Raw genomic sequence first — 55421 nt, 5'->3', positions numbered from 1 at the left:
GAACGTGGCCGCCCAGCCGTCGCCGATGTCCACCACGCCCGCGTTCTCACCGATGCCGGCCAGCATCGCTGTGCGCATCTCCTCGGTGGTGGTCTCGCCGAAGTAGCGCAGATGCACCTTCGAGGACTTATAGGAGCAGTGTTCACTCCACATCACCGAATACATCGCCAGTTCGGCGTCGGTCGGCCTGCGACCCAAGATTTCCCGGATCCGCTGGTATTCATCGTCCTTGAGACCGAGTTCGCGAAACGGCTGCGGGTGTTCTGGGGTGGCGGCGGCGTGGTCGACAGTGTCGACCTCAGAAGAGAGCCCGGACGTCACACCGACAGTCTAGTTTGGGTCGCCACCCACCTCCGCCCGACACGGGTTCCCAGGGCCGCCGGCCGGGCTGAGCGAGGTCAGCCCGGCGCACCGACACAGAACGCGTTGCCCGCAGGATCGGCGAGCACCACCCAGCTGAAGTCCGCACCGAAGCTGTGCCTGCCGGTCTCGCGCGCACCCAACTCCACCAATCGCGTCACTTCGGCCTCCACGTCGGCGGCGGTGAAGTCGATGTGCATCTTGTTCTTGCCCGGCGTCGGATCGGGCACCCGCTGAAAACCCAACGTCGGCGCACCTGCACGGGTGACCGTGACGAATTCGCCTGGCGCAAAAGCGGTTACTTCACCGTCCACCGCCTGCGCCCACCACCGGGCCAGCCGATCAGGATCCTCGCAGTCCAGCGTGATCATCTCCACGTTGATTACCATGTGCCAAACCCTAATTCAGACCGGTGACAATTACGTGGCGCGTAATTGAACCGCCGCCGCTGGGCGCGCAGGCTTCAACGCATGACAACAACCCACACCCCACCGAAGTTCAGCGCCGACATCTGGGCGGCCTTCTGGGCCGCGCCGAACGCATCGCTCATCACCGACATCCTCGCTGAGGACGTCGTCGGGTACTGGCAAGGCGACCCGACGCCGGTACGGGGCCGGCAGGCCTACGTCGGCAAGATCGCCGAACTCGTGGCCGCGATCCCCGATCTGCGGCTGCACCTCGTCGACAGCGCGACCGTACCGGCCGACACCGCGGGCGAGCAGCTGGTATTCCTGCACTACACCGGCGAAGGCACCGGCCCCGACGGCCCGTTCGTGATCCGGGGACTGGACCGGGTCCGCACCCGCGACGGCATCGTGGTGGAAAACGTCATCCGCTACGACGAGGTCGACGCCGCCTGACCCGGGCTCAGGCCGGTGCCAGAAACGCCTCAAGCGCCGCGGCGTAGGCCGCGACGTCGTCGGTGCCCATCACCTCGCGCGCCGAATGCATGGCCAGCTGCGGTGCACCCACGTCGACGGTCGGGATCCCGGTGCGCGCCGCGGTCATCGGCCCGATCGTCGACCCGCACGGCAGATCGGCGCGGTGTTCGTAGCGCTGCAGCGGCACACCGGCCTGCGCGCAGGCGAGCGCGAACGCCGCGGCCGTGCGCCCGTCGGTGGCGTAGCGCAGGTTCGGCTGCACCTTGAGCACCGGCCCGGCGTTGACCTCGATGAGGTGGCCGGGCTCGTGACGCTCGGGGTAGTTCGGGTGCGTGGCGTGTGCCATGTCCCCGGAGGCCACCATCGAGCCCGGCAACCGGCGCAGGAACTCCTCGCGTCCGCCGCCCTCGCTGAGCGTGATGCGCTCCAGCACGGTGAGCAGCAGCTCGGACTGCGCCCCGTGTGCGGACTGCGAACCGACCTCCTCGTGGTCGAACAGCACCAGCACCGGCAGGTACCCGCCCGACCCGGACTCCGAGGCCGCCAGAAACGCCTCCAGCCCGGCGTAGCAGGTGGCCTGGTTGTCCAGCCGGGCCGCGCTGAGCAGCTCACCGCCGGCGCCGATCAGCCGCGACGGGCTCAGGTCGTGCGTCATCAGGTCGGCGCCGAGCACATCGGCCCCGTCGACGCCGGCCCGCTCGGCGACGTAGCCCAGAAACGACCTTGTCCCGCTGCCGACGCCCCACACCGCGTTGACGTGCCGCTGCGGGTCCAGCGCGACGGCCTTGCGGTCCTCGGCCAGGTGGATGGCCAGCTGCGGCACCCGCAGGATCGGCTCGTCGATCCGTACCAGGGAGTGCACCAGTCGGTTCCCGTCGCGCACCGACAACCGGCCGCTGATGCCCAGGTCCCGGTCCAGCCAGGAGTTCAGCCACGCACCGCCGTAGGGCTGCAGCGCGACGACCTGCCACCCGGCCACAAACCGGTCGGGATGCTGTTTGACACGCAGGTTCGGGCTGTCGGTGTGGGCCCCGACGATACGAAACGGCAGCCCCGGTTCACCGGTCTGCCACGCGATCAGCGAGCCGGCACGCACGCTGAAGAACCGCCCCTGACGCGGCCACGCGTCGCCTTCGGCCAGTTCCCGAAATCCCGCGGCCTGCAACCGCTCGGCGACGGTCGCGCAGACGTGGTACGGCGAGGGTGACGCGTCGATGAACTCGCACAGGCCCTTCGGACTTGCAGACATGGTTATCCATCTTCGCCGACGCGCTCACGTTAAGGTCAATCACGTGCCCGATCCCCTGCCGCAGCCCGTATTGGCGCCGCTGACGCCCGCGGCGATCTTCATGGTGGCCACCATCGACGAGGGCGGTGAGCAAGCGGTGCACGACGCGCTGCCCGATATCTCGGGGCTGGTGCGCGCGATCGGATTTCGCGATCCGACCAAAAACCTGTCGGTGGTGACGTCGATCGGCTCGGATGCCTGGGACCGGTTGTTCTCCGGTCCGCGGCCCGCCGAACTGCATCCGTTCATCGCGCTCGACGGTCCCCGCCACCACGCTCCGTCGACCCCCGGCGATCTGCTGTTTCACATCCGAGCCGAGTCGATGGACGTGTGCTTCGAGCTGGCCGGCCGGCTCGTCGACGCGGCGGACGGTGCGCTGACCGTCGTCGACGAAGTGCACGGTTTCCGGTTTTTCGACAACCGTGACCTGTTGGGGTTTGTCGACGGCACCGAGAACCCCGACGGCCCGCTGGCCCGAAGCGCAACGCAGATCAGCGTTGGGGAGGACCCCGATTTCGCGGGCGGCTGCTATGTGCATGTGCAGAAGTACGTGCACGACATGGCGGCGTGGACCGCGCTGTCCACGACGGAGCAGGAACGGGTCATCGGCCGCACCAAGCAGGACGACATCGAGCTCAGCGACGACGTGAAGCCGGTGAATTCCCATGTGGCCCTGAACGTCATCGAGGACGACGAGGGAAACGAGCTCAAGATCGTGCGGCACAACATGCCGTTCGGCGAGATCGGCAAGGGTGAGTTCGGCACGTATTTCATCGGTTACTCGCGCACCCCACAGGTCACCGAGCAGATGCTGGAAAACATGTTCCTCGGCGACCCGCCCGGCAACACCGACCGGATTCTGGACTTCTCCACCGCGATGACCGGTTCGATGTTTTTCACCCCGATCGTCGATTTCCTCAACGACCCACCGCCGCTTCCGAATTCCGCGGCAACCGAGATAGCTCCGGCGACTAGCGTGGTAGCCCCGGTCGGCTATGCCGGCTCGCTCGGGATCGGCAGCCTGAAAGGAACACCATGAACAACTTGTACCGCGACCTTGCTCCGGTCACCGAGGCGGCATGGGCCGAAATCGAACTGGAGGCGAGCCGGACGTTCCGTCGACACATCGCCGGACGGCGCGTCGTCGACGTCAGCGAACCGGGCGGTCCGGTCGTCGCCGCGGTCAGCACCGGACATCTGCAGGACGTGACGCCGCCCGGGGAGGGCGTGGTGGCCCATCTGCGCGAGAGCAAGCCGCTGGTGCGGTTGCGGGTGCCGTTCACGGTGACGCGCGCCGCGATCGACGACGTCGAGCGCGGATCGCAGGACTCCGACTGGGATCCGGTCAAGGAGGCCGCCCAGAAACTGGCGTTCGTCGAGGACCGGGCGATCTTCGAGGGTTACGAAGCCGCTGCCATCGAGGGCATCCGCAACTGCAGCTCCAACCCTGCGCTCGCGCTGCCCGACGACCCCCGCGATTTCGCCGACGTCATCGCGCAGGCGCTGTCGGAGCTGCGGCTGTCCGGCGTCGGGGGCCCGTATTCGGTGCTGCTGTCCGCGGAGGCCTACACCAAGGTCAGTGAGACCACCGAGCACGGCTATCCGATCCGTGAGCATCTCAACCGGCTGATCGGTGGGGGCGAGATCATCTGGGCGCCCGCCATCGACGGCGCGTTCGTGCTGTCCACCCGCGGGGGGGATTTCGACCTGCAGATCGGCACCGACGTGTCGATCGGCTACCTGTCCCACGACGCGGGCACTGTGCAGCTCTACCTCGAAGAGACGCTGACGTTCCTGTGCTACACCTCGGAGGCCTCGGTCGCGCTGTCGACCGCCTGACCCCATTTGCCGCGAGCCCCCCTTTGCGGCGAGCGTGCGTGTCTGCGGCCGACACGCCGACAGAAACGGCGAGTTCGCGCACGCTCGTCCCCGCCGCGTCAGGCGGCCAGCACCGAATCCAGCGCGGAGTAGAAGATGCCCAACCCGTCGTCGGACGGGCCGGTCAGCGCCTCGGTGGCGTGTTCGGGGTGCGGCATCAGCCCCACCACCCGCCGGTTGGCCGAGCAGATCCCGGCGATGTCGCGCTGTGAGCCGTTGGGGTTGTCGCGGTAGCGGAACACCACCCGATCCTCGCCCTCGAGTTCGTCGAGCACTCTCTCGCCGGCGACGTAGCGGCCCTCACCGGATTTCAGCGGCACCAGGATGTCGGCGCCGAGGTCGTAGCGCGAGGTCCACGCCGTCGAATTGGACGCCACCTGCAGCCACAGGTCACGGCACACGAAATGCAGACCGGCGTTTCGGGTCAAGGCGCCCGGCAGCAGGCCCGCCTCGCAGAGAACCTGAAACCCGTTGCAGATTCCCAACACTGGCATACCGCGCTCGGCGGCGCTGACCACCTCACCCATCACCGGCGCGAACTTCGCGATCGCGCCCGCGCGCAGATAGTCACCGTAGGAGAAGCCGCCGGGGACTACGACGGCGTCGACGTTCTTGAGGTCGGTGTCGGCGTGCCAGAGGCTCACCGCGTCGCCGCCGGCCAGCCGGACCGCACGGGCGGCGTCGACGTCGTCGAGCGTGCCGGGGAATGTGATGACGCCCACACGTGCGCTCATGCTTGCTCCCTGGTCACCGACCAGTCCTCGATAACCGTGTTCGCCAACAGCGATTCGGCGATCTGAGCCAACGTGTCGTCGTCGACGCTGTCGTCGACTTCGAGCTCAAATCGCTTGCCCTGACGTACATCTGAGACGCCCTTGAACCCGAGACGGCCCAACGCACCGACGATCGCCTGGCCCTGCGGGTCGAGAATCTCCGCCTTGGGCATCACGTGCACCACCACCCTTGCCACGGCGACAACTGTACCGGCGAGGTCAGCGGCCGCGACTCACCGGCACGATCCGACATAGGCCTGGCACAGCGGAGCCGTCATGGCTTCGAAGACCTGCGCGTCGGGCACCGGGGACCAGGGCACATGTGTCGGCAGCGTGGACCACATGGCCAACTCCACGATGCTGCTGCTGTCCGGGTGGGCCAGCAGGTACTGGCGCATCACCCGCTGACCGGCCACGCTGATCACCGCGGCGAGCCGATCAGGCGCATCGGTGGTGATGGACGGGGAGACGAACGGCGCCGTCAGCTGGCAGGTGCGGAGCCGGGCCTTGGCCTGCTCGAACGTCTGCGTAGCCGTCGGGCCACCCTGGGAGGTGGGCCCGCGCCAGTGCACCACCTGCGCCTGCAGCTGCCATTCGTTCGGCGGGTTGGGCACCCTCGCCGCGGCGGCGACGGCGTATTCGCGCGGGTCGCCGATCACGGGCGGGCTGGCGCAGGCCTCCTCGAACGCAAACCGCGGCGCGGTGGCGGTGACGGCAAGCCCGGCGAGCCCGGGCCACCGGTACACCGGGTACAGCGGGATCGCGGTGGACACCATCCACGCCGAATCGGGGATGGTGTCGCAGGCCGGCGGGCAGAATTCCGGCACGGCGCCGGCCGGCGGACCTGGCACGACGGCCAGTCCACAGGCCGCAAGGACCACCGCGAGCATCATCCGCACGCTTCAACCACCCCCTAGACAGCTTCGCGCCGCCACAATATAGGCATGGAATTGACCCATTTCGGCCATTCGTGCTTACTCGCGAGGTTCACCAACGATTCCGGCTCCGAGGCCACCGTTCTCTTCGATCCCGGCGTCTTCTCCCACGGATTCGAGGGCATCACCGGGTTGTCGGCGATCCTGATCACCCATCAGCACCCCGACCACGCCGACACCGAACGCCTCCCGGCTCTGCTCGACGCGAACCCGCAGGCCGCGCTGTACGCCGACCCGCAGACCGCCGCGCAGCTCGGTGCGCCGTGGCGGGCCGTCCACGTCGGCGACGAGCTGCAGATCGGCCACCTGAGCGTGCGCGGTGTCGGCGGTCGGCATGCGGTGATCCACCCCGAGATCCCGGTGATCGACAACATCTCGTATCTGGTCGGCGACGGCGCCCACGCGGCACGGCTGATGCACCCCGGCGACGCCCTGTTCGCTCCGGGAGAGCCGGTCGACGTGCTGGCGACCCCCGCCGCCGCGCCGTGGATGAAGATCTCCGAGGCGGTGGACTACCTGCGTGCGGTGGCACCCACGCATGCGGTGCCGATCCACCAGGGGATCGTCGACCCGAGCGCGCGCGGCATTTACTACGGCCGGCTCTCGGAGATGACCGACACCGACTTCCAGGTGCTCCCCGAGGAAGACGGGGTCACCTTCTGAGCGCGAGCGATCACCTTCCTGCCGCGCGCCCGGCGGCCCGGCCGGAGAACACGCAGCCGCCGAGGAACGTGCCCTCCAGCGAGCGGTAGCCGTGCACCCCGCCACCGCCGAACCCGGCGGCCTCCCCCGCGGCGAACAGCCCGTCGAACACGCTGCCGTCGGGCTTGAGCACCCGTGAATCCAGATCGGTTTCCAACCCGCCCAACGACTTTCGGGTGAGAATGTGCAGCTTCACCGCGATCAGCGGTCCCGCCTTCGGGTCGGTGAGCCGGTGCGGCGCGACGACGCGGCTGATCCGGTCGCCCAGATAGTTGCGCGCCACGTGGATCGAGGCGATCTGCATGTCCTTGGTGAACTTGTTGGCCACCTCGCGGTCGCGGGCGGTGACCTCGGCTTCCACGGTCGCGTAGTCCAGCGGCAGCACATCGGGCACGTCGTTCATCGCAGACACCAAGTCCCGCAACGTGTTCGCGCTGACGAAGTCCACGCCGCGGTCGACGAACGCCTGTACCGGTCGCGGTGCACCCGGACGCACCCGGCGCAGCACCTCGGCGATGCTGCGGCCCGTCAGATCGGGGTTCTGCTCCTGGCCTGACAGCGCGAACTCCTTGGCGATGATGCGGGCGTTGAGCACGAACCACGTGTAGTCCTGGCCTGTCTGCGCAATGTGTTCCAGCGTGCCCAGGGTGTCGAACCCGGGATACAGCGGTGCAGGCAGGCGGTTGCCGTGCGCATCCAGCCACAGCGACGACGGGCCGGGCAGGATGCGGATGCCGTGCATCGGCCAGACCGGGTCGTAGTTGGTGATGCCCTCGGTGTAGTGCCACATCCGGTCGCTGTTGATGACACGCGCACCCGCCGACTCGGTGATGCCGATCATCCGTCCGTCCACGTGCGCGGGCACCCCGGAGAGCAGTTGGTCGGGCACCCGGCCCATCCGCTTGGGCCAGTTCTGCCGCACCAGGTCGTGGTTACCGCCGATGCCGCCGCTGGCGACGACGACGGCTTGGGCATGGAACTCGAAGTCGCCGACCCGGTTTCGTGACGACGCCACACCGCGGGCCTCATCTGAAGGTTCCAGCACCGCGCCGCGCACCCCGACCACGGCGCCGTCCTCGACGATCAGCTCGTCGACGCGGTGCCGATGCTTGAACGTCACCCGGGGTGACCCGAGCAACCGGCGCGCGAAGACGTCGACGATCGCGGGCCCGGTGCCCCAGGTGATGTGGAAGCGCGGCACCGAGTTGCCGTGCCCGCGTGCGTCATAGCCGCCCCGCTCCGCCCATCCCACCAGCGGGAAGATCTGCAATCCGCGCTCACGCAACCAGCTGCGCTTCTCGCCGGCGGCGAAGTCGACGTAGGCGTGCGCCCACTGTCGCGGCCAATGGTCTTCGGGCCGGTCGAATCCCGCCGTCCCGAGCCAGTCCTGCAGTGCCAGCTCGTGGCTGTCACGGATACCGACCCGGCGTTGTTCGGGGCTGTCGACGAAGAACAGCCCGCCGAACGACCAGTACGCCTGCCCGCCGAGGTTGTTGGCGTTCTCCTGGTCGACGATCAGCACGCGGCGGCCGCGGTCGACCACCTCGCACGCCGCGACCAGCCCTGCGAGCCCCGCTCCCACCACGATGACGTCCGCATCTGCCATAGCCGCCACGTTAGCGGGCGCGCGTTACGCCGCGGCCGCCAGGTGACCGCTGGTTTACCGCGGCAAGACCTCCTCGATGGCCGAGATCACCTCGGGCGCATCGGGTTCGGTACGCGGGCGGAACCTCCTGGCCACCTTGCCGCCGGGGGCGAGCAGGAACTTCTCGAAGTTCCACTGGATGTCGCCGGCTTCGCCGTCGGCGTCGGGCGTCTTGGTCAGCTGCTCGTAGAGCGGGTGGCGCCCGGAACCGTTGACGTCGGTCTTTTCCAACAGCGGAAACGTCACGCCGTAGGTGGTCGAGCAGAACTCCTGGATCTCCTCGGCCGTACCGGGCTCCTGGCCCATGAACTGGTTGCACGGCACGCCGATCACGGTGAGCCCACGATCGCGGTAGTCCGTTGCCAACTGCTCCAGGGCCGTGTACTGCGGGGTGAGGCCGCACTTGGAGGCGACGTTGACCACCAGGACCGCACCGTCGGCCAGCTGGCCCAGCGTGGTGGCGTTGCCGTCGAGTGTGGTCAGCGGGATATCGGTTAGCGGTGTGTCGGTCATGCCCGGCACGTTACCCGTCCTGGAACAGCATCCCCGCGACTCGGTGCACCAGCGCGATCGGATCGTCGGCGGTGTCGATCGACTTGTTCAGCCACAACAGCGAAAAGCCGTGCACCAGCGACCATGCCGCGAGGGCCGCGGCCTGCGGGTCACCGACGGCCCTGTCGTCACCGAGGGTGCCGACACCTTGTGCGAGTTCGGTTCCGGCCGCGTTCACGGCCGCGACCAACTCGGGGTCCTCGGGGTTGACCAGCGAGCGGTCGAACATCACCGCGTAGTGACCGGGATGGGCGAGCGCGAACCGCACATAGGCCAGCGCGGCGTCGATGAACTCCGGGCGGGCCTCGGCGAGTTCGGCCGCCAGCAACCGCCAACCCTCGGCCGCCAGCGCGGTGAACAGGCCGCGACGGTCGGTGAAGTGATGGGCGGGCGCAGCGTGCGAGACGCCGGCCGCGCGGGCCAGTTCGCGCAGCGAGATGCCGTCGGCGCCGCGCTCGGCCACCAGCTCGGCGGCCTGCGCCAGGATGACGGCCTTGAGATCGCCGTGGTGATAGGACGCCTTGGTCACGGCCGCCAGCATACCGAGTAAATCTTGACAGTGCCTAGATATCGCCTTATGGTGAACTAGTCACTGTCAAGATTGGAGTTCGGGATGGCTGTGGTACTGACCCTGATCCTCGGCACGCTCGCGGCCCGGCTGGCCGGTTGGCTGGGGATCGACTACGTCGACAGCTGGCCCTCGGCGATCGCCGTCGGCCTGGCCGCGATGTTCGTACTCACCGGCGTCGCGCACTTCGTCGACCCGCTGCGCCGCGACATGATCGCGATCGTCCCGCCGCGACTGCCCGCACCTGCCCATCTGGTGACCGTCACGGGCGCGCTCGAACTGCTCGGCGCGGCCGGGCTGTTGTATCCCCCGACCCGGGTGGCTGCAGCGGTGGGCCTGTTCGCGCTGATGCTGGTGATGTTCCCCGCCAACGTCTACGCGACGCGGATGCCCAACCCGCCGAAGTCGATGACGACCCGGCTGGACCTGCGCACCGCCGAGCAGGTGCTGTTCCTATTCGCCGCCGCCGTCGTGGTCGGCCTTGGCAGCATCCAGTAGCCAGGCGTACTGGAACGCGGCTTCCTTCCAGCGTTCGTAACGCCCGCTGATGCCACCGTGACCTGCGTTCATCTCGGTCTTCAGCAGGACCGGATTGCTGTCGGTCTTGGTATAGCGAAGCGCGGCAACCCATTTCGCCGGCTCCACATAGTACACCCTGGTGTCGTTGAGCGACGTCATCGCCAGGATCTTCGGGTACCGTTTGGCGGCGACGTTCTCATAGGGCGAGTAGGACTTCATATACTCGTAGACGTCCTTGTCCTCCAGCGGATTTCCCCACTCGTCCCACTCCGTGACGGTCAACGGCAGCGACGGGTCCAGGATGGTGGTGAGCGGGTCGACGAACGGCACCACGGCGAGGATACCGGCGAACGACTCGGGCGCCATGTTGCCCACCGCGCCCACCAGCAGGCCGCCTGCGCTTCCACCGTGCGCGACCAGGTTCTCCGGGCGCGTGATGTCGGTCTGCACCAGATGCTCTGCCACGGCGATGAAATCGGTGAAGGTGGTCTTCTTCTCCAGCATCTTGCCGTGCTCGTACCACGGCCTGCCGAGTTCCCCGCCGCCGCGCACGTGTGCGACCGCGAACACCATCCCGCGGTCGAGCAGCGACAGCCGCGCAATGGAGAACCGCGGATCCTCACACATTTCGTAGGCGCCGTAGCCGTACAGCAGCGTCGGCGCCGGGTACTGCAAACCGATCCGGTGCACGATCGAGATCGGTACCCGGGCGCCGTCGGCCGCGACGGCCCAGTCGCGGCGCTCGACGTAGTCCTCGGGACGGTAGTCGCCGAGCACCGGCTGCTCGCGCAGCAGGGTGCGCTCACCGGTCTGCAGATCGAAGTCGTAGATCCGCACGGGGGTGACGAACGAGGTGGCGCCGATCCGCAGCTTCGGTGAGCTCCAGTTCGGGTTGCCCGCCAGACCCGCCGACGTCAGCTCGGAGTCGAACGTGATGTCCTGGGGATGGCCGTATTCGCCGTCGGCGTACAGGGGCCACAGCTGGATCTTCGGCAGGGCCTCGCTGCGGTAGCCGACCACCAGATGTGCTTCGAACGCGTCCACCGAGTCCAGGCGCACGTCCTCGCGGTGCTCGATCAGCGTGCGCGTCGAGGTGGGGTCGGCCACCGGCGCCTCGACGAGCGTGAAGTTCTCCGCACCGTCGTTGTGCAGGATCAGGAACCGGTCCTGCCCGCCGACGACGGCGTGTTCGACGGAGTACTCGACGAGTTCGCGCCGTGGCCACACGGTGGTGAACTCGGCCTGCGGATCGTCGGCGTCGGCGTAGCGGATCTCGGAGGTGACCGCGCTGCCCGCGGCGATGAGGATGTACTTGTCGCTTCGGGTCCGGCCCACCGCGAGCCAGAACCGTTCGTCGGGTTCGTGATACGCCCGTTGGGCGGGCAGCCCGGATCCGATGCGGTGCCGCCACACGGTGTCGGGACGCCACGCGTCGTCGACGGTGGTGTAGTAGACGGTGCGGTTGTCGGCCGCCCACGTCACCCCGGGGGCGATGCCGACGATCTCGTCGTCATACAGCTGTCCGGTGTGTAAGTCCTTGAACCGCAACGTGTAACGTTCGTCGCCCTTGACGTCCACGGAATACGCGAGCACGCTTCCGTCCAGGCTCACCGACGCGGCGCCCAGCGCGAAGAACTCGTGGCCCTCGGCCTCGGTGTTCTCGTCGAGCAGCACCTGCTCACCGGGGATCTCGGTGTTTTCGTCGAGCACCGGCGGCGTCCAGTCGTCGGGGTTTTCGACCGGGCAGCGGCAGTGCACGCTGTACTGCTTGCCCTCGAAGCTGCGCCCGTAGTACCACCAGTCCAGCCGTCGGGTCGGCACGGACAGGTCGGTCTCCTTGGTGCGGGCCTTGATCTCGTCGAAGATCTTCTGCCGCAACGGCCCCAGGTGTGCGGTGACGTGTTCGGTGTAGGCGTTCTCCGCGTTGAGGTGCTCGATGACCTCGGGGTTGGACTTGTCGCGCAGCCATTCGTAGGCGTCGATGAAGATGTCGCCGTGATGTTCGCGACGGTGGTCGAGGCGTTTGGCTTCGGGAGGGTTCACGCGGCAGATCCGATCCAGTCGTCGAACTTGTGGCCCGAAATACGTTCGTAGGCCTCGATGTATCGCGCCCGCGTCGCGTCGACGATGTGCTGGGGCAGCGGCGGTGGCGGTCTGTCACCGTAGCGGTCCCAGCCGGACTCGGCGCTGGTGAGCCAGTTGCGGACGAACTGCTTGTCGAAACTCTGCTGCACCGCCCCCTCTTGCCAGTCGTCGGCGCGCCAGTACCTGCTCGAATCGGGGGTGAACACTTCGTCGGCCAACCGCAGCGTGCCGTCGTCGTCCACGCCGAACTCGAACTTGGTGTCGGCCACGATGATCCCCTTGGTGAGCGCGTAATCGGCACCCTGGCGGTAGGTCGTCAGCGTGAGCTCGCGTAACTGCTCGGCCCGTTCGGCGCCGATCAGATCGATTACCGCGTCGAACGAGATGTTCTCATCATGTTGTCCCAGTTCGGCTTTGGTGGCCGGGGTGAACAGCGGTTCGGTGAACTTGCTGGCCTCGGCCAGCCCGGCCGGCAGCGCGATTCCGCACAGCGTGCCGGTGTTCTGGTAGTCGATCAGGCCCGAGCCGGTGAGGTAGCCGCGGGCCACCGCCTCCACCGGCAGCATGTCGAGTTCCTGCACCACCAGCGCTCGGCCCAGCACATCGTCGGGAATGCGCGGGTCGTCGGGTGGGCCTGCCAGGTGGTTGGGCACGTCAGCCGATCGACTCAGGAAATCGAAGAAGAACACGCTCATCGCGGTCAGGATGCGGCCCTTGTCGGGGATCTGCGAGTCCAGGATGTAGTCATAGGCAGAGATCCGGTCGGAGGCGACGAACAGCAGCGTCTCGTCGTCGACGCGGTACAGCTCGCGGACCTTACCGCTGGCCAGATGTTGGTAGTCGGACAGAGCGGGGCGCATCGGGCCAGCCTATCGGGCAGCATCAACGCCATGAGTTCGCGGTTTCTCCCCTACGCCACGACGCCCTCGCGCTTCGTCGGCCAGTTCCTCAGCGATATCGTCGTGCTTGGCTGGACCATCGTGTGGCTGTCGGTCGGCGCGGCCGTCCACTCGGCGGTGTCGACCATCGCCGCGGTCGGGCGCCAGGTCGAGATCGGCGCCACCGGCGTGTCCGACAACCTAGACACGGCGGGCAGCCGCACCGACGACGTGCCGTTCGTCGGCGATGCCCTGGCCAAGCCGCTGCGCGCGGCCAGCGAGGCCGCCCTCGACATCGCCGGCGCCGGTCACAGCCTCGACACCACCGCGTCGTGGTTGGCGTGGGTGCTGGCGATCGCCGTCGCCGCCCCGCCGATCCTGTTCGTCGCGATGCCGTGGCTGATGTTGCGGCTGCGCTTCGCGCGACGCAAGTGGACGGCGATCACGCTGGCGCGCACCCCCGCGGGCGAACAGTTGCTGGCGCTGCGGGCGTTGGCCAACCGGCCGTTGGCCCAGCTGGCGCAGATACACACCGACCCGGTGGGCGCGTGGCGCAACTACGACGCGGTGGCGATCCGGGGGCTGGCCTCGTTGGAGCTGCGGGCGGCCGGCATCCGTCGCTAACCAGCGATTTCGGCGTGATTTCTTTCGCTCAACGAAAGTTTTCACACCGAAATCGCCGGGAGTGGAGCGGTTCAGGGGTGTCGCGACGTCTAACTTGAGTGCTCGACGACTTGCTGCGCAGCCAAGACGGCGTCATCACGCTCGCGCAGGCGCGGACCATCGGCCTCAGCGCGCAGACGGTCATGCGCCGCGCCCGATCGGGACGGTGGCGACGCTGCGGGCCAGGTGTCTACTTCGCGAACGACCGACAGTTCACCGACGCCGCGCGCATCCGGTCGGCGGTGTGGAGCTACGGCTCCCGCGCCACCGCGAGCGGTCTGGCCGCGGCATGGTGGCTGGGCGCGACGAGATATGCCCCGCAGATCGTCGAGGTGACGGTCCCGCGGACCGGCAATGGACGACGCAGACCGGGCACCCGGTTGCGGCGGCGTGACCTGGCGCCGGCCGACATCATCGAGCGCTCCGGGCTACGGGTGACCGCGCTGCCGCTGACGCTCATCGAGGCGGCGGTCCGACTCAGGGACGGCGCCAAACTTCTGGACGCCGCGCTGCAGCGTGACGTCGAGTTGGCCCAGCTGTGGCGCGTGCACCTGCGGAACAAGGGCCGCCACGGTGCGCCGGGCGCCAGACGCCTGCTGCACGCCGCATCCGACGGCGCCCGCTCCGAAGCCGAGCGCCTCCTGGTGAAACTGCTGAAAGGCGCGGGCGTCACCGGCTGGCAGACCAACTATCCGGTCAGCGGATACCGGGTCGACGTGGCGTTCCCGGACGCGAAGGTCGCCATCGAAGTCGACGGATGGGCCTTCCACAGCGATGCGGAGACGTTCGTCAAGGACCGTCGACGCCAGAACGTGATCGCCCTGCTCGGTTGGCAGGTGCTGCGCTTCACGTGGCTGGACCTCACCGAGCACCCCGACCGCGTTCTCGCCGAGATCAAGCTCGCGTGCCGCTAGCCGAGCATGCGCCGCCACACCCGCCCGTAGGAATACCGAGCCGTCACCGAGCCGAACCGCACCCGGCCACGCACGACGAGGTGCAACTGCGACGAGCGCGGTCCGTAGGGCACCTTCAACGTGGCGCTGCCCGCGAACGTGTCGACGCCGTTGAGATCGGCCGTGGCGCCGTCGGGCAGGATCAGCTCGGTTGAGCTGAAATAATCGTCGACGTCCAGCACGACGCTCGGGCTGCTCACCGCGGCGTTGGTGAAATCCAGCGTGGTGTCACACATCCGGGTGTTCAGCCGCAGGTGCGACGGCACCGTCCACGGTCCGCGCCGCGTGATCGTCGACATCCGGCCCCGGATCGGTTCACCGCTGTGTGGTGCCACCGTCGGCGATTGCGGCAGGTCGGCCAGCACGGCACACAGCTCACCGCGGGTGCGGGCGGTGAACACCCTCTCGACGCGGTCACCGAACTCGTCGAGCGTGAGCAGGCCCTGGCCGACCGCGTGCTCGAGCAGTTGGCGGACGTGGGCACGGTCGGCGTCGGAAACCCGCACATACGCGTCACTTGAGTCCATGCCTCGAGGGTAGGTGCAGCCGCAGCTGGCTGACCAACCGCGACAACCCTGCGACCGCCACGATCGCCCAGCTGCCCAACGCAATCCAATACACCACATGCGAAATCGCCGACAGGGCAGACCAACCGGTTTCCGCCGAAGTGGTGTCGGTGGCCACCGAGTACATGCCGAGCGGGAACACCATCGCCCACCAGACCCCGGCAAAGCGCAACGCCTCCGGCTGCCGGGCGTGCCGCACGCCGAAGTGCAGCAACGGCGGAATCCACGCCGTGGCCGCGACCCAGGTCCCGACGGTCATCAGCCGCGCCGCCTCGGCCAGCGCGCCGGTGGTGTCGTGGAGGATGTGAACGCCGGCCAGCGTCGCGATCGCCAGTGCGCCCATCAGGATCCACGCGTCGGGTTCGAACCCACCGGGGTCCAGCCTGGCGGCGAACGCCCGGGCCAGGATCAACGACGTCATCACGAGGTACACCACCAGCGCAATCACCCACAACACGGCGGCGACCAGCAGCAACGCATGCCAGCCGGTGTGACGCGAAAGCGCGACGGTGACGATCGCCAGCCCCGACGTGCCGACGCTGGGCAATTCCCATGCGCCACGGGCGCTTTCCCGAAACTCATGCCACCGTCGCCGCGCGAAGTTGCGCACCAGCAGCACACTGAGCGCCAGCCAGGCCGTCGCGGCGAGCACGCTGAGCGTCCACAGCACGCCGGGGATCGACGTGAACCTGTTGTCGAGCACCGCGCATGCGGCGACGAACGTGAACAGCCGCACCGTGACGTCGGGGTCCGCGATATCCGGTGGCTTCCCGGGCCACCGGATCGCCGCAAGTGCGACCAGGACCACCAGCCCGGCGGCGGCCAGCACACCCAGCCCGCCGCTGATCGCCGGATAGCCGTGGTCGGCCGCGGCGATCGACACGATGCCGGTCGCCATGACCGCGGCGAACGCGTCCGGTTTCACACCCGCAGCTCGACCACCAGGTGCCGGATGCCGGTGTGCCGGTTGCTGCGCGTCCACTCCACGGGCTTGACCAGCCGCGCCGACGAGAACCGGGTCAACAGCTCCTCGAACAGCACCCGAAGTTCGAGCCGGGCCAGGTTGGCCCCCAGGCAGTAGTGCACACCGTGCCCGAAGCCCAAGTGCGGGTTGGGCTTACGGGTGATGTCGAAGGCGTCCGGGGAGCTGAACACCGCGGGGTCGCGGTTTGCCGAGCCGTCCCAGACCTGCACCTTCTGCCCGGCGCGGATCTCGATGCCTGCGAGTTCGGCGGCTCTGGTCGCGGTGCGCCGCTTCGACGGCGACGGCGACGTCCAGCGCACCATCTCTTCGACCGCGGTCGGCAACTGGTCCAGATCGGCGCACAGCGCCGCGAGTTGGTCGGGGTGGTCGATCAACGCGAGCAGGCCGCCTGCCACCGCGTTGCGGGTCGTCTCGGCGCCGGCGCTGAACAGCAGGCTGAAAAACAGATACAGCTCCAGATCCGACAACCCCTCGTCCAGGGTGGCGTTCGCGACGACCGACAGCATGTCGTCGGTCGGCTCGGCACGCTTGGCCGCGATCAGTTCCTGGCCGTAGGTGTACATCTTGGCGCCGGCTTCCTCCACCGACATCGGCCCGACCTGCCCCAGTTCGGCCCTGCGGGCCGTACCGAAGTCGAACTGCGGCTCGATGGCACGAAACAGCCAATGCCGTTCGGACTCGGGAACTCCCAGCAGTATGCAGATCATCTGCATCGGCAGCTCGGCGGCGATGTCGACCAGGAAGTCGAACGGTTCACCGGGCACCACCGCGTCCAGCAGCCGCCGCGCCCTGGCGCGCAGATCGTCTTCGACGCGTCGGATCATCCGCGGGGTCAGACCGGAACTGACCAGCCGCCGGACCTCGGAATGCCGCGGGTCGTCCATCATGTTGAGCACCTGGCCGGCGATCGACAGATCCTGCAGCAGCGTGCCGCCGTAGGGCCGGTAACCGCCGGTCACCGACGAATATGTCACCGGATCACGAAGCACGGCAAAGGTTTCGGCATGGGTGGCCACCGACCAGAAGCCTTCGCCGTCGGGGGTGTGTTCGGTCGGTTCATGCCAGTACACCGGTGCCTCACGACGGTGCACCGCGAACAGCTCGTGCGGAAAGCCGTCGGCGAAGTTGTCCAGATCGGTGAAGTCGATCCGGGTCAACGCCGATGTCGAGGTCACAGGATGGCACCCGAGGTGTACTTGGCCGCTTCGGGGTAGCGGCTGACCAATTCGTCGACCGCCTCGACGACCCGGTCCACCTGGTCACCGGCCGCCCCGGTGAACGCCTGTTTGTCGGCGAGCGCCGCGTCGAGGGCCGGCCGGTCCAGCGGCAGCCGCGGATCGGCGGCGAGCCGGTCGAGCAGGTCGGGTTCGGATCCCTTCTCCCGCATGGCGAGCGCGACGGCGACGGCGTGTTCCTTGATCACCTCGTGGGCGGACTCACGCCCCATGCCTGCGCGCACCGCGGCGATCAGGATCCGGGTGGTGGCCAAGAACGGCAGGTAGCGGTCGAGCTCACGCTGAATCACGGCGGGATAGGCACCGAACTCGTCGAGCACCGTCAAGAACGTCTCGGTCTGCCCGTCGACGGCGAAGAAGGCGTCGGGCAGCGCCACCCGGCGCACCACCGAGCAGAACACGTCGCCCTCGTTCCATTGCGCGCCCGCCAGTTCGGCGGCCATCGAGGCGTAGCCGCGCAGCACCACCTGCAACCCGTTCACCCGCTCACACGATCGGGTGTTCATCTTGTGCGGCATGGCCGACGAGCCGACCTGCCCCGGGGCGAACCCTTCGGTCACCAGCTCGTGTCCGGCCATCAACCGGATGGTGTGCGCCAGCGAGGACGGGCCCGCGCCCACCTGCACCAGCGCCGAGACCACGTCGTGGTCCAGCGACCGCGGATACACCTGGCCGATACTGCTGAAAAGCTCTGTGAAGTCCAGGAATTCGGCGACCCGGCGCTCCAGGTCGGCCAGCCGGGAGGTGTCCCCGCCGAACAAGTCGAGCATGTCCTGCGCGGTGCCCATCGGGCCCTTGATACCGCGCAGGGGATAGCGGTCGATCAGCGCACGCAGCCGTTGCAGCGCGAGCAGCATCTCTTCGGCGGCCGAGGCGAACCGCTTGCCCAGCGTGGTGGCCTGCGCCGCGACGTTGTGGCTGCGGCCGGCCATCACCAGGTCGCGGTAGCTGATCGCGCGCTCGGCCAGCCGGGCCACCACCGCGACGCCGTGTGAATGCACCAGTTCCAGCGAGCGGCGGATCTGCAACTGCTCGACGTTCTCGGTGAGGTCGCGGCTCGTCATGCCCTTGTGCACATGCTCGTGGCCGGCGAGCGCGTTGAACTCCTCGATGCGCGCCTTGACGTCGTGGCGCAGCACCCGTTCACGCGCCGCGATCGACGACAGGTCGACCTCCTCGAGCACCCGCTCGTAGTCGGCGAGCACCGAGGAGGGCACCGCTGTGCCCGTGATGCCCAGTTCTATCTGCGCGCGCAGCACCGCCAGCCAGAGTCGGCGCTCCGCGACGATCTTGGCCTCCGGTGACCAGATGGCCACCATCTCCTCGCTGGCGTACCGGTTGGCCAGCACATTCGGGATCGTCACAACCACACAGCTTACGGTTCGGGGCTTAGCGGCCTAGTCCGGCGCGTCGGTCAGGTGCGCCTCGTCGAACAGGCCGGCGTCGCGGACGCCGACGCGGCGGTTGATCAACATCGTGATCAAGAACAGCACGATCCCGACCCCGACCAGAGCCAACGCCACGATGTACTGCTGAACGGGCCGACCCGACAACGGCGTCACGAGATACAGCGACACGACGAACCCGATCACCGGCAGCGCCGTCGGCGTCCGGAAATGTTTACCGCCGGCGCGCACGTCGTGCCGCAACACCAATACCGCGACGTTGACCATCGCGAACACCGCGAGCAACAACAGCGACGTGGTGCCGCCGAGCACCGATATGGCGGTCGAACTGGCGAACGCCGACACGTAGACGATCAGCCCGAACGCGATCAGCGTGGTGAACACGATCGCCACCCACGGGGTGCGGGTGCGCGGATGCACCGTCCCGAGCACCGGTGGCAGCACGTGCTGACGCGCCATGCCGTAGATCAACCGGCTGGCCATCAGCATGTTGATCAACGCGGTGTTGGACACCGCGAACATCGAGATGAACGGAAAGATCTCTTCGATCGGCAGGTTGGGCGCACCGGCCTTGACGACCTCCACCAACGGGGTGTCACTTTCGGCCAGCGTCCCCACCGGCACCAGGGCCACCGCCACGATCGACACCAGGATGTAGACGATCCCGGCGATCGTCAGACCCGAAAGCAACACCTTGGGGAAGGTGTTCACCGGATCCTTGGTTTCCTCGGCCATGTTCACCGAGTCCTCGAAACCCACCATCGCGAAGAACGCCAACGACGTCGCCGCGGTGACGGCCATGAACGCGTTCTTGTCCGTCGCGGTGTCGAACGCGATCACCCGGCTGAAGTCGACGTCGAGCCCGCGGGTGAACGCCCACAAACCGACGAAGAGCACCAGCATCAGGCCGGTCGCCTCGACGATGGTCAGCACGACGTTGAGTTTCACGCTCTCGCCGACACCGCGCAGGTTCACCATCGCCAGCAGCGCCATGAACAGCAGTGCGATGACGGCGATCCCGAACTTGCCCCACCCCAGCCCGAACCCGGTGTCGAAGTTGGCGGCGAAGAAGCGCGACGCGGTGGACGCCGAGGTGATACCCGAACACATCACCACGAACGCCACCAGGAACGTGACGAACTGGATGCCAAAAGCCTTGTGCACGTACAGCGCAGCGCCGGCGGCCTGCGGATACTTGGTCACCAGCTCCAGGTAGCTGAACGCGGTGATGGTCGCGATGAGGAACGCGACCAGAAACGGAAGCCACGCTGCGCCACCGACTTCGCCTGCGACGTCACCAGTCAGCGCGTAGACCCCGGTGCCCAGGATGTCGCCCACGACGAAGAGCAGCAACAGGCCTGGGCCCATCACTCGCCGTAGTTCCGGCTCCTGGCTCGCGGTGTCCGGAGTGCCCATCGCCTTTCCTGGGCCCGCCGCTACGCTATTCGCTCGTCGACCGGCGCCAGCACGTCGATCACATCGATGAGCGTGGCGCGTGCTGATGCGCGCGGGCCGTCGCCGTCGCCGACGAGCGCAGCCACCACCGCACCGTCGACAGCGTTGACCAACGCCGTCAGGTACTCGGCGCGCACCGACCGTCCGGACCGTTCGATGACCTCGATGACGGCGTCGGTGCGTTGCCGCAGAATCTGTCGTTGGATGTCGCGCAGCATCGGTTGGCGCGCGCACGCGATGTAGCGCTCGTAGCGGGAGATCAACTGCTCGCTGACCCGCTGGCCGACCGCGTCGTCGACGAGCAGGTCGACCAGGATGGCCGCTGTCGACTCGGCGCCGCGACGGCGTCGCGGCAGCATCGCCACCCGGGCCCGCAACTGCTCGGTCTCGCGTTCACCGACGTGCTCGACGGCCTTGGCGATCAGGTCGTCCAACGACGAGAAGTAGTACGTCGTCGACGCCAACGGCAGCCCGGCGCGACGGGCCACCGCGCGGTGCCGGACCGCGTCGAAGCCCCCTTCGCACAGCAGATCGGCAGCCGCGCTGACCAGCGCGCACCGCCGACGTTCTCCCTTAGGAGTGACTGCTGCTGTCACCTCTAGCATGCTGCCAGTCGGGCGGGTCTCCCATTGCGCTTTCGACCAATCAACAGGCTTTACTCAGATAACTCGGGCGAATACCGAACCCGCGGCGGTGGCATGATGGCCGCCATGCCCGAACTCAGCCGACGCGCGCTGCTGCGTGTGGGTGTCGGTGTGACAGGCGTGGCCGCCGGGCTGGCCGCGTTCTCCCGTCCACCGGCCGTGCGCGCCGCGCCGACCTACGTCGAAGGGTCGTTCGTCTCGGCGGCGCGCGGCGGGATGAGGACCAACTGGGCGATCGCCCGCCCGCCAGGACAGACCGGACCGCTGCGCCCGATCATCGCGCTGCACGGTAAGGGCAGCGACGCGGCGACCGTGATGGCCGGCGGGGTGGAGCAGGGCTTGGCTCAGGCCGTGGCGGCGGGACTGCCGCCATTCGCGGTCGTGGCCGTCGACGGCGGCGGAAGCTACTGGCACAAGCGCGCATCCGGTGAGGACTCCGGCGCGATGGTGCTCGACGAGCTCATCCCGATGCTGGGTGAGCAGGGCCTGGACCCCTCCCGGGTGGCGTTCCTGGGCTGGTCGATGGGTGGGTACGGCGCGCTGCTGCTCGGTGGCAGGCTGGGGCCGGCCCGCACCGCGGCCATCTGCGCGGTGAGCCCGGCATTGTGGACGTCCCCGGGCGCGGCGGCGCCCGGCGCGTTCGACGGCGCCGCGGACTACGCGGCCAACAGCGTGTGGGGGCTGCCGGACCTCGGCCGGATACCGATCCGGATCGACTGCGGCAACAGCGATCCGTTCTACGCAGCCACCAAACAGTTCATCGCCCAACTGCCCACCCCACCTGCGGGCGGCTTTTCGCCCGGCGGGCACGACGGCGGGTTCTGGAGTTCGCAGCTGCCCGCCGAGCTGACCTGGATCGCGCCGCTGCTGACCGCCTGACATCCTGCGCGTTAAACGCTGATGCGACCCTCGGCGGCGGCCAGCCCGATATCGCTGCGAAAATGGCTGCCCGGCAACCGGATCGATTCGATCAACGCGTACGCGGCGGCGCGGGCCGCGGCCAGATCGGACCCGGTTCCCACCACCGACAGCACCCGGCCGCCGCAGGAGACGACCGCGCCGTCGTCGCGGCGGGCGGTGCCCGCGTGCAGCACACCGTCGGCCTCGGATCCGGTGATGACGTCGCCCACCCGGGGCCGGCTGGGATAGTTCTCCGCGGCCAGCACGACCGTCACCGCGGCGCCGTCGCGCCATTTCAGCGGCCGCAGCCGGGCCAGCGTGCCGGTCGCGGCGGCGCGCAGCAGCTGCCCCAGCGGGCTGTCCAGCAGTGCCAGCACCGACTGTGTCTCCGGATCGCCGAAGCGGCAGTTGAATTCGACGACCGCCGGACCCTGTGACGTGATCGCGAGCCCGGCGTAAAGCAATCCGGAAAACGAACTACCTCGACGCACCAGCTCGGCGGCAACAGGTTTCACGATCTCGTCGACGATCCGGTCCGCGACGTCTGCGGGCAGCCACGGCAGCGGCGCATAGGCGCCCATCCCGCCGGTGTTGGGTCCGGTGTCGTTGTTGCCGACGCGCTTGAAGTCCTGGGCGGCCAACAGCGGAACCACGGTCTCACCGTCGACGACGCAGAACAGTGACACCTCGGGACCGTCGAGAAACGATTCGAGCAGCACCGGATGTCCGGCGTCGAGCAGGCTGGCGGCGTGCGCGCGGGCCACGTCGCGGTCGGTGGTCACCACCACGCCCTTGCCGGCGGCCAGCCCGTCGTCCTTGACCACCCAGGCCGCCTCGCCGCCCGGTGGCCCGAAGCGGTCGAGTGCTGCGTCCAGCCGCGCCGGGTTGTCGACGATCTCGCTGCGCGCGGTGCGCACCCCGGCAGCGGCCATCACGTCTTTGGCGAACGCCTTGGACCCCTCGATGCGTGCGGCGTCCCTGGTCGGTCCGAAGCAGGCGATCCCCGCGGCGCGCACGGCGTCGGCCACGCCGAGCACCAGCGGCACCTCGGGACCGATGACCACCAGGTCGGCGCCGATCTGCCGGGCCAACTTGGCGACTGCCTCCCCGGAGGTGATGTCGACGTCGTGCTGCTGGGCGATCGCCGCGGTGCCCGCGTTTCCCGGGGCGATGGCCAGTGCCTCGACCTCCGGGTCGCGGCGCAGCGCGAGCAGCAACGCATGTTCACGGGCTCCGGAGCCGATCACCAGCACACGCACAAGCGCCAACTCTAAACGCTCGCCCTCGGCCATACACTTGACACCACACTGTATGGTCGGTTTATGACGCAGAGCACATGCCCGTTTTCGCCGGGATGGGACTTCACCGACCCCGACCTCCTGCTCAAGGGCATACCCGTCAGCGAGTTCGCCGAGCTGCGCAAGACCGCGCCGGTGTGGTGGAACGAGCAGGCGGAGTCGATCTTCGACGACGGCGGCTACTGGGTGATCAGCCGCCACGAGGACATCAAGGCCATCTCACGCGACAGCGATCGGTGGTCGACCAACCGCAAGGGTGTCGTCATGCGACTGCCCGAGGGCACCGACGCCGAACAGCTGGAGCTGACCAAGGCGCTGCTGATCAACCACGACGCACCCGAGCACACCCGGCTGCGCAAGATCGTGTCTCGGCTGTTCACCCCGCGGGCGGTGGCCGGGCTGGAAGGCAAGCTCGCCCTCGTCGCCCGTGAGATCGTCGCCGCGGCAAAGGAAAAGGAAAGCGGCAACTTCGTCGACGACATCGCGATGGGTTTGCCGCTGCAGGCGATCGCCGACTTGATCGGCGTTCCGGAGACCGACCGCGAGAAGTTGTTCCGGTGGACCAACTCCATCATGAACACCGACGACCCCGACTTCGAAAGCGATTACGCGGCCGCCAACGCCGAGCTGATGGGCTACGCCTACGCGATGGCCGAGGAACGCCGCCGCTGCCCGGCCGACGACATCGTCACCCGGCTCGTCGAGGCCGATATCGACGGAGAATCGATGGAGGATGTCGAGTTCGCGTTCTTCGTTATCCTGCTGGCGGTCGCGGGCAACGAGACCACACGCAACGCGATGACCCACGGGATGAACGCGTTCTTCGAGCACCCCGACCAGTGGGAGCTGTTCAAGCGTGAGCGACCAGAGACGACGGCGGACGAGATCGTGCGGTGGGCCACGCCGGTGCACTGCTTCCAGCGAACAGCGTTGCAGGACATCGAACTCGGTGGCGTGACGATTCGCGAGGGTCAGCGTGCCGGCCTGTTCTACAGCTCGGCCAACTACGACGAGTCGGTGTTCGACTCGCCGTTCGAGTTCAACATCAGCCGCGACCCCAACCCGCATCTGGGCTTTGGGGGCAACGGCGCGCATTACTGCATCGGGGCGAATCTGGCCCGCATGGAGATCCAGCTGATCTTCAACGAGATCGCCGAGCAGATCCCCGACATCGCCAAACTGTCTGAACCGCAACGTCTTCGCTCGGGCTGGCTCAACGGGGTCAAGAACCTGCAGGTATCCTACTCTGGTTGATTGGGCTGGCTGAGTAGGATTTTGCCGTGCGCACCCACGGTTGGTCCGGTTCGGCGCCAGCGACCGACGACGAGGCGATAGGCCGGATCCTCGACGCCGCAGGCAAGGCCATCGACGCGCGCGGCGCGGACTTTTCCATCGCCGACGTCGCCAGGACGCTGGGCGTGACGCGGCAGACGGTGTACCGATATTTCCCGAGCACCGACGCCCTGCTGCAGGCCTCGGCGCAACGCGCGGCCACCGACTTCCTCGACCGGCTGGCCGAGCACCTGCACGGGCTCACCGACCCGCGGGAGGCGGTTGCCGAGGGAATCGCCACCGCGCTGGAGTGGATCCCCAAGGACAAGCACATCGGCCTCCTGCTCATGCCCGGCAGAGCCAGCGCATTCAGCCAGACGGTGACCTCCGACGTGGCGCTGCAATTCGCCGACTCGATGCTGCGCCGGTTCGACGTCGACTGGTCCGGGCTGGGCTTCGACGACGACGACCTCGACGACCTGGCCGAGCACCTGCTGCGGATCATCCAATCGTTCGTCATCGATCCGGGCCGCCCACCCCGGCAGGGCATCGAGCTTCGCGACTACCTGCGTCGATGGGTGGGGGCGGCACTGCCGGGGCAGTGATTTGATGCGCGGTGCGGGGTTGCCCCGGTCATAGACTTGTGGCCGTGGGCGCGGTGGACGGTTTTCTGGCGACGTGGTCGCGTGCCCGCGCCACGTTCGGTGAGGGGAATCCGCAGGCCGGTGCGGACTTCGATGCGAGCGCGCGGTTGCGGTCGCTGCAGGGCGACGTGGAATCGGCTGCGCCTGCCTCGGACTGGACCGGCGCGGCAGCCGACACGTATGCCGATGAGAACCTGCGCCAGGGCCGGACTCTTGGCGCGATGGCCGATCTGGACCGGCGGCTGGCGGCCGAGGTGGACCGCTCCGCGGCCGTCGTGGCCGCCGGTCGCCGCGACCTCGACGCCGTCAAACAGTGGGTGCTCGACGCCGCGGCCACCGCACCCAGCGAGCAGATGACCTGGCCAGTGGTCCGCAAGGGCGTCGGCGACGTCGCGGAGATCATCGAGCGCTCGCACGCCGACCTGTCGGCGATCGCCGGGCGAATCCGCGCGCTCGGAGGCGAGTATGCGGAGCTGGGTGGGGACCGCACGCCGGTGAGCCTGATGGGCAACGGGCAAGACGACAAGGACGTCCCCGAGACCGCGCTCGATCTGGCCGACATCGTGCAGCTCGCGCCGTTCGACCCCAACGATGAAAGTACCTACGGTCCACCCGGTTACAAGGAGCTGGTGCCGGGATCAGGCACCTGGATACCGGACCCGGGCAGCCCCACGTTCCCGAAGAGTCCGCCCGAGGCGCCGGTGGACCTCAACGACATCGTGGATCGCGGTCGGGGCAGTCTCGGGCAGCCGTGGGAGATCGAACTCATCCCGGGATCGGGCGTGTGGGTGCCCGATCCGAATTACGGCAATCCGCGGTAGCTCACCGGCCACCTATCGCGGCGACGGCCTTGGTCAGAAGATCGGAAATAAGTGGCTCCGCGGCGAACTCAGGATTGACCCGCGCCCGCACCTGGGTAAAGACGCGGCCGTCGAGGATCGCGACATAGAAGTACTCGACGTAGTCGATCCCGTCGATAGCGACCTTGATGGCGCTGGTGGCGGCGCCGTCGATACCAGGCGCGGTCAGCGGTGTGGCCGTACCGACCGTGCGGATGTCACTTCGGACATGGAACGCCACCCGCTCACAGCCCGTGGACGGCAGGCCTGCGGGTACCGTGACCGGGTCCGTCACGCTGACGGTGATGACCTGGCTGTCCGGTCCTTGGGCGCCGACGCCGATTCGGTCGGCGCCGGCTCGGCCCCGGACCGGTTCGAGCAGCGGGCGGCACTGTGGCGGCTCGACCGTGAACGGTCGGCCGTTGCCGACGGTGTCGCCGACGAGCGCTGCCTGTTGGGCGGTCCGCCGCTCCGGCACCGAGAGCCCTTCGGGTTCGAAACCCGGCGGGAAGTCGCCGCGGATCTCGTTGAGGCGCGAAAGGTCGATGTCGGCGGCGGGTTCTTGCACCGACGTCTCAGACGCACAACCGACCACTACGGCGCACGACCACACCAGCAGTGCCACGGCGCCCCGGTGCCAATGCATGACGTCAGCCTAAGCGCGGCGCCGGCACCTACACCGCACGAAATTCAGAGCACGGTGAGCGGCAGCGACTTGCGCGGCTGGAACGCGAACGTCGCGCCGCCGCTGATCTTGGCCACCGCCACCTCGGAGAACTCCTTGGCAGCCGTATCGGTCTTCACGATGCGTGCCGTCCAGTCCTGCTGGCTGCCAGCGATTTCCACGTCGAGATGCGGGTCGACGGCGGCGACGATCGCCTGTACCGGGCGCTTCTCGTCCGGCGTCACCAGCGCTGCCCAGGCGCCGTCCTCGTGCGCGGCCGACCGTCGCACGTGCACGACGTCCGGTCCGAACTCGGCGTCGACGTACGCGGTCGGGTTCAGCAGTGGATGCACCTTCAGCACCCGCAGCGCCCCCTCGATACCGCCGGGCAGTCCCAGCGCCTGGTGGATACGTTCGGCGCCCAGACCGGCAACGCCGATGAGCTGCTTGGTGCAGATCTCGGTGGCCAGTTCGGCGTTGGTGCCCGCGCGCTTGCCGACGGCGATCACGAACGACAGGTTCAGCAGGTGCATCTGCAGGCATATTTCGTCGGCCATACGCACCAACGCCGAATGCGAGAACGCCGAGAAGTCCAGGTCTGAGACCAGCGGGCCCGAGTAGTCCGACTCGCCGTCGTCATCGGGGTCGATCGGATCGAGTTCGATTCGGGCGGCCCGAGTGCGGCGTACCACGTCGAGCACGGGGTGGTCGTCGACCGGCGGGTAGGACTCGTCGATGATCACCGACCACGCGCAGTGCGGCTCACGGTCGGCGGGTTCGCGCGGCGGCCGATGGATCGGCCGGATCTGCGCCCGGCGGTTAGTGGCGACCGCGGTCGCGTCGAAGGTGGGGTCCTCGATGTCGTGGCACATGCCGCGCACGTAGTCCTCGCCCATCGGTTCGACGTCGAGCAACGCACCGCAGTGGTCGAGCTGGAACTCGCCGTGCCAGCGGTCGTAAACGGTGTAGCGGAAATCCATGAACTGCGGCGGCGCACCGATGTCGAGCTGCAGGCCCTTGAAGATCGTGACGACGTCGTCACCCTCGTAGCGCAGCGCCTTCTGCATCCGCCTGGTGTAGATCGGGCTGGCGCCCATCCACTCCTCGATCGCAATCTGCAGCATCTCTTCGCGGCCGAAATTGCTGATGCACCATGCCATTCCGGACCGGTCGATCATCTGGCCGATCAGCAGCAGCTCGGGAACCAGCGTGGCCAGCTGATCCCGGGACAGCTCGGCGTATCTACTTGTCATCCAGATCGCTTCCCGAGTGCATCTTCAGCGCCGCGTTCACGTTGGCCTTCTTATCCTCGCCCCGGCCCTTTTCTTCGGCCTTCTTACGCTGTTTGGCCACCTTCGCTACGACACCGTCCAGCTTCGAGCCGAGCGGAAAGCCCAGATAATGCGTGAGGAAAACGGCCATCTCCTTGAGTTCGCTCACGGTGAGTTCCCCGTTGTGCAGCGCAGCGTTGGTCTGGATCTCGGCCAGCGCCTGGTCGCCCAGCGCCGTCACAACGGTCAGCGTCATGATGCGCTTATCGCGCATCGACAACCCCGGACGCGTCCAGATCGAGCCGAAGAGATGGTCGACGGTCAGGTCGAAGTACTCGTCGCCTTCGATGTTGGGCATCTCCCAGCCGTACACCTCGTTCATCTTCTCGAGGCCCTTGCGGCGCTGTTCGTCCACGGTGTTACTCCTTCGTGTGCGGCACGCCGAGCCCGGCGGCCAGATTCTTCAGGGCCACCTCGGCAAGCGGCAGGTCCACACCGGTGGCCTGGCCGAGACCGAGCGCCAAGCGCAGATCCTTCTCCCCGAGTCCACGGGTGTGGATGAACATGTCGTGCAGAAAGTGGTCGGGGGTCAGCGGCTTGGTGTCGTCGCGGTACATGATGGCGCCGGGGCCGCCACTCTGCGCATCGCTGTGCCGCACCACCCGGCCGAGCTTCTGCAGATCGATGCCTGCCGCTTCTGCCAGTTTCTGCGCCTCGCACGCTGCGGCGAACCCGGTGAACGTCAACATGTTGCGCGCCAGCTTCATTCGGGTGCCTGCCCCCGGCTCCCCCGCGCGGACCACAAGCGATGCCCACTTTTTGAACACCGGCTTGACCATGGCGTACGCCTCTTCGTCGGCGCCGACCATCACGGCAAGCTCGCCGTTGTCGGCCGCGCCGGCACCGCCGCTGACCGGGGCGTCCACGATATGGATTCCCTTGGGCCGCAGGCTTTCAGCTAAATCCCGCGCGGTATCCGGCTCGATCGTCGAGTGGATGGCGATGACGGTGCCCGGCTGCGCACGTTCGGCAAGCTGCCCCACCACGTCGCGCACCTGCTCGTCGTTGAGCACCGTGACGCTGATGACCTCGGCGCGCGCCACGTCGGCGACGCTGTCGGCGAGCGTCGCGCCCAATTCCGCCAGCGGGGTCATCGCCTCCGTGCGGACGTCGAAGACGATGAGCCCACCGGGCCAGTCGACGAGCCGCTTCGCCATCGGCGCTCCCTGGTTACCCAGCCCGATGTAACCCAACGTGAGGTCGGTCATGATCGGATGATCTGTCCGCCGTCGACGTTGAAGATCTGGCCGGTGATCCACTTGGCCTGATCGGAGAGCAGAAACAGGCACATGCCGACCAGATCGTCGGTCTGGCCCATGCGCGACAACGGAATTCCCTTCACGATGTCGGCGACCATCTCCTGCGGCGTGGTGGTGCGGTTGGCCTCGGTGTCGATCGGTCCCGGCGCGATGGCGTTGATGCGGATGTTCATGCCGCCGAGTTCGGTGGCCAACTGTTGGGTCAGGCCGTTGACGCCGACCTTGGCCAGCCCGTAGAAATTCGCGTACAGCCAGGCCGCGGTCGAGGACTGGTTGACGATCGCGCCGCCCCCGCGTTTGGCCATCTTCTTGTAGACCGCGCGCGTGCACACCAGCGCGCCGTCCATGTTCACGCTCATGAACTTCTTGTAGTAGTCCCAGTCGACGGTGATCAGGAAGTCCAGCTTCATGCCGCCGAAGATCGCGGCGTTGTTGACCAGGTAGTCGATGCCGCCGAACTCCGCGAGCGTGCGGTCGGCCATCGCCTTGGCCGAGTCGATGTCCGACACGTCCACGGGCACGCTGATCGCGGTGCCCCCGTCGGCGCTGATCTGCTTGGCCACCGCCTCGGCGGCCTCGGCGTTGATGTCGGCCACCACCACCGCGGCGCCTTCCCGCGCGAGCGCCTCGGCATACACTTGGCCGATGCCGCCGCCGGATCCGGTGACGATCGCGACCTTGTCCTTGAACTGGTCCTCGTAGAGCCCCATCGTGTTCCTTCCTCGTTGCCGAATGTGGGGTTGTGTCACGCTTCGCGACGTTTTGCGTGCGGGTAACCCACGTTCGGCGCGATCGTCACACCGCCGTAGCGATGGCCTTGATCTCCAGGTATTCCTCGAAGCCGGCCAATCCCATCTCCCGGCCGATGCCGGACTGCTTGTATCCGCCGAACGGCATGTCAGCCGAGTACCAGACGCCGCCGTTGACGTTCACCGTGCCGACGCGCAGCCGGGCCGCCACGCGGTTGGCGCGCTCGACGTCCGGGGAGAACACGGTGCCGGACAGGCCGTAGGGCGAGTCGTTGGCGATGCGCACGGCGTCGTCGTCGCCGTCGTGGGCGATGACCGTGAGCACGGGGCCGAAGATCTCCTCGCGCGCGACCTTGGCGGTGTTGTCCAAGCCGGCGATGACGGTGGGCTCGATGAAGAACCCGGTGTCGCGGTCGGCGGGTCGGCCACCGCCCGCGGCGAACCGGCCGCCCTCCGCGACCGCCGAATCGAGATAGCCCTGAACCCGGTCACGCTGACGCGCCGAAATCAGCGGTCCGCAAATGGTTCCGGCGTCGTTGGGGTCGCCGGGTTTGAGCCCGGCCATCGTCGCCGCGGCGGCATCGACGGCCTCGTCGTAGCGGGCCCGGGGCACCAGCAGCCGGGTGGTGATCGCACATCCCTGGCCGGCGTGCATCGACGCGGTGAACGCCGACATCGAGCACGCGCCCGCCAGATCTGCGTCGTCGAGTACCACGAACGCCGACTTGCCGCCGAGTTCCAAGAACACCTTCTTGAGCGTGGCCGAGCCGTCGGCCATCACGGCTCGCCCGGTCACCGTCGAGCCGGTGAACGAAACCATGTCCACGCGTGGGTCTTTGGACAGCAGCGCGCCTACGCCGTGGTCACTCGAGGTGACGATGTTGACCACCCCCGGCGGAATATCGGTGTGCTCGGCGATGAGCTCTCCGAGCACGGCCGCGCACCACGGGGTGTCCGGGGCCGGTTTGAGGATTATGGTGTTGCCGGCCGCCAGCGCCGGGCCGAGCTTGGCGAGGTTGATCTGATGCGGGAAGTTCCACGGCGTGATGGCACCCACCACGCCGACCGCCTCACGGGTGATCGTCCGGCGGGTTTTGATACCCATCGGCGAAGCGATGCCGAGATCGGTTGTCCACTCGTAGTTCTCGGCGGTGTCGGCGCAGAAGCTCAGGTCGGCGACCGGTCCCTCGAGCTGGGCGGCCGAGGTCAGCATCCGCGGCGCACCGACCTCGGCGATCGTGATGTCGCGCAGTTCCTCAACGTGGTTGGTCAGCGCTTCCTGCAACTGACGCACACAGCGCACCCGCAACTCGGTGTTCGTCGACCAGTCGGTGTCGTCGAACGCCCGGCGCGCCGCCTCGATCGCGCGGCCCATGTCGTCGGCGTTCGCGTCGGCAGCGACGCCGAGCACCTCCTCGGTGGCGGGGTTGACCGTCGGGAACGTCCCGGCACTACCGGCGACGAGCTTGCCGTCGACGAACAGTTGGCTCTCGCGATTGGCTAGCAGTGCCATCCGGCCTCCGATCGAACGCTACTGGACAACTGTCCGGAATTTATCAGTCGAACCATAGTGCCACAGCGCGGCACCTGGCAAGCATGCTTTCTTCTACCTGCATGCTTGCCCAAGAATGCGTTCATCGGATAGCTTGGACACGTGTCCAGCGATCCAGCGGTTGCGATCACCGGCCCGCAATCCGCGGCTTCCGGTGAGACGCCACGCAACCGGCGCCAGGAGGAAACCTTCCGCAAGGTGCTCGCCGCGGGGATGGAGATGCTGCGCGAATCCTCCTACGCCGACCTGACGGTTCGCGCCGTCGCCGCCCGCGCCAAGGTCGCACCCGCAACGGCCTACACCTACTTCTCGTCCAAGAACCACCTGATCGCCGAGGTCTATCTGGACCTGATGCGGCAGGTGCCGTATTTCACCGACGTCAACGAAAGCCGCCTGGTGCGGGTGGAGAAGACGCTGCGCAGCATGGCGCTGATGGTCGCCGACGAACCCGAGGTCGCCGCCGCCTGCACGACGGCCCTGCTGGGCGGTAACGACCCCTCGGTGCGCAGCGTGCGCGAACGCATCGGCGCGGAGATCCTTCGCCGCATCCGCTCGGCGATGGGCCCCGACGCCGATCCGCGCATGCTGTCGGCGTTGGAGATGACGTTCTTCGGCGCTCTGGTCAACGCCGGCAGCGGCGCCTTCACCTATCGCCAGATCGCCGACCGCCTCAGCTACGTGGTGGGCCTGATCCTCGGAGAGGATCCATAGATGAAGCCTCGGAGAGGATCCATAGATGAAGCCTCGGGGAGGATCCCTAGATGAGCCTGGGAGAACAACAGTGACAGTCCCGACCAGCGATTTGGTACTGGACCCGTACGACTACGACTTCCACGAAGACCCGTACCCCTATTACCAGCGGCTGCGCGACGAGGCGCCGCTGTACCGCAACGACGAGATCGGGTTCTGGGCGCTGTCGCGGCACACCGACGTGCTGCAGGGCTTCCGCAACAGCACCACGCTGTCCAACAAGTACGGGGTGTCGCTGGACCCGGCATCGCGCGGCCCCCACGCGGCGAAGACCATGTCGTTTCTGGCCATGGACGACCCCGCCCACCTGCGGCTGCGCACCCTGGTCTCCAAGGGCTTCACCCCGCGCCGCATCCGCGAGCTCGAGCCCCGGGTCACCGAGATCGCGGTGCAGCACCTGGACACCATGTTGGAGAAGGCCCAGTCCGGAACCGTCGACTACGTCGAGGAATTCGCGGGCAAGCTGCCCATGGACGTCATCTCCGAGCTGATGGGCGTGCCCGAGCCCGACCGCGACCAGGTACGTGGATGGGCCGACGACGTCATGCACCGCGACGACGGCGTCACCGACGTGCCGCCTGCGGCCGTAGACGCCTCGATCAACCTCATCGTCTACTACCAGGGCATGGTCGCCGAGCGCCGCAGGAAGCCCACCGACGACCTCACCACCGCCCTGCTCGAGGCCGAGATCGACGGTGACCGGCTCACCGACGACGAGGTGCTCGGGTTCATGTTCCTGATGGTCATCGCGGGCAACGAGACCACCACCAAACTGCTTGCCAACGCCGCATTCTGGGGCCACAAGAACCCCGACCAACTCGTCCCGGTCTACGCCGATCTCGAGCGGGTGCCGCTGTGGGTGGAAGAGACGTTGCGCTATGACACCTCCAGCCAGATCCTGGCGCGGACGGTGGTCGGCGATCTCACCCTGTACGACACCAAGATCCCCGACGGCGACGTCGTGCTGCTGTTGCCGGGATCGGGGCATCGCGACGAGCGGGTGTTCGACGAACCCGACAGGTTTCTGATCGGCCGCGACATCGGCGCCAAGCTCCTCAGTTTCGGCAGCGGCGCCCACTTCTGCCTCGGTGCGCATCTGGCCCGGATGGAAGCACGGGTGGCGCTGACCGAACTGTTGAAACGGATCCGCCGGTACGAGGTCGACGAGGCCGGTGCCGTCCGCGTCCACTCGAGCAACGTCCGCGGGTTCGCCCACCTGCCCATCACACTGGAAATCAACTGAGGTCGTTCACATGCCACGCTTCGATCCACTTCCGGACCGTCGTCCCGCCATCGTGGCCGGCGCGTCGTCGGGAATCGGAGAGGCCACCGCACTGCAGCTCGCGGCGCGCGGTTTCCCCGTCGCCGTCGGCGCACGTCGCGTCGAGAAGCTCGACGAACTGGTCGCCAGGATCCGCGCCGACGGCGGTGAGGCCGTCGGGTTCCATCTCGACGTCACCGATCCCGACTCGGTCAAATCGTTTGTCGCCCAGTCCGTTGAGGCGCTCGGTGAGATCGAGGTGCTGGTCGCCGGCGCGGGTGACACCTATTTCGGCAAGCTGTACGAGATCAGCACCGACGAGTTCGAGTCGCAGCTGCAGATCCATCTGATCGGCGCCAACCGGTTGGCCACCGCGGTGCTGCCCGGGATGATCGAACGCCGGCGCGGCGACCTGATCTTCGTGGGCTCCGACGTCGCGCTGCGCCAGCGCCCCCATATGGGCGCCTACGGCGCCGCCAAGGCCGGCCTGGTGGCCATGGTCAACAACCTGCAGATGGAACTGGAGGGCACCGGTGTGCGCGCGTCGCTGGTGCACCCGGGTCCGACCAAGACCAGCATGGGCTGGAGCCTGCCCGCCGAGAAGATCGGTCCGGCACTTGAAGATTGGGCCAAATGGGGGCAGGCCCGCCACGACTACTTCCTGCGGGCAGCGGACCTGGCGCGCGCCATCACGTTCGTGGCCGAGACGCCACGCGGCGGGTTCATCGCGAACATGGAGCTTCAGCCCGAAGCCCCGTTGGCCGACAACACCGACCGTCAGAAACTCGCGCTGGGCGAAGAGGGGATGCCAGGATGACTACCGCGATCGTGCCCCGGGTATCGGGCGGTGAAGAAGAACACGGACACCTCGAGGAGTTCCGCACCGATCCGATCGGGTTGATGCAGCGCGTCCGCGACGAATGCGGTGACGTGGGCTGGTTCCAGCTCGTCGACAAGCACGTCATCCTGCTGTCCGGCGCGGAGGCCAACGAGTTCTTCTTCCGTTCGGCCGACGAGGATCTGGATCAGGCCGAGGCCTATCCGTTCATGACGCCGATCTTCGGCAAGGGCGTGGTGTTCGACGCCAGCCCCGAGCGGCGCAAGGAGATGCTGCACAACTCGGCGCTTCGCGGTGAACACATGAAGGGCCACGCGGTCACCATCGAGGGTGAAGTCCGCAAGATGATCGCCGACTGGGGCGACGAAGGCGAGATCGAGCTGCTGGACTTCTTCGCCGAGCTGACCATCTACACCTCGACCGCGTGTCTGATCGGGCTGAAGTTCCGCAACCAGCTCGACCACCGGTTCGCCGAGTACTACCACGACCTCGAGCGCGGCACCGACCCGCTGTGCTACGTCGACCCCTACCTGCCGATCGAGAGCTTCCAGCGCCGCGACGAGGCGCGGGTGAAACTCGTTGGGCTGGTGCAGGAGATCATGGACCAGCGGCTGACCAACCCGCCCAAGGACAAGTCCGACCGCGACATGCTCGACGTGCTGGTGTCGATCAAGGACGAGGACGGTAACGCCCGGTTCTCCGCGGACGAGGTCACCGGCATGTTCATCTCGCTGATGTTCGCCGGCCACCACACCAGCTCGGGCACCTCGGCGTGGACGCTGATCGAGATGATCCGCCACCCCGAGGTCTACGCCGAGGTGCAAAAGGAACTTGACGAGCTCTACGCCGACGGCCAAGAGGTCAGCTTCCACGCGTTGCGCCAGATTCCGTTGCTGGACAACGTCGTCAAGGAGACGCTGCGGCTGCATCCGCCGCTGATCATCCTGATGCGGGTAGCCCAGGGCGAGTTCGAGGTGGCGGGCTTCCCGATTCACAAGGGTGACTTCGTCGCGGCCTCGCCTGCCATCAGCAACCGGATCCGCGAGGACTTCCCCGACCCCGACGAGTTCAAGCCGGAGCGCTACAACAAGCCCGAGCAGGCCGACATCGTCAACCGGTGGACGTGGATCCCGTTCGGTGCGGGCAGGCACCGCTGCGTCGGCGCGGCATTCGCCCAGATGCAGATCAAGGCCATCTTCTCCGTTCTGCTGCGCGAGTATGAGTTCGAGATGGCCCAACCGGCAGACACCTACCGCAACGACCACTCCAAGATGGTCGTGCAGCTGCAGCGCCCCGCCCGGGCCCGCTACCGCAAGCGGCGGGCATAGGAGAGGCGATGGGTTCTCGAGGCTTCAAAGTCACTGTCGACCTGGACCTGTGCCAGGGCCACGCGATGTGCGAACTGGAGGCACCCGACGTCTTCACGGTGCCCAAACGCGGCAAGGTACAGATCCTCAACCCCGAACCGCCCGACGACCTGCGCGCGCAGGTCGAGGAAGCCGTCATGCAGTGCCCCACCCAAGCTTTGTCCATCAAAGAAACAGGAGACTGACAATGCCGTCATTGCCGCGTGAGCAACTCGAAGAATGGGTCGAGCAGTGGCTGGAAGCCAACCGCGAGGCCGAACGCAAAGGCGACTGGAAGGGGTTGGCCGATTTCTTCACCGACGACGCCACCTACGGCTGGAACATCGGCCCCAAGGAGGACGTGATGTGCGTCGGTCGCGACGAAATCCGCGACGTCGCCCTCGGCTTGGAGATGCAGGGCCTGGAGAACTGGGTCTACGAGTATCAGCGGGTGCTGATCGATGACAAGCTCGGGGAGATCGTCGGCTTCTGGAAGCAGATCGTGAACAAGTCGGACGGCACCACGGGTGAGATCTACGGCATCGGCGGTAGCTGGTTCCGCCTCGACGCCAACCTGAAGATCGAGTGGCAGCGCGACTTCTTCGACTTCGGCCACGTGGCCTACATGTACGGCAAGCTGATCGAGTCGGGCGACCTTTCCGAAGGCATGCAAAAGCGCATCGAGCGGGCGCTGGCCGGGGAGAAGTTGCCGGGCTACTACCCGCTGGGACAGGCACCCGTACCGCTCTGGTGACCGGCCAAGCAGTTGATTGGGGGTGCCTGTGACGTACCTAACTAATGGCTCTAGTCTGTGGTCACAAGCTCAAACGGAAGGCACGTAGGGATGAAGACAAAAGGCGCGCTCATCTGGGAGTTCAACCAGCCGTGGTCGATCGAGGAGATCGAGATCGGTGACCCCGTCAAGGATGAAGTCAAGATCCAGATGGAAGCGTCGGGGATGTGCCACTCCGACCATCACCTGGTCACCGGCGGCATCCCGATGGGCGGGTTCCCCGTGCTCGGCGGCCACGAGGGCGCCGGCATCGTCACCGAGGTCGGGCCCGGCGTCGACGACCTCGCCCCCGGTGATCACGTGGTGCTGTCGTTCATCCCGTCCTGTGGCACCTGTCCGTCGTGTCAGGCGGGGATGCGCAACCTATGCGATCTGGGCGCCGGCCTGCTCAACGGCGCTGCGGTATCCGACAACACGTTCCGGATTCAGGCCAAGGGCCAGAACGTCTTCCCGATGACGCTGCTTGGCACCTTTTCGCCCTACATGGTCGTGCACAAGTCCTCGGTGGTGAAGATCGACCCGTCGATCCCGTTCGAGGTGGCCTGCCTGGTCGGTTGCGGCGTCACCACGGGGTACGGCTCGGCCACCCGCACCGCGGACATCCGGCCCGGCCAGGACGTCGCCGTCGTCGGCGTCGGCGGGGTGGGCATGTCGGCGCTGCAGGGCGCCGTCGCCGCGGGCGCCCGGTACATCTTCGTCATCGACCCGGTCGAGTGGAAGCGCGATCAGGCGCTGAAATTCGGTGCGACGCACGTCTATCCGGATATCGAGACGGCGATGATGGGCATGGCCGAGGTCACGATGGGCCTGATGGCGCACAAGGTGATCGTCACCGTCGGTGAACTGCACGGCGCAGACATCGACAACTACATGAACATCACCGCCAAGGGCGGCACCTGCGTGGCCACCGCGATCGGCAGCCTGCTCGACACCCAGGTCACGCTGAACCTGGCGATGCTGACGCTGATGCAGAAGAACCTGCAGGGCACCATTTTCGGTGGCGGCAACCCGCACTACGACATTCCGCAGCTGCTGTCGATGTACAAGGCGGGCAAGCTCAACCTCGACGACATGATCACCCGCCAGTACAAGCTGGAGCAGATCAACGAGGGCTACCAGGACATGCTGGAGGGCCGCAACATCCGCGGCGTCATCCGTTACACCGACGACGATCGGTGACCGGCATGACCGAAACCGTCGCGCAGACACCGGCGTTGGCCGCGTCACAGAGCTCCTGGCGCTGCGTGCACGCCCACGACAAAGCGGGCTGGTTGGGCCTGATGGCCGACGACGTCGTCATCGAGGACCCGATCGGGCAGGCCATCACCAACCCCGACGGGACCGGGATCCGCGGGAAGGAGGCCGTTGCGGCCTTCTTCGACGCCAACATCGCCGGCAACGACCTGCGCATCACCTGCGAGGAGACGTTCCCGTCGAGTTCGCCCGCCGAGATCGCTCATATCCTGGTGCTGCGCAGCAAGTTCGAGAACGGTATGACGAGCACGGTGCGCGGTGTGTTCACCTACAAGGTCAACGACGACGGCCTGCTGACCAACCTGCGTGGCTACTGGAACATGGACGCGATGCAGTTCGGCCAGGTGGGCGAAGGCAATTAGCGCGCCGTCCCGCTGCCCTTCGGGCGGGAGGCGCCCCCAGGCCGGCCGCGGCGCCGTCGTCGTCGGCGGCTCGCGAGGTGTCGGGCTCGCGGTCGCCGAACTGCTCGCCGAACAGGGCGCCGGCGTGGTGGTCAACGCACGCGACGCCGACGCGGTATCCGAAGCTGCCCAACGCATCCCGAATGCGGTGGGGCTGGCGGGCTCCCCCGCCGAACCCGACGTCGCCGACGCGTTGATCGACACGTGCGTGAGCGAGTTCGGCCGCATCGACATGCTCGTCAACTGCGCGGGCACCGCGGGCCTGGCCGCCGAGTCGATCCTCAACGTCACCAGCGCACAGTTCCGCGAACTGATCGACGCGCATCTCGGCACGGTGTTCGAGACATGCCGGGCCGCGGCTCCGCTGATGGTGGCCCAGGGCGGCGGGGCCATCGTCAACACCAGCTCCTTCGCGTTCCTCGGGGACTACGGCGGGACCGGATATCCGGCGGGCAAGGGCGGCGTCAACGCGTTGACGATGGCCCTGGCCGCCGAGCTGAGGGAACACGGGGTCCGCGCGAACGTGGTCTGCCCCGGCGCCAAGACCCGGTTGTCGACGGGGCCGGAGTACCAGGCGCACATCGAGACGCTCAACCGGCGCGGAATGCTGGACGACACCAGCACGCAGGCCGCGCTGGATGCCCCGCCACCGGAGTATGTGGCGCCCACCTACGCCTACCTGGCCAGCGACCTGGCCAAGGATGTGACGGGGCAGATCTTCATCGCCGCAGGCGGTTTCGTCGGCCGCTTCGACCGGCCGACACCGGCGATCGTCGCCTACCGCGACCATCGGGACTCACCGCCGTGGACGGTCGACGAACTCCACGCCCATATTTGCAGGGATAGCGCGCGAGGCTGAGACGTCGGCACGCACCCTCACTATGCTCAGGGCCATGGCAACGATCTTCACCAAGATCATCAACGGAGAACTGCCCGGCAGGTTCGTCTACGAGGACGACGACATCGTCGCGTTCCTGACGATCGAACCGATGACACAGGGCCACACCCTCGTGGTACCGCGCGCGGAGATCGATCACTGGCAGGAGATCGAGCCCGCGGTCTTCGGCCGGGTGATGGAGGTCTCCCAGTTGATCGGCAAGGCCGTGTGCAAGGCGTTCGGCGCCCAGCGGGCCGGTGTCATCATCGCGGGGCTGGAAGTGCCGCATCTGCACGTGCACGTGTTCCCGGCGTACAACCTGACCGACTTCGGGTTCGCCCATGTCGACCGGAATCCGTCGCCCGAATCGCTCGACGATGCGCAGGCCAGGATCAAAGCCGCGCTGGCCGAATTGTCCTGAGAATCAAGAGCGCCTGCACAAGTCGATGGTCGTCAGGCGCGCGATCGCAGCAAGAACCTGTCGGCCCACCGATGACTGGTACTCGCGCAGGTATTTCGTCCGGCGCGGGTCGTCCTCTGCCAGGTGGTGGGTGAGCGGATGCTGCGTTTTCCAGACCGCGTCCTGCGCCGCCGCGCCCACGGCGACCTCGAAGTCGTAGTCGGTCAACACCCTGATGGCGCGTGCCGGCTTACCACAGTCGCAGTAATTCCCAGCGGCGTCAGCCGGCTCATCGCTGATTGGCCTGGTGCGGCTCAACCCTGTCACGCTCCGTCAGTCGTATGCGGTCTTCGACACGCAGAAGGTACCGAAGAAATGGCGAAAGTCCCTCAAAAGCGAAGCGAAGCATGTTGATTCGCGGCGCAGGGCTTTGCGGAGAGCAATTCTTTCAATCTGCAAATGCGCTGTGTAACCAGAGGCCTGCGGCCGTATGGCAAATATTTGGCCCCGACGCAACTCCTTCAAACAGAAACTATCCTTACGAAAACTGCAACACGTTCAGTTAGTCAATATTATTAGCTGTACAGCGCTGGACACTGGTTGAGCTGTGGTGCCTAATACAGAGTGCATTGCTGAGATAGATAGCAATGCGAACATCCATCGTATCGCCCGGGCGCGTCGTTCGGCGGGCTCAGCTCCGGCCACGGCAACGTTAACTTTCCCCGCGCTCCGCAGGGGTAGTCCAATTCCCCTGGTTTTCAACATCATTGGCAAGAAACTCCGCATCATCGGTGATCCGCGGCAGCGTGACCCGGAACCGGCTACCTTCCCCGGTCGCGGTGGTGACCGCGACGGTGCCGCAATGCGCGCGCACCAGCGAGTCCACGATCGACAACCCCAGCCCGGTCCCGCCGCTGGCCCTGGCCCGTGACGAGTCGGCGCGGTAGAACCGCTCGAAGACCCGATGGGCGTCGTCGGCACTCATGCCGGGGCCCCTGTCACACACCTCCAGCACCGCGCTGTCGCCCGCGGTGCCCACCCGCACGGTGACCTTGGCGGACCCAGGCGTGTGTTGCAGTGCGTTGGCCATCAGGTTCCCGATCACCTGGCGCAGTCGAGGCTCGTCGCCGAGCACTTCGGGAGTGCCCGGACCGTCGAACACCTCCACGGTGATGTCGCGCTGCGGGGCGATGGAACGGGCATCGTGCACGGCGTCGGTGGCCAGCGCCAGCAGGTCGACGCGGCGCCGGTCCAGGGGTCGCTGGGCGTCGAGCCGGGCGAGAAGCAACAGATCCTCCACGAGCAGCCCCATCCGGCTCGACTCGCTTTCGATGCGGCTCATCAGCATCTCGATGTCACGGGCGGCGCCCTGGCGATACAACTCGGCGAAGCCGCGGATGGTGGTCAGCGGGGTGCGCAGCTCGTGGCTGGCGTCGGTGATGAAACGTCGCATCCGGTCCTCAGAACTGCGGGCCTGCTCGGCCGAAGATTCCGAGGCCGCCAAGGCGCGCTGGATCTGGGTGAGCATTCCGTTGAGCGCCAACGAAAGTCGGCCGACCTCGGTGCGCGAATCACGTTCGGGTATGCGGCGGTCGAACTGCCCTGCGGCGATCGCCGCGGCGGTCTGTTCCACCTCCACCAACGGGCGCAGGCTGCGATGCACCACGGCATAGCCGGCGACGCCGAGCACCAGCAGCACCGCCAGCCCGATGCCGATCTGGGCATACACCAGGGCCCGCACGGTCGTCTGCACGTCGGACAGGTCGATCGCGACGGTGATGAGCTCACCGCCGGGTCCGCGCACGGTCATCGCCCGCCACGCCACATCGGAGTCACCGATCGAACCGATGGTGACCGGAACCGGGCCCACGTCGTTGTCGTCGGGCAACGCCGGTTCGGCCTGGCGGTCGTTGACCGCCATCCAGATGCGGCCGTCGGCGTCGACGCCGCGCACGTAGAAGTTCGACGGTGGACGGGCGGGGTTGGGTCCCTCCGTCGGGACGACCGGCGTGCGGCGCGGGACTTGCGCCCAGCTGCCGGAGGCGTCGAGCAGTTCCTGATCCACCCGGCTGCTCAGGCTGTGCCGCAGTATCGACGTCACCGCGACACCGGAGGCGAGCAGCCCGAGCGCTACCAGCAGCAGGGTGGCGGCGACCAACCCGACTCGCAGCGGCACGCCTTTGCGCACTACCGAGGTTCTCGAAGCACGTATCCGACGCCGCGCAACGTGTGCAGCAGGCGTTTGTCTCCGGTGTCGATCTTGCGGCGCAGGTAGGAGACGTAGGACTCGACGACGTTGACGTCGCCGCCGAAGTCATAGCGCCAGACGTGGTCGAGGATCTTGGGCTTGGACAACACCGTGCCCGCGTTGATCATGAAGTACCGCAGCAGGGTGAACTCCGTCGGCGACAGCGATACCGGCTCGCCGGCCTTCCACACCTCGTGGGTGTCCTCGTCGAGGTCGATGTCGGCGAAGGACAGCCGCGAACTGCGCGGCTCCTCGACGCCGCGGCCGGTTCGGCGCAGGATGACCCGCAGGCGCGCGACCACCTCTTCCAGGCTGAACGGTTTGGTGACGTAGTCGTCGCCGCCGAGGGTCAGCCCGGCGATCTTGTCCTGTAGCGAGTCGCGGGCCGTCAGGAACAGCGCGGGTGCGTCGATGCCGTCGGCGCGCAGCCGCCGCAGCAGCCCGAACCCGTCCATGCCGGGCATCATCACGTCGAGGATGACGGCGTCCGGCCGTACCTCACGTGCGGCGTCCAGCGCGGCGGGACCGTTCGAGGCCGTGTGGACCTCGAATCCTTGGAACTTCAGGCTCACGGAGAGAAGATCGACGATATTGGTCTCATCGTCGACAACGAGCACCTTTGCTTCTGGGATCGTTTCTGATGATGCAGGCATAGCCATTCCGCCACTGTCGTCGCTTCCCTTGCAATCATCCTGCATGGACGCTGTGAAGTTCCTGTGAGTTTGGTATTGCGGGGTCCATAGACTGGTGCGATGAACCTCGGCAAAGCCGTGACGGACCTGGCGACGGCCCCGGTGCGGGTCGGGCTCGCGATGGCCGACGCAGGGATTTCCATGGCCAGCGGCGCGCTCGGCATGGCGCAGCGTTCACTGGGTGAAGCGAACACGGCCTCGCGCAACGCCTCGGTGGCGCACATGCTGGGCCTCGACGACGCGGTGGAACGGGCGAACCGGCTGGCCAGGCTGATGGACGACGATGCGCCCCTCGGCCGCGCGCTGCGGCCCAACGGCCCGATCGACCGGCTGCTGCGCCCGGGCGGGCTGGTCGATCAGCTCACCGAGGAGGGCGGCCTGCTGGACCGGCTGACCGCCGAGAACGGCGCGGTCAGCAGGGCGCTGGCGCCGGGCGGGCTGGTGGACCAGATCGCCTCCGAGGACGGTTTGATCGACCGGATGACCACCGAGGACGGCGCGCTGTCGCGGGTCATCGCCCCGGGTGGGCTGGCGGACCAGTTGCTGGCCAACGACGGGCTGATCGAGCGGGTGCTGCGCGAGGACGGGGTGGCCGATCGCCTGCTTGCCGAAGACGGGCTGCTCGACACGTTGACCGACCCGGACGGGCCACTGCTGAAGCTGGCCGACGTCGCCGACACCCTGAACCGCTTGGCACCCGGGCTCGAGGCACTGGCACCGACGATCGACGCGCTGCACGAGGCCGTCATCACGCTGGCGCAGGTGGTCAACCCGCTGAGCAACATCGCCGACCGCATCCCGATACCGGGCCGCCGGCCACGGGCCCGCTCGACGTCGCGGACCGTGACGTCACAGCGCATCATCGAGGCCGAGGAGTGACCCGCGATGTCCGCTTCGAGGCTCTTGACAGAGAGCGGAGTTCTCCGAACCGACAACCCGGCTCTCTGTCAGCGTGAGCGCGTCAGTAGGACTGTCCGTCGGCATACCGCTGTCGTCGGTAATAACGACCACTACCGCGATTCTCGCCTTGTACGTCGGCAATTGGCTGTCACAGTTGGGACAAACGAGCCGCAGGTTGTTACGACGGTTGTTAGTTGCGTCGCCATCGATATGGTCGATGATCAGCGCAAGGGGCGAGCCATTCCACTCCCCCTTGATTCCGCAGATTGCACAACTCCCTCCCTGCTGTTCATGTAGGAAATCCCGAACGTAGTTCCCTTGGTAGTCGTCGACGATATGACTGCTGGCATGCGTTGGGGCAGAACACTTTTTGTTGACGACCTTTACACCGAGGCCGCGACCGAGGCAGGTCATCGACATAGCGAGACGCTAACCTCGAGGGCCGACAATAATGGAGCCGCGTGAGAGACTCGAACTCTCGACATTCGCCTTACAAGGGCGATGCTCTACCAACTGAGCTAACGCGGCTGGCTCGATAAAACCATGGCCATACTACGACGAGGCGATAACTGGCGGCTGGAGCACCATCGCGGCGAAGAGCCTACGTAGGGAGGCTAGGTGGTGGAAGTACGACTAATTGGTAACTGTTGGGGTGACGATCGCAAGGGGCGCTACTTCCGCCGACAACGCTACGCCAACGGGCAGTCGTACTGAGCTTCTAGGTAGTACGGCGCCGGCCAGGGCGGCTTTGCAGTAGTGCGCTACTGCGCTCGTCGCCACGGGCGCGGGCGACGATCAACGACGTGCCAGCCGTACTGCAGCTCGAGGGTGTCGACAAGACCTACCGCAGGGGCGACGAGCTGGTGCGCGTGCTCGTCGACTTCGACTTCACGGTGCAATCAGGCGAATTCGTCGTCGTCACCGGGCCGTCGGGCGCCGGCAAGTCCACCCTCCTTCACATCGCCGGCGGGCTGGACGCACCCGACCGCGGCACCGTGGCGGTGAGCGGACAGAACGTGTGGTCGACGAGCACCGCGGCGCGCGCCGCATTCCGGCGGCGCAACCTCGGATTCGTGTTCCAGTTCTTCAATCTGGTCCCGATGCTGACCGCCGTGCAGAACGTGTCGTTGCCGCTGGTGCTCGACGGGATGTCTGCCCGCACCGCCGACGCACGCGCCGAGGAGTTGCTGGAGCGGGTCGGTCTCGCCGACCGGGCCCGGCACCTGCCAGCCGAGCTGTCGGGCGGACAACTGCAGAGGGTCGCGGTGGCGCGCGCGCTGGTGGCCCGGCCGTCGCTGGTCCTCGCCGACGAACCGACCGGAAACCTGGACAGCCATTCCTCGACCGAGGTGCTGGAGCTGATGCGCAGGCTGTCCGACGAAGACGGCGCGGCGGTGGTCGTGGTGACCCACGACCGGGTCGCCGCCAGCTACGGCTCCCGCGAACTGCACCTCGTCGACGGACGCGCGCACGCGGGTATGCCCGCCGCAGAGCAGTGATGCTTACTTTCCGGCGGGTCCACCTCGCCGCGCTGATCGCCGACTGGCGCCGCACCCTGCTCAGCGTGATCGGCGTCGCACTGGGCGTGACCGTGGTCCTCGGGGTGCTGATTCTCAAAGCCGAACTCGCCCGGCCATTCGACTCGTTCGGTCCGGCGCTCACCCACGCCGCCGACAAGGGCGTGCTCGAGGTCACCCCGAACGTGAGTGGCCGGTTGCCGATCGAGACGGTCAACCGGCTGAAGGCCGAAGTCACGGGCGCGGACGCGGTCATCCCGGTCGTCGCCGCCCTGACGCCCGTGGACGTCGCGGGGGACAGCCGTGGCTTCTTTCTCCTCGGCGGGTCATGCCAGATCGAGTTGCTCGTCGGCCCGTTCGACTGCGAGCAGCGCGCCCGCAACGAAAAGCCCGCGGACGGACCCGGTGTGCCACTGCAGATTCCGGCGGTCATCGCCGAACGACACGGCCTGGCACCCGGCGACGAGGTGCACATTCCCGGGCTGCCCGCCGCGTCGGCGTACTTGGGCTCGACGTTCCCCGAATTCGACCGGGTCGCGGGCATCAACGACGGCTATGTGCTGTTGGCGCCTTCGGCGGAACTTGCCGCGAACCTGCTCTCCACTCCCGGTTACGCCACGGCCGCGTTCGTACTGCCGAAGTCCCGCAGCGACATCGCCGACGTCACAACGGATGTGGAACGCGTCATCGCCGGCGTAGCAACGGCCGGCCCGCCGCGGCCGCACCTTCCCGCGGTGTTCGAAAACGCCACGCAGAGCTTCAACCTCACCGCGGCGGCCGGCATCATCATCGGCATCCTCATCGCGGTGAACACCATCCTGCTGGCCGTCGAGGACCGGCGCGCGGTGATGGGAACCATCGGCGCCATCGGTGCCAAACCCCTCGGGTTGTTCGCCGGGATGCTCTGCGAAGGTGCCGTGGTAGGCATGTTGGGCGGATTACTGGGCATCCCAAGCGGTTTCCTGCTCGGAACGTATCTGGTCGACACGTTCGGAAAATCGATGCTGGCGGGCTCCGGGGGTACCATCACCGCGCACTTCACCCCGGGCCTGGTCGCGCTCGGCGCCGGCGCGGGGATCATCTGCGGAGTGCTCGCGATGACGGGACCGGCGGTCAGGCTGGTCCGGGACGGGCCGCTGGCGTCGATGTCCAGCGTCGGCGGAGTGCAGCGGGCCAGAACCGTCCCGGTGTGGCCGCTAATCGCCGGCGCGGCCATGCTCGCGGGTTCGTTCGTCGTGTTGCAGGTCTTCGAGCGGGGCCGCCTGCCGCTCAACGTGGGCATCAACGGCATGACGTTGGGCCTGTGCGGCTTGGTATTGGCCTCGGTGTGGATCGCTCCGCGCGCTGCCAGGGTGTTGATCGAGGCGCTGACGGCGGTGCGTCCTGCGGTCGCACGCTTGCTGGGGGCCGACTTTCGGCGCTACACACTGCTGTTCGCATTCTCCGCCGCGCTGTTGGCCGAGGGCACCAGCTTCGCCATCGGCGCGCACAGCATGCAACTGCTTGGCACCGACCAGATCGCCGCTCAGAAGGGCGAACTGCTGCCCGCCGCTTTGTTGATCAGCGCGCAGTCCGTGCTCGATCAGCGCGACGGTCGGCTTTCCGATACCACGTTCGAGGCGGTGGCCCGCGCCGCCGAAGGACGCAGCGTGTCCACCCGCTGGCGATCGATGATCTCCTCAGGGACGTCGTCGCGCTTGGTCGTCGGCGTTTCACCCGGCGACTGGTACAGCCAGGGCGTGTATGCGCCGACCGCTGGAGCTGACCGGTTCTGGGCGGACCTGCGCGGCGGGGACATCGGTCTGAGCGAGATTGCCGCCGGCCGGCTCGGCGTTGCGGCGGGTGACACCGTGACGCTGCCGACAGTGCAAGGGCCCCAGCAATACCGGGTGGCAGGCCTCTTTACCCCCCGGATGGTCAACGACGCCGCCGTCGGTGACATCGTGTTGGTCTCCGACACGCTGGCGCGCACCGATTGGGCCGCCGGGCGCGACCAGGTCGCGGTGGCGTACCCGTCACCGGCGGACGCGGCCACCCACCGCGCCGACTTCGTCGACCTGGATGCCGGATTGTGGGTCTATGACGACGAGCAGTGGCGTTTGGAGGCCACGGCCGGGATCACCCGATTCTTGCGGCCGTTCACCATCGGCGGTTACGTGGTCATGGCGGCTGCCGGTCTGAGCCTGCTGAACGTGTTCGTGCTCGGGCTTGTGCAACGTAAGCGCGAACGGGCCGCGTTGCGAGCGATCGGGGTGACCGCAGGCCAGGAGCAGGCCGTGATCATCGCCAACGCCGGCCTGCTCGGCGTGCTGGTCGCCGGCCTGGCGGTGCTTGGCGGAATCGGGCTCACCTACCTCTGGTCGCTGGGCTCACCGGTCTATTACGGCATCAAGATCGATTGGGGCGTGCTGCAGTCACCGCTGCGCACCGGTGTCGTCGCGGTGTTCGCGCTCGTCCTTGCGGCAGCGGCGTACCCCGTAATCCACGCGCGGCGACTGGAGACGGTCGAGGTGTTGCGAACCGGTTAGGCGTGCACCTCGCGGTGCATTCGCGGTATGTCATCGTCTGCGCGCCGGAACCGGTGCATGTGCTCGTAGACTTCGGCACTGGACAGTACCTGGAACTCCCTGGGCGGCAACGCCATCTGGAAGATCAACCCGCGCTCACCTGCGCCCTCCATCAGGACACCCAGGCCCGCGACGGGCACCTTCATCAACACCGTGCAGTACGACACGAAGGCGCCTTCGAACTGGAGACGGTAAAGACCGAAGCCGCTCAGGTTGGTGACGAGCGGATTCCAGCGAGCCGGGTCGAACGCGGTGGACACACACCGCGCCGCACGCCACCGCCCAACGGTGTCCAGGAACCGTTGGTTGATGCGCATATCGCAGTGCTGATCGGCGAAGTGATTCACGCTGTCGCGAATGCGTTCGGCGGTCGCGCCGGCAGGCTCTGCGCGCCGCAGGTCCACGTTCAGCGTCGTGATGATGTTGCCGACCAGCATCGGATCGAGCCCGCACCGAACCCGGGCGTTCACCGGGATCGCCAGAGTGCGCCGCGCCACCGCGGGGTCGGCCGCCATGATCGCTTCGCAGACATGGGCGCACACAACGTCGTTGCGCGACAGAGGCATTCGGGTTCCGTAGGCGCCACGCATGCGCATGATTTCGTCGTCCCCGAAGTAAAAGCTCACGGTGCGCTGCTTTCGTGCAGCGTTGGCCAGGTACAGCCCGCTGCGGAGCAGTTCCGCGAGGCCCAGACAACGCACACCCGGTGCGCGGGCGCCATCGGCTGGCAAGTGCTCGTCGAGGTAGGCAGCGCGGTCCTCGACGATGAGCGGTTCTGCCGCCGGCTCGTCGGCCGCCGCCGCGGCCCAGGTGTTCATGAAGATCATCAACGTCTGCATGTCCCCGATGACGTGGTGCCAGGAGAAGCCGATCGCGGTCGCATCGTCGGTCAGGTGCGTGACACGAACCTTGCACAGCGGGCCAGCACCCCAGCGAGCGATGGGACCGTTCACCGGGTCGATGAGCCAGCCTCCGTCGTCCTGGGATGCCGAACGGATCGCCTCACCGAGCGTATGGGTCGACGACGCCGTCGTGAAGGGCACGCCCTGCCCTTCACACCGAATGCGCATCCGGCCGTCGACCAACGCCATCCGCCCGGCGAATACCGGAACCTTGGTGAGCGCGTGGGCGAATGCATGAGCAAGTGCCCTGTCGTCCAGATGCCGCTCGAAGAAGAAGACGAAGTGGCTCGCCAGGTTCGCGACGATGGCATCGCCGACATTGCAGCGGATTTCGAGCCGTTGCGCATGCGAGGGTTTGATCAGCTGGGTCGACACGCTGGGCCTACTTTCGTCGGTGCACTACGACGCGGCCGCCGCGTCTCGGGACGTGGGCGATGCCCCGGAACCGGGACTTTTCGTCGGGGGCGTCATCGGTGGTGATGCAGAAATTTCGCAGCACGGTCCGCAGCACGATGTCCATCTCGGCGATCGCGAAATCAGCGCCGAGGCACCGTCGCGTTCCGCCGCCGAACGGCAGCCACGCCGACGCCGATGGCCTGACGCCCAGGAAGCGATGCGGATCGAACCGCTCGGGATGTGGGTAGATCTGCGGATGGCCGTGCAGATCGGCGATGCGCACGAGCACCGTGCGGCCCTGCGGGATGCGCCACTGCCCGAGGTCGAAGGCCGGCGCGTTGACCCGGCGGCCGAACACGTCGATGACCGTCCGCGCGCGCAGCAGCTCCAGTATCGACGCCAGACGAAGCGCACCCCCGCCCTCATCGACCTCGTTGACCAGTTCGGCGAGCACGTCGGGTTGGCGCCGCAACCTCTCGAACCCCCAGCTCAGCGCCGCGGCTGTGGTTTCGTGGCCGGCGCCGATGAAGGTCAACAGTTCGTCGCAGACCTCCGACCGGGTCATTGCGGCGGGGTCGCGCTGCTGCATGCGAACCAGCAGCGCGAGGACGTCCGTCCGATCGTCGAGCCTCGGATCGGCCTGGGCCTTGTCGATGAGCGTGAACACGATCCGGTCGAACACCCCGCGGAATCCGTCCAGCTTGTGCCACGGGCCGTGCCGCCTGGCCCACCCCGCCGGCGCAGGCACGAATGCCAGGACCTGCCCGAGTGTCATATAGGGCGGGACGATCTCACTGAGTTCGTCGAGTTCAGCGCCGTCAGCGCCAAGCACCAGCCGTAGGATCACCGCCAGGGTGATCCGGTTCATCGGTTCGAAGGTCCGAAACTCCTTGCCCGCAGGCCAATTCGCGCTCTCCCGTAAAGTCTCCTCCTCAATGACCTGTGCGCAGCCCTTCAGGCTCTGACCGTGCAGCGCCGGTGCGAGCAGCCGGCGCCGGTCGTGATGGCGGCTTCCGTCGAGCCCGAATGTCGAACCGGCGCCGAACCAGTTGCCGAGGTTTGGCGCCACGTTGTCGAGCTGGTCGACGCCCGCGGTGCACACCTGCCTCACCAGGGCCGGATCGGAAACGACGACGCAGCGACCGAACAACGGGACGTTGATCTCGAAGACGTGCCCGTACCGCACGGTCCAACGCCGCATCGCCGCGTGCCGAAAGAAGGCGAATTCGACACCGGTCACGAGTTTGGGTGCGCGCACCCTTGGCGGGTTCAACCCGTTCCGCGTCGACACGTCGCACGGGCTGGCCATGGTCGTGATCGTTGCGCGGATGCGGCGCGACGGTCTCAATAGTGCACTACTGAAATACCGTCCACTCGTCTGTGCGGTACTTATTCAGCGGGACTCGAGGAGCCGCTGTCCGAGGTATTCGTCGTCGCCGACGCCGGGCAGGATCGCGAACACCGCAGACCCGATCGTGGTGATCCACTCGTTGAGCGCATCCCCGTCGGCCAGCCGCCGCTGTACCGGCACGAACTGTTTGACCGGATCACGTTGGTAGGTGGCGAAGATGAGGCCGCTGTCGGTCGTCTGACCGCTGGGCGGCGGGTCATCGTAGTTGTAGGGCCGACGCAGGAACTGCTCATCTTCGGTGCGGCGTCTTGCCAGCGCGACGTGGGAGTTGGGCGGTATCACCGGAATTCCGGCGACGGTCGCGGTGAGATCGGGTTCGTCGAACTCGCGCTGTCCGGTCAGCGGCGCTCCGTTGTCGAGTCGCCGGCCGACCGCGAGTTCCTTACTTTCCCGGTCGATTTCATCCCAGGTGTCCATCTCTGCGCGAATTCTGCGCACCACGAGGATCGTGCCACCGATGAACCACGGCTGTGCGGTGCCGGGGTCCCACACGTGCCGATCGAACGCCTCGGCGTCGGTGAGGTTCACCGTCCCGTCGACCTGGCCCATGAGGTTGCGCATCGTCGTGCCCGACGCGTCGGACCCGCGTGCGTCGCGGAACCCACGCTGACGCCACCGCTGTGTCGTCATGGTGCGCACGTTCTTCAGCAGCACGCGGCTCGCGTGCGCCACGGCGACGGGGTCGTCGGCGCAGATCTGCAGCAGCAGATCGCCACCGCACCAGCGGGTGTCGAGTCGGTCGGTGCGAAATGCGGGCAGGTCGGTCGCCGTCTGTGGCCGCAGGTGCGCCAACCCGATGCGGTCGAACACCGCAGGGCCCAGTCCGGCGGTGACGGTGAGCCGCGCCGGGCGGTGGGCGAGCTCGGGTTCGGTGTCGGCCAGCGCCGGCTGGCCCTGGGTGAGCCTGGCCGCATCAGCGGTCCACAGTCGCAGGATCGCCGCCAGGGTGTCGCGCGGCGTGCGTCCGGCCTGCGGTGCGAGATCGAGCGCGACGAACAGCACGTGTGTTTGCGGTGCGGTGGCGATCCCCCCTTGATGCAGCCCGTAGAACGGCTCGACGTCCGCACCGAAACCGGTGGGGTTCGTCGCCGATTGGGCCGGTGCGCACTGGGTGAGGGCGGCGCCGGTGGCCAACGCGGCGGCGCCTCCGGTGAGAAGGCGTCGCCTGTTGAGCCGGAACCGGCCGCGCGCGGACTGCTCAACCATGGTCGTTCGAAGGCTGGTAGTGCTCGTCGGCGCCTGCGAAATCGCGAACCTGGGCGGTGATGGGCAGCGTCGAACCGTCCTCGAACACCACGGTCACCACGACGTCGGCGCCGGGGTGCAGCGGTTCGCGCAGGTCCATCAGCATCAGGTGGTCGCCGCCGGGCACCAGGTCACGCGTTCCGCCCGCGGGTACGACGAACCCGTCGTCCTTGGGGCGCATCGTCTTGGCGCCGGTGGCGTCGGGTTTCACCTCGTGAAGCTCGACGCTGCCCGCCGCCGACGAATCGCCGGAGACGATGTGCGCGTCGTGGTGACCGGTGTTGGTGAACGTGCCGAACACGGCGGCCATCCCCGCGTCGGCGGCGCTCGCCCACTGGTCGGCGATGGTGACCGTCTCGGCCATCGGCGGCTCGTCATGCGTCTGCGACGTGCAACTCGACACCACCAGTGCGACCGCGGCCAGCGCCGCAATCGTTGAGCTACGCATCCGAGAACTCCTTTTCCTTGACTTCGGCGGCACCGCGCCGCTGTTTGACCGCGCCGATCACCAGATCGACGACCACGAAAGCCGCCAGGCTCAGCCCGAAAAGCGGCAGAAACCAGCCGAGCGCTGCGGCTGCTACGACGAGTGCGACGCCCGCCGTCGGCGGCAGGTTGCGGATCGCTCCGCGAAGCGGTGGCGGGCCCACCGCCCACTGCGAACCCCGTGTCGGACGGCGTTGCCACCACATCTGATAGCCCCGGATCACGATCGTGATGAGCCCGATCGCGGTGAGCGCCAAAAATATTTGGTTCGGCCATCCGAAAAGGACGCCCATGTGCGCGTCGATCGCCCAATCGGTGAGCTTGGCCAGAAACGGCCAGTCGGTGAAGTTCACCCGGTCGGTGACGGCGCCGGTGTCCGGATCGACCGAGATGGCGTCGTGCCGGGTGGGCCAGTCACGCTTGTTCTCCTCCACCCGCCAGCCCTGTCCGCCCTGGGCCGGCGGATACATCCACAGCGGTCCGTGCAGTCCCACCCGCTCGGCGGTGCGCCACGCGGTGTCGGCGCCGTAGGACAGCGCGGCTTCTGAGCCGGTGCGGGGCCCCAGCGCGGTGTCGACGGTGGGCGCGGCGGTGTTGAGCTTCTGCTGGATGAGGTCCACGGATTGGCCGCCGTAACGTGACCACGTGATGCCGGTGACCGACAGCCCCAGCAGCGCAACGAGGATCCACACCCCGACGGCGCCGTGCCAGGACAGGGTCCGTCTGCGGTCCTTCTTGTCACGGTCGGGCAGCGCAAGACGACGCAGCTTCTGGGTGTCTCGTCGGTGCAGGTACCAGAGCACCAGTCCCGCCAGGGAGATCACCCACAGCCAGCTGGCGGCCAGCTCGCTGTAGTTACGTCCGATCTCGTCCAGGTGCAGCGTGCGGTGCAGTTCGTCGAACCACGCCCGCAGCGGCATCCACTGCCCGTAGGTGGTCAGCGCGCCGCGCAGCTCTGCGGTGTAGGGGTCGACGAACACGGTGCGCGCGTAACCCGGTGGCACGTCGTCGACCAACAGCCTGACCTGTGTGGTCTCGTCGGCGGCGGCGGGCGGCCGGATGCTTTCCACGGCACCGACGGGATGGGCAGCGCGCACTGCGGCGACTTGGTCGGCGAGCGGCAGGCGTTGCTCGCCGACGCGATCGACGGTGAGCTCGTGGCGATAGACGGCGTTGTCGACCTGCGGGATCACCGCGTACAGCAGGCCGGTGACGGCCGCGATCAGGATGAACGGGCCGACGAACACGCCCGCGTAGAAGTGCAGGCGCAGCAGCAGTGCGCGCAGCCCGCCGGGTTTCTTGCGAGTTGTCATATGTGCGATGGGCTTTCAGATGTGGGGCTGCGTGCCGACGCAGCACGGGGTGCAACGCAGAATGCCGCCGTGATCGCGGCTCAGCAGGTGGCCATCAGCGAGATGGCGACAGGAATCGGAGACTTGACGCTAGACAGCCAAAGCGGGCGGGGCGCGCATGCCCAGCCCTGAGCGAAGCAGGACGGGTTGCGCGACAACGCTATTGGCAGTCCAGTGCCGAGCGCGCGAGGTCGCGCGCAGCGCCCCAAGCGTGAACAACCGCAGCCAGCACAGCACCGACTCGCATACGACGTACAGGTACTCCACCGCTGCGATGGCCGCACCGAGCACAATGGCCGCTGCGGCGTGCGCGGCCGCCATCGACGGGGACATCCCGAACCCGCCGAGGCCGTGGTGGTGGCCACCGAACAGCGCCAGCGCCCAGTGGCCGAGAAGTTGGGTGCCGCCCAATGCGGCAATGACGCCGACAAGACGACCGTGCCCACGGCCCGCCGGCGCGGTGCCGACCGCCGCCCCCGCGGTGGCGCACAGCAACAGGACGACCATCAGCGCAGCGCCGTGGGGAAGTCGGTCGTCGACGGCGGCGTGAGCGCCGACGGTGAGCAGCGCCGAGCATCCGCCGACCAGGCCACCGCGCAACCAGCGCGCCCGTATTCTCGGGGTGCTCACGCGCCAAACCTTACCGCGTCGCTACTACAGCGCCTAGTAGACCGCGAGCGGCCGGCGCACACGGCAGCCGAATTCCCGGGCGAATACGGTGCATGCTGACATTTCCATAAAGGCGACCACTCCTACGGCATACCAGAACTTTGCAGTTGCAACTAATGCGTGGGCGGTGACGAGTTTGCTGGAGAATGATTTTCGACCCACTGATCTGCCATTGTCTACCAAGCGAAATGTACAAATCTTCGCTGCGTCGACGCGTGCGTCAATTATTTCGTGAAACCACCCCACCAGCGAAGCCGTGACGAGGTACCTTGCCCTCTGACTGCAATCGCGCCCGCCATAAGTGGAATGGCGAATGCAGCCAGCGCTTCTTTAGCGACGAGGGGTGTAGCGCTGGCGATGCACGTCTTTCCATTAGCGGGCTGCGTTTCGTCACGTGCACAGCGCTGCGAGGGGGGCAGGACATTGACCGCCGAGGTGGTATTCGTCGATGAATTCGATCGGGCCAGCGCCGCTGACGAGATAGTCGTGTTCGAATTGGATGGCGTCCGGTACGAGATCTACCTGTCCCGAGAGAATGCCACAAAGTTGCGAGATGCTTTCGCTGCGTGGATAGGTGCGGCGCGTCAAACAGCGACCCGCCAACGTAGGCACCTATTCAGCACGACGCTTGACTCCGCCGAGGCCGCCGCCATGAGACGCGCCGCGATTCGCCAGTGGGCCTGGACGTACGGCCACGGTGTGGCCGTACACGGTCGGATACCACGCGAAGTCCTCAAGGCTTACGAAGCTGCCCACGCGCGGAAGGTCCGGCACACGACCTGACGGCTCGACTAGAAATCAGAGCCGTTGCACTACGAAAGCCGCTCCCTCACCGACCATGCCGTTGACGCCGTAGACGTTGTGCGCGAAGGACGGTCCGCCGACGGGCGCGCCGTTGCAGATGGTGTCGTCGGGTGCGCACAACTTCAGCGTCTTCTCGACGTACGACGGGCCGATCACGACCGGCGGAGCGCCGATATCACGCATGAACCGATCCGACGGCATGGCGATCAACACCACCGCAGCGACGTGCTCAGCAATCTCGTCGGGCATCGGCTTCGGAATGAACTCCAGGTACTCGGGCGGTATCTGCTCGGGAATCTCAGCCGCGGTCACGAAGCCGGCAACCACCGCACCCTGCGAGAAGCCGCCGAGGACGACCTTGGTGTCAGGACAGTTCGCCGCCGTTGCCTCGACCTTCATCCCCGCGTCGCGAATCCCGTCAATGACCGTACGGGCGAATTGGATTCGGTCACCGAACGCACTGCTCGCCGGGTAGTTGACCGGGTAGACGTCCAGGGTCTTGGGGCCCAGCTGCGCGCGGAGCGCATCAACGTACGCCTGGCCGATACCACCGACTCCGGGCGGCTCGCCGGTTCCTCGCGCGAACACCAGCTGCACGTCTGGGCAGGCCGGCGGCGGCGCAGGCACCGGAGCCGGGGGCGGCGGGAGCGGCTGGGCTGCGCTGAAGGGAACAGGACCCGCGAGCAGCGCCGCGAACATCGCCGCTGCAACGGCCAGCAGTCGAGCGATTCGCCGAGCGTTCATAGTCAACTCCTACACGTCATCGATATCCGCCAAACAGAAGTGCGACGGCCGTCGCCCGGAGACTCAGTACCCCGTAACGTTTGCTGGTA

The 55421-nt window shown here is 67.3% G+C and carries 59 protein-coding genes, 1 tRNA gene and 1 pseudogene (1 of these 61 running past the window's edge); 25 read left to right on the top strand and 36 right to left on the bottom strand.

What is annotated here, in order from left to right; translation table 11 throughout:
• Together purL and K3U96_RS03915 are read right to left on the bottom strand one after the other, a co-directional pair.
• Positions 1-321 carry the start of a phosphoribosylformylglycinamidine synthase subunit PurL gene (gene purL / locus K3U96_RS03920; protein ID WP_220692138.1) on the bottom strand. The gene continues 1974 nt to the left of window position 1, outside the view, so 321 of the gene's 2295 nt are visible here — the first part of the coding sequence; its start codon is at positions 319-321; the stop codon falls past the left edge of the window.
• A gap of 77 nt (positions 322-398) precedes the next feature.
• Complete coding sequence (locus tag K3U96_RS03915; protein ID WP_220692137.1) at positions 399-749, bottom strand: VOC family protein; 351 nt, start codon at positions 747-749, stop codon at positions 399-401.
• A gap of 81 nt (positions 750-830) precedes the next feature.
• Between K3U96_RS03915 and K3U96_RS03910 the strand changes: the two genes are divergently transcribed.
• Positions 831-1220: a nuclear transport factor 2 family protein gene (locus tag K3U96_RS03910; protein WP_069407428.1), complete on the top strand. Its 390-nt coding sequence runs from the start codon at positions 831-833 to the stop codon at positions 1218-1220.
• 7 nt (positions 1221-1227) lie between these two features.
• On the opposite strand, the gene K3U96_RS03905 is transcribed toward K3U96_RS03910, so the two are convergent.
• A complete protein-coding gene (locus tag K3U96_RS03905) occupies positions 1228-2490 on the bottom strand; it encodes a M18 family aminopeptidase (RefSeq protein ID WP_220692136.1) in 1263 nt (420 codons plus the stop codon).
• Positions 2491-2533: 43 nt separating this feature from the next.
• Here K3U96_RS03905 and K3U96_RS03900 point away from each other — a divergent pair, with 43 nt between their 5' ends.
• Together K3U96_RS03900 and K3U96_RS03895 are read left to right on the top strand one after the other, a co-directional pair.
• Positions 2534-3568 (top strand): Dyp-type peroxidase, encoded by a 1035-nt coding sequence (locus K3U96_RS03900; protein ID WP_220692135.1) that lies wholly within the window; start codon positions 2534-2536, stop codon positions 3566-3568.
• Entirely contained in the window at positions 3565-4368 is an 804-nt protein-coding gene (locus tag K3U96_RS03895; RefSeq protein ID WP_069407431.1) for a family 1 encapsulin nanocompartment shell protein, read from the top strand. Before K3U96_RS03900 ends, K3U96_RS03895 begins: the two co-directional genes overlap by 4 nt.
• Positions 4369-4466: 98 nt before the next feature.
• Here K3U96_RS03895 and purQ read toward each other — a convergent pair whose 3' ends face one another.
• The 3 genes from purQ to K3U96_RS03880 are packed head-to-tail and all read right to left on the bottom strand — an operon-like array spanning position 4467 to position 6079.
• The gene (purQ, locus tag K3U96_RS03890; protein WP_220692134.1) at positions 4467-5141 is read right to left on the bottom strand and encodes a phosphoribosylformylglycinamidine synthase subunit PurQ; all 675 of its coding nucleotides are present in this window, start codon (positions 5139-5141) and stop codon (positions 4467-4469) included.
• Entirely contained in the window at positions 5138-5377 is a 240-nt protein-coding gene (gene purS / locus K3U96_RS03885; RefSeq protein ID WP_220692133.1) for a phosphoribosylformylglycinamidine synthase subunit PurS, read from the bottom strand. Before purS ends, purQ begins: the two co-directional genes overlap by 4 nt.
• 36 nt (positions 5378-5413) lie before the next feature.
• Positions 5414-6079, bottom strand: a complete 666-nt coding sequence (locus K3U96_RS03880; protein ID WP_069408160.1) for an ATPase — start codon at positions 6077-6079, stop codon at positions 5414-5416.
• 45 nt (positions 6080-6124) lie between these two features.
• Here K3U96_RS03880 and K3U96_RS03875 point away from each other — a divergent pair, with 45 nt between their 5' ends.
• Positions 6125-6778: an MBL fold metallo-hydrolase gene (locus tag K3U96_RS03875; protein WP_069408161.1), complete on the top strand. Its 654-nt coding sequence runs from the start codon at positions 6125-6127 to the stop codon at positions 6776-6778.
• Positions 6779-6788: 10 nt separating this feature from the next.
• Here the strand turns inward: K3U96_RS03875 and K3U96_RS03870 are convergent, their stop codons facing one another.
• The 3 genes from K3U96_RS03870 to K3U96_RS03860 are packed head-to-tail and all read right to left on the bottom strand — an operon-like array spanning position 6789 to position 9543.
• Positions 6789-8423: an FAD-binding dehydrogenase gene (locus tag K3U96_RS03870; RefSeq protein WP_220692132.1), complete on the bottom strand. Its 1635-nt coding sequence runs from the start codon at positions 8421-8423 to the stop codon at positions 6789-6791.
• Positions 8424-8477: 54 nt separating this feature from the next.
• Complete coding sequence (locus K3U96_RS03865; protein WP_220692131.1) at positions 8478-8975, bottom strand: glutathione peroxidase; 498 nt, start codon at positions 8973-8975, stop codon at positions 8478-8480.
• A 10-nt stretch (positions 8976-8985) separates the two neighbouring features.
• Positions 8986-9543 (bottom strand): TetR/AcrR family transcriptional regulator, encoded by a 558-nt coding sequence (locus K3U96_RS03860; RefSeq protein ID WP_069408209.1) that lies wholly within the window; start codon positions 9541-9543, stop codon positions 8986-8988.
• Positions 9544-9627: 84 nt separating this feature from the next.
• Here K3U96_RS03860 and K3U96_RS03855 point away from each other — a divergent pair, with 84 nt between their 5' ends.
• Positions 9628-10080: a DoxX family protein gene (locus tag K3U96_RS03855; RefSeq protein WP_220692130.1), complete on the top strand. Its 453-nt coding sequence runs from the start codon at positions 9628-9630 to the stop codon at positions 10078-10080.
• Here the strand turns inward: K3U96_RS03855 and K3U96_RS03850 are convergent.
• Together K3U96_RS03850 and K3U96_RS03845 are read right to left on the bottom strand one after the other, a co-directional pair.
• Positions 10036-12144: a S9 family peptidase gene (locus tag K3U96_RS03850; protein WP_220692129.1), complete on the bottom strand. Its 2109-nt coding sequence runs from the start codon at positions 12142-12144 to the stop codon at positions 10036-10038. The genes K3U96_RS03855 and K3U96_RS03850 overlap by 45 nt on opposite strands.
• A complete protein-coding gene (locus K3U96_RS03845) occupies positions 12141-13046 on the bottom strand; it encodes a phosphoribosylaminoimidazolesuccinocarboxamide synthase (RefSeq protein WP_220692128.1) in 906 nt (301 codons plus the stop codon). The genes K3U96_RS03850 and K3U96_RS03845 overlap by 4 nt, the downstream gene beginning before the upstream one ends.
• A 30-nt stretch (positions 13047-13076) precedes the next feature.
• Between K3U96_RS03845 and K3U96_RS03840 the strand changes: the two genes are divergently transcribed.
• Positions 13077-13688 carry a hypothetical protein gene (locus K3U96_RS03840; protein WP_220692127.1) on the top strand — a complete coding sequence of 204 codons (612 nt, stop codon included), beginning with the start codon at positions 13077-13079 and terminating at the stop codon, positions 13686-13688.
• A 98-nt stretch (positions 13689-13786) separates the two neighbouring features.
• The gene (locus K3U96_RS03835) at positions 13787-14641 is read left to right on the top strand and encodes an endonuclease domain-containing protein (RefSeq protein ID WP_220692126.1); all 855 of its coding nucleotides are present in this window, start codon (positions 13787-13789) and stop codon (positions 14639-14641) included.
• Here the strand turns inward: K3U96_RS03835 and K3U96_RS03830 are convergent.
• Genes K3U96_RS03830 through K3U96_RS03805 form a run of 6 tightly spaced genes read right to left on the bottom strand, consistent with a single transcriptional unit; the run spans position 14638 to position 20932 of the window.
• Positions 14638-15207, bottom strand: coding sequence for a DUF1707 SHOCT-like domain-containing protein (locus K3U96_RS03830; protein WP_220692125.1), 570 nt, complete (start codon positions 15205-15207; stop codon positions 14638-14640). The two genes, K3U96_RS03835 and K3U96_RS03830, sit on opposite strands and share 4 nt — an antisense overlap.
• Entirely contained in the window at positions 15194-16171 is a 978-nt protein-coding gene (locus K3U96_RS03825) for a tellurite resistance/C4-dicarboxylate transporter family protein (protein ID WP_268928466.1), read from the bottom strand. Before K3U96_RS03825 ends, K3U96_RS03830 begins: the two co-directional genes overlap by 14 nt.
• Positions 16168-17406, bottom strand: coding sequence for a cytochrome P450 (locus K3U96_RS03820; RefSeq protein ID WP_220692124.1), 1239 nt, complete (start codon positions 17404-17406; stop codon positions 16168-16170). Before K3U96_RS03820 ends, K3U96_RS03825 begins: the two co-directional genes overlap by 4 nt.
• Positions 17403-18830, bottom strand: coding sequence for an adenylosuccinate lyase (purB, locus tag K3U96_RS03815; RefSeq protein ID WP_220692123.1), 1428 nt, complete (start codon positions 18828-18830; stop codon positions 17403-17405). The genes K3U96_RS03820 and purB overlap by 4 nt, the downstream gene beginning before the upstream one ends.
• Before the next feature lie 33 nt (positions 18831-18863).
• Positions 18864-20288, bottom strand: a complete 1425-nt coding sequence (locus K3U96_RS03810) for an APC family permease (protein ID WP_220692122.1) — start codon at positions 20286-20288, stop codon at positions 18864-18866.
• A 20-nt stretch (positions 20289-20308) separates the two neighbouring features.
• The gene (locus K3U96_RS03805; protein ID WP_069405298.1) at positions 20309-20932 is read right to left on the bottom strand and encodes a TetR/AcrR family transcriptional regulator; all 624 of its coding nucleotides are present in this window, start codon (positions 20930-20932) and stop codon (positions 20309-20311) included.
• Positions 20933-21028: 96 nt separating this feature from the next.
• On the opposite strand from K3U96_RS03805, the gene K3U96_RS03800 reads away from it, so the two are divergent.
• The gene (locus K3U96_RS03800) at positions 21029-21850 is read left to right on the top strand and encodes an alpha/beta hydrolase-fold protein (protein ID WP_069405320.1); all 822 of its coding nucleotides are present in this window, start codon (positions 21029-21031) and stop codon (positions 21848-21850) included.
• Positions 21851-21861: 11 nt separating this feature from the next.
• On the opposite strand, the gene purD is transcribed toward K3U96_RS03800, so the two are convergent.
• Positions 21862-23130, bottom strand: coding sequence for a phosphoribosylamine--glycine ligase (gene purD, locus K3U96_RS03795; RefSeq protein WP_220693384.1), 1269 nt, complete (start codon positions 23128-23130; stop codon positions 21862-21864).
• Between the two features lie 63 nt (positions 23131-23193).
• On the opposite strand from purD, the gene K3U96_RS03790 reads away from it, so the two are divergent.
• From K3U96_RS03790 to K3U96_RS03780, 3 genes are read left to right on the top strand one after another with little or no spacing between them, the layout of a single operon-like run.
• Positions 23194-24423 (top strand): cytochrome P450, encoded by a 1230-nt coding sequence (locus K3U96_RS03790; RefSeq protein ID WP_069405299.1) that lies wholly within the window; start codon positions 23194-23196, stop codon positions 24421-24423.
• Between the two features lie 26 nt (positions 24424-24449).
• Positions 24450-25046, top strand: a complete 597-nt coding sequence (locus tag K3U96_RS03785) for a TetR/AcrR family transcriptional regulator (protein ID WP_069405300.1) — start codon at positions 24450-24452, stop codon at positions 25044-25046.
• Between the two features lie 44 nt (positions 25047-25090).
• Entirely contained in the window at positions 25091-25906 is an 816-nt protein-coding gene (locus tag K3U96_RS03780; RefSeq protein ID WP_220692121.1) for an EspA/EspE family type VII secretion system effector, read from the top strand.
• Position 25907: 1 nt separating this feature from the next.
• On the opposite strand, the gene K3U96_RS03775 is transcribed toward K3U96_RS03780, so the two are convergent.
• The 6 genes from K3U96_RS03775 to K3U96_RS03750 form a co-directional block, all read right to left on the bottom strand.
• On the bottom strand, positions 25908-26570 hold the full coding sequence (locus K3U96_RS03775) for a DUF5642 family protein (RefSeq protein WP_220692120.1): 663 nt from the start codon (positions 26568-26570) through the stop codon (positions 25908-25910).
• A 44-nt stretch (positions 26571-26614) separates the two neighbouring features.
• A complete protein-coding gene (locus K3U96_RS03770) occupies positions 26615-27841 on the bottom strand; it encodes a hypothetical protein (RefSeq protein WP_220692119.1) in 1227 nt (408 codons plus the stop codon).
• A complete protein-coding gene (locus K3U96_RS03765; protein WP_069405304.1) occupies positions 27831-28274 on the bottom strand; it encodes a carboxymuconolactone decarboxylase family protein in 444 nt (147 codons plus the stop codon). The genes K3U96_RS03770 and K3U96_RS03765 overlap by 11 nt, the downstream gene beginning before the upstream one ends.
• Positions 28275-28278: 4 nt before the next feature.
• Positions 28279-29127 carry an NAD(P)-dependent oxidoreductase gene (locus K3U96_RS03760; protein ID WP_069405305.1) on the bottom strand — a complete coding sequence of 283 codons (849 nt, stop codon included), beginning with the start codon at positions 29125-29127 and terminating at the stop codon, positions 28279-28281.
• Positions 29124-29888, bottom strand: a complete 765-nt coding sequence (locus K3U96_RS03755) for an SDR family oxidoreductase (RefSeq protein ID WP_220692118.1) — start codon at positions 29886-29888, stop codon at positions 29124-29126. The genes K3U96_RS03760 and K3U96_RS03755 overlap by 4 nt, the downstream gene beginning before the upstream one ends.
• A gap of 85 nt (positions 29889-29973) precedes the next feature.
• On the bottom strand, positions 29974-31440 hold the full coding sequence (locus K3U96_RS03750) for an aldehyde dehydrogenase (RefSeq protein ID WP_220692117.1): 1467 nt from the start codon (positions 31438-31440) through the stop codon (positions 29974-29976).
• A gap of 141 nt (positions 31441-31581) precedes the next feature.
• Here K3U96_RS03750 and K3U96_RS03745 point away from each other — a divergent pair, with 141 nt between their 5' ends.
• From K3U96_RS03745 to K3U96_RS03700, 10 genes are all read left to right on the top strand, one after another.
• A complete protein-coding gene (locus tag K3U96_RS03745; protein ID WP_069405308.1) occupies positions 31582-32190 on the top strand; it encodes a TetR family transcriptional regulator in 609 nt (202 codons plus the stop codon).
• 70 nt (positions 32191-32260) lie between these two features.
• Positions 32261-33472, top strand: a complete 1212-nt coding sequence (locus tag K3U96_RS03740; RefSeq protein ID WP_434085132.1) for a cytochrome P450 — start codon at positions 32261-32263, stop codon at positions 33470-33472.
• A gap of 10 nt (positions 33473-33482) precedes the next feature.
• Positions 33483-34307, top strand: coding sequence for an SDR family oxidoreductase (locus K3U96_RS03735; RefSeq protein WP_069405310.1), 825 nt, complete (start codon positions 33483-33485; stop codon positions 34305-34307).
• Positions 34304-35656 carry a lanosterol 14-alpha demethylase gene (locus tag K3U96_RS03730; protein ID WP_069405311.1) on the top strand — a complete coding sequence of 451 codons (1353 nt, stop codon included), beginning with the start codon at positions 34304-34306 and terminating at the stop codon, positions 35654-35656. Before K3U96_RS03735 ends, K3U96_RS03730 begins: the two co-directional genes overlap by 4 nt.
• An 8-nt stretch (positions 35657-35664) precedes the next feature.
• On the top strand, positions 35665-35880 hold the full coding sequence (locus tag K3U96_RS03725; RefSeq protein ID WP_069405312.1) for a ferredoxin: 216 nt from the start codon (positions 35665-35667) through the stop codon (positions 35878-35880).
• A 2-nt stretch (positions 35881-35882) separates the two neighbouring features.
• The gene (locus K3U96_RS03720; protein ID WP_220692115.1) at positions 35883-36428 is read left to right on the top strand and encodes a nuclear transport factor 2 family protein; all 546 of its coding nucleotides are present in this window, start codon (positions 35883-35885) and stop codon (positions 36426-36428) included.
• A 90-nt stretch (positions 36429-36518) separates the two neighbouring features.
• Entirely contained in the window at positions 36519-37646 is a 1128-nt protein-coding gene (locus tag K3U96_RS03715) for an NDMA-dependent alcohol dehydrogenase (protein WP_069405314.1), read from the top strand.
• Between the two features lie 5 nt (positions 37647-37651).
• Entirely contained in the window at positions 37652-38083 is a 432-nt protein-coding gene (locus K3U96_RS03710) for a nuclear transport factor 2 family protein (protein ID WP_220692114.1), read from the top strand.
• Complete coding sequence (locus K3U96_RS03705; RefSeq protein ID WP_220693383.1) at positions 38079-38981, top strand: SDR family NAD(P)-dependent oxidoreductase; 903 nt, start codon at positions 38079-38081, stop codon at positions 38979-38981. Before K3U96_RS03710 ends, K3U96_RS03705 begins: the two co-directional genes overlap by 5 nt.
• 34 nt (positions 38982-39015) lie before the next feature.
• On the top strand, positions 39016-39420 hold the full coding sequence (locus K3U96_RS03700) for an HIT family protein (RefSeq protein ID WP_069405315.1): 405 nt from the start codon (positions 39016-39018) through the stop codon (positions 39418-39420).
• 3 nt (positions 39421-39423) lie between these two features.
• Here K3U96_RS03700 and K3U96_RS03695 read toward each other — a convergent pair whose 3' ends face one another.
• From K3U96_RS03695 to K3U96_RS03685, 3 genes are all read right to left on the bottom strand, one after another.
• On the bottom strand, positions 39424-39627 hold the full coding sequence (locus K3U96_RS03695) for a hypothetical protein (protein ID WP_220692113.1): 204 nt from the start codon (positions 39625-39627) through the stop codon (positions 39424-39426).
• A gap of 484 nt (positions 39628-40111) precedes the next feature.
• Positions 40112-41575, bottom strand: a complete 1464-nt coding sequence (locus tag K3U96_RS03690; protein ID WP_271035564.1) for a sensor histidine kinase — start codon at positions 41573-41575, stop codon at positions 40112-40114.
• A gap of 11 nt (positions 41576-41586) precedes the next feature.
• Complete coding sequence (locus K3U96_RS03685) at positions 41587-42306, bottom strand: response regulator transcription factor (protein WP_069405317.1); 720 nt, start codon at positions 42304-42306, stop codon at positions 41587-41589.
• Positions 42307-42399: 93 nt separating this feature from the next.
• Between K3U96_RS03685 and K3U96_RS03680 the strand changes: the two genes are divergently transcribed.
• Entirely contained in the window at positions 42400-43218 is an 819-nt protein-coding gene (locus tag K3U96_RS03680; protein ID WP_069405318.1) for a hypothetical protein, read from the top strand.
• An 82-nt stretch (positions 43219-43300) separates the two neighbouring features.
• Here the strand turns inward: K3U96_RS03680 and K3U96_RS03675 are convergent.
• Together K3U96_RS03675 and K3U96_RS03670 are read right to left on the bottom strand one after the other, a co-directional pair.
• Positions 43301-43606 (bottom strand): annotated as a pseudogene (locus tag K3U96_RS03675) (HNH endonuclease).
• 85 nt (positions 43607-43691) lie between these two features.
• A tRNA-Thr gene (locus K3U96_RS03670) sits at positions 43692-43767 on the bottom strand.
• Between the two features lie 275 nt (positions 43768-44042).
• On the opposite strand from K3U96_RS03670, the gene K3U96_RS03665 reads away from it, so the two are divergent.
• Both K3U96_RS03665 and K3U96_RS03660 read left to right on the top strand, forming a co-directional pair.
• On the top strand, positions 44043-44738 hold the full coding sequence (locus K3U96_RS03665) for an ABC transporter ATP-binding protein (protein WP_220692111.1): 696 nt from the start codon (positions 44043-44045) through the stop codon (positions 44736-44738).
• The gene (locus K3U96_RS03660) at positions 44738-47284 is read left to right on the top strand and encodes an ABC transporter permease (protein ID WP_220692110.1); all 2547 of its coding nucleotides are present in this window, start codon (positions 44738-44740) and stop codon (positions 47282-47284) included. The genes K3U96_RS03665 and K3U96_RS03660 overlap by 1 nt, the downstream gene beginning before the upstream one ends.
• On the opposite strand, the gene K3U96_RS03655 is transcribed toward K3U96_RS03660, so the two are convergent.
• The 6 genes from K3U96_RS03655 to K3U96_RS03630 all read right to left on the bottom strand — a co-directional run bounded on the left by K3U96_RS03655 (position 47281) and on the right by K3U96_RS03630 (position 53745).
• Positions 47281-48600 (bottom strand): acyltransferase, encoded by a 1320-nt coding sequence (locus K3U96_RS03655; RefSeq protein ID WP_220692109.1) that lies wholly within the window; start codon positions 48598-48600, stop codon positions 47281-47283. The genes K3U96_RS03660 and K3U96_RS03655 overlap by 4 nt on opposite strands.
• Before the next feature lie 7 nt (positions 48601-48607).
• Positions 48608-49930: a cytochrome P450 gene (locus tag K3U96_RS03650; RefSeq protein WP_220692108.1), complete on the bottom strand. Its 1323-nt coding sequence runs from the start codon at positions 49928-49930 to the stop codon at positions 48608-48610.
• Between the two features lie 84 nt (positions 49931-50014).
• Complete coding sequence (locus K3U96_RS03645; protein WP_220692107.1) at positions 50015-51238, bottom strand: Dyp-type peroxidase; 1224 nt, start codon at positions 51236-51238, stop codon at positions 50015-50017.
• Positions 51231-51725, bottom strand: coding sequence for a copper chaperone PCu(A)C (locus K3U96_RS03640; RefSeq protein ID WP_069407541.1), 495 nt, complete (start codon positions 51723-51725; stop codon positions 51231-51233). Before K3U96_RS03640 ends, K3U96_RS03645 begins: the two co-directional genes overlap by 8 nt.
• Positions 51718-53076: a PepSY-associated TM helix domain-containing protein gene (locus tag K3U96_RS03635; RefSeq protein WP_220692106.1), complete on the bottom strand. Its 1359-nt coding sequence runs from the start codon at positions 53074-53076 to the stop codon at positions 51718-51720. Before K3U96_RS03635 ends, K3U96_RS03640 begins: the two co-directional genes overlap by 8 nt.
• A gap of 129 nt (positions 53077-53205) precedes the next feature.
• Positions 53206-53745, bottom strand: coding sequence for a hypothetical protein (locus tag K3U96_RS03630; protein WP_220692105.1), 540 nt, complete (start codon positions 53743-53745; stop codon positions 53206-53208).
• 345 nt (positions 53746-54090) lie between these two features.
• Between K3U96_RS03630 and K3U96_RS03625 the strand changes: the two genes are divergently transcribed.
• On the top strand, positions 54091-54567 hold the full coding sequence (locus K3U96_RS03625) for a histone-like nucleoid-structuring protein Lsr2 (protein ID WP_084223695.1): 477 nt from the start codon (positions 54091-54093) through the stop codon (positions 54565-54567).
• A gap of 15 nt (positions 54568-54582) precedes the next feature.
• Here K3U96_RS03625 and K3U96_RS03620 read toward each other — a convergent pair whose 3' ends face one another.
• Complete coding sequence (locus K3U96_RS03620) at positions 54583-55332, bottom strand: cutinase family protein (protein ID WP_220692104.1); 750 nt, start codon at positions 55330-55332, stop codon at positions 54583-54585.
• Between the last annotated feature and the right edge of the window lie 89 nt (positions 55333-55421).

This window comes from Mycolicibacterium holsaticum DSM 44478 = JCM 12374 (assembly GCF_019645835.1).
In the GTDB taxonomy this organism is placed as follows: domain Bacteria; phylum Actinomycetota; class Actinomycetes; order Mycobacteriales; family Mycobacteriaceae; genus Mycobacterium; species Mycobacterium holsaticum.
Note: the sequence above shows the minus strand (reverse complement) of the source record. Positions and strands in the feature narration are given on the sequence as shown.

What these genes read in the sequence shown, in the direction of transcription:
- K3U96_RS03915 (WP_220692137.1), bottom strand. Translation starts at nt 749, where the DNA reads ATGGTAATCAACGTGGAGATGATCACGCTGGACTGCGAGGATCCTGAT.
- K3U96_RS03910 (WP_069407428.1), top strand. Translation starts at nt 831, where the DNA reads ATGACAACAACCCACACCCCACCGAAGTTCAGCGCCGACATCTGGGCG.
- K3U96_RS03905 (WP_220692136.1), bottom strand. Translation starts at nt 2,490, where the DNA reads ATGTCTGCAAGTCCGAAGGGCCTGTGCGAGTTCATCGACGCGTCACCC.
- K3U96_RS03895 (WP_069407431.1), top strand. Translation starts at nt 3,565, where the DNA reads ATGAACAACTTGTACCGCGACCTTGCTCCGGTCACCGAGGCGGCATGG.
- purQ (WP_220692134.1), bottom strand. Translation starts at nt 5,141, where the DNA reads ATGAGCGCACGTGTGGGCGTCATCACATTCCCCGGCACGCTCGACGAC.
- K3U96_RS03875 (WP_069408161.1), top strand. Translation starts at nt 6,125, where the DNA reads ATGGAATTGACCCATTTCGGCCATTCGTGCTTACTCGCGAGGTTCACC.
- K3U96_RS03870 (WP_220692132.1), bottom strand. Translation starts at nt 8,423, where the DNA reads ATGGCAGATGCGGACGTCATCGTGGTGGGAGCGGGGCTCGCAGGGCTG.
- K3U96_RS03865 (WP_220692131.1), bottom strand. Translation starts at nt 8,975, where the DNA reads ATGACCGACACACCGCTAACCGATATCCCGCTGACCACACTCGACGGC.
- K3U96_RS03855 (WP_220692130.1), top strand. Translation starts at nt 9,628, where the DNA reads ATGGCTGTGGTACTGACCCTGATCCTCGGCACGCTCGCGGCCCGGCTG.
- K3U96_RS03845 (WP_220692128.1), bottom strand. Translation starts at nt 13,046, where the DNA reads ATGCGCCCCGCTCTGTCCGACTACCAACATCTGGCCAGCGGTAAGGTC.
- K3U96_RS03840 (WP_220692127.1), top strand. Translation starts at nt 13,077, where the DNA reads ATGAGTTCGCGGTTTCTCCCCTACGCCACGACGCCCTCGCGCTTCGTC.
- K3U96_RS03830 (WP_220692125.1), bottom strand. Translation starts at nt 15,207, where the DNA reads ATGGACTCAAGTGACGCGTATGTGCGGGTTTCCGACGCCGACCGTGCC.
- K3U96_RS03810 (WP_220692122.1), bottom strand. Translation starts at nt 20,288, where the DNA reads ATGGGCACTCCGGACACCGCGAGCCAGGAGCCGGAACTACGGCGAGTG.
- K3U96_RS03805 (WP_069405298.1), bottom strand. Translation starts at nt 20,932, where the DNA reads ATGCTAGAGGTGACAGCAGCAGTCACTCCTAAGGGAGAACGTCGGCGG.
- K3U96_RS03800 (WP_069405320.1), top strand. Translation starts at nt 21,029, where the DNA reads ATGGCCGCCATGCCCGAACTCAGCCGACGCGCGCTGCTGCGTGTGGGT.
- K3U96_RS03790 (WP_069405299.1), top strand. Translation starts at nt 23,194, where the DNA reads ATGACGCAGAGCACATGCCCGTTTTCGCCGGGATGGGACTTCACCGAC.
- K3U96_RS03775 (WP_220692120.1), bottom strand. Translation starts at nt 26,570, where the DNA reads ATGCATTGGCACCGGGGCGCCGTGGCACTGCTGGTGTGGTCGTGCGCC.
- K3U96_RS03770 (WP_220692119.1), bottom strand. Translation starts at nt 27,841, where the DNA reads ATGACAAGTAGATACGCCGAGCTGTCCCGGGATCAGCTGGCCACGCTG.
- K3U96_RS03760 (WP_069405305.1), bottom strand. Translation starts at nt 29,127, where the DNA reads ATGACCGACCTCACGTTGGGTTACATCGGGCTGGGTAACCAGGGAGCG.
- K3U96_RS03755 (WP_220692118.1), bottom strand. Translation starts at nt 29,888, where the DNA reads ATGGGGCTCTACGAGGACCAGTTCAAGGACAAGGTCGCGATCGTCACC.
- K3U96_RS03750 (WP_220692117.1), bottom strand. Translation starts at nt 31,440, where the DNA reads ATGGCACTGCTAGCCAATCGCGAGAGCCAACTGTTCGTCGACGGCAAG.
- K3U96_RS03735 (WP_069405310.1), top strand. Translation starts at nt 33,483, where the DNA reads ATGCCACGCTTCGATCCACTTCCGGACCGTCGTCCCGCCATCGTGGCC.
- K3U96_RS03730 (WP_069405311.1), top strand. Translation starts at nt 34,304, where the DNA reads ATGACTACCGCGATCGTGCCCCGGGTATCGGGCGGTGAAGAAGAACAC.
- K3U96_RS03725 (WP_069405312.1), top strand. Translation starts at nt 35,665, where the DNA reads ATGGGTTCTCGAGGCTTCAAAGTCACTGTCGACCTGGACCTGTGCCAG.
- K3U96_RS03720 (WP_220692115.1), top strand. Translation starts at nt 35,883, where the DNA reads ATGCCGTCATTGCCGCGTGAGCAACTCGAAGAATGGGTCGAGCAGTGG.
- K3U96_RS03715 (WP_069405314.1), top strand. Translation starts at nt 36,519, where the DNA reads ATGAAGACAAAAGGCGCGCTCATCTGGGAGTTCAACCAGCCGTGGTCG.
- K3U96_RS03710 (WP_220692114.1), top strand. Translation starts at nt 37,652, where the DNA reads ATGACCGAAACCGTCGCGCAGACACCGGCGTTGGCCGCGTCACAGAGC.
- K3U96_RS03700 (WP_069405315.1), top strand. Translation starts at nt 39,016, where the DNA reads ATGGCAACGATCTTCACCAAGATCATCAACGGAGAACTGCCCGGCAGG.
- K3U96_RS03685 (WP_069405317.1), bottom strand. Translation starts at nt 42,306, where the DNA reads ATGGCTATGCCTGCATCATCAGAAACGATCCCAGAAGCAAAGGTGCTC.
- K3U96_RS03680 (WP_069405318.1), top strand. Translation starts at nt 42,400, where the DNA reads ATGAACCTCGGCAAAGCCGTGACGGACCTGGCGACGGCCCCGGTGCGG.
- K3U96_RS03660 (WP_220692110.1), top strand. Translation starts at nt 44,738, where the DNA reads ATGCTTACTTTCCGGCGGGTCCACCTCGCCGCGCTGATCGCCGACTGG.
- K3U96_RS03650 (WP_220692108.1), bottom strand. Translation starts at nt 49,930, where the DNA reads ATGGCCAGCCCGTGCGACGTGTCGACGCGGAACGGGTTGAACCCGCCA.
- K3U96_RS03645 (WP_220692107.1), bottom strand. Translation starts at nt 51,238, where the DNA reads ATGGTTGAGCAGTCCGCGCGCGGCCGGTTCCGGCTCAACAGGCGACGC.
- K3U96_RS03640 (WP_069407541.1), bottom strand. Translation starts at nt 51,725, where the DNA reads ATGCGTAGCTCAACGATTGCGGCGCTGGCCGCGGTCGCACTGGTGGTG.
- K3U96_RS03635 (WP_220692106.1), bottom strand. Translation starts at nt 53,076, where the DNA reads ATGACAACTCGCAAGAAACCCGGCGGGCTGCGCGCACTGCTGCTGCGC.
- K3U96_RS03625 (WP_084223695.1), top strand. Translation starts at nt 54,091, where the DNA reads ATGGCGAATGCAGCCAGCGCTTCTTTAGCGACGAGGGGTGTAGCGCTG.
- K3U96_RS03620 (WP_220692104.1), bottom strand. Translation starts at nt 55,332, where the DNA reads ATGAACGCTCGGCGAATCGCTCGACTGCTGGCCGTTGCAGCGGCGATG.